Annotated in this window: 60 protein-coding genes and 11 tRNA genes (2 of these 71 cut by a window edge); 22 read left to right on the top strand and 49 right to left on the bottom strand. The window is 48.1% G+C overall.

What is annotated here, in order from left to right:
• From rsmA to VFT49_04385, 7 genes are all read right to left on the bottom strand, one after another.
• Positions 1-595, bottom strand: the 5' portion of a protein-coding gene (rsmA, locus tag VFT49_04415) for a 16S rRNA (adenine(1518)-N(6)/adenine(1519)-N(6))-dimethyltransferase RsmA (protein ID HEU5005291.1). Its footprint begins 236 nt before the window's first position; only the first 595 of its 831 coding nucleotides appear in the window; its start codon is at positions 593-595; its stop codon lies beyond the left edge, outside the window.
• A 107-nt stretch (positions 596-702) separates the two neighbouring features.
• Positions 703-1,965, bottom strand: a complete 1,263-nt coding sequence (locus VFT49_04410) for a G5 domain-containing protein (GenBank protein ID HEU5005290.1) — start codon at positions 1,963-1,965, stop codon at positions 703-705.
• 63 nt (positions 1,966-2,028) lie between these two features.
• On the bottom strand, positions 2,029-2,478 hold the full coding sequence (locus tag VFT49_04405) for an NUDIX hydrolase (GenBank protein ID HEU5005289.1): 450 nt from the start codon (positions 2,476-2,478) through the stop codon (positions 2,029-2,031).
• Positions 2,475-4,658 carry a UvrD-helicase domain-containing protein gene (locus tag VFT49_04400; GenBank protein ID HEU5005288.1) on the bottom strand — a complete coding sequence of 728 codons (2,184 nt, stop codon included), beginning with the start codon at positions 4,656-4,658 and terminating at the stop codon, positions 2,475-2,477. Before VFT49_04400 ends, VFT49_04405 begins: the two co-directional genes overlap by 4 nt.
• Positions 4,659-4,676: 18 nt before the next feature.
• Entirely contained in the window at positions 4,677-5,891 is a 1,215-nt protein-coding gene (locus VFT49_04395; protein ID HEU5005287.1) for a hypothetical protein, read from the bottom strand.
• The gene (gene tpiA / locus VFT49_04390) at positions 5,892-6,674 is read right to left on the bottom strand and encodes a triose-phosphate isomerase (GenBank protein HEU5005286.1); all 783 of its coding nucleotides are present in this window, start codon (positions 6,672-6,674) and stop codon (positions 5,892-5,894) included.
• 139 nt (positions 6,675-6,813) lie between these two features.
• Positions 6,814-8,118 carry a phosphoglycerate kinase gene (locus tag VFT49_04385; protein HEU5005285.1) on the bottom strand — a complete coding sequence of 435 codons (1,305 nt, stop codon included), beginning with the start codon at positions 8,116-8,118 and terminating at the stop codon, positions 6,814-6,816.
• Positions 8,119-8,273: 155 nt separating this feature from the next.
• Here VFT49_04385 and VFT49_04380 point away from each other — a divergent pair, with 155 nt between their 5' ends.
• Complete coding sequence (locus VFT49_04380) at positions 8,274-8,477, top strand: general stress protein (protein HEU5005284.1); 204 nt, start codon at positions 8,274-8,276, stop codon at positions 8,475-8,477.
• A 50-nt stretch (positions 8,478-8,527) separates the two neighbouring features.
• On the opposite strand, the gene VFT49_04375 is transcribed toward VFT49_04380, so the two are convergent.
• The 3 genes from VFT49_04375 to VFT49_04365 form a co-directional block, all read right to left on the bottom strand.
• Positions 8,528-8,602 (bottom strand) — tRNA-Glu (locus tag VFT49_04375).
• A gap of 530 nt (positions 8,603-9,132) precedes the next feature.
• On the bottom strand, positions 9,133-10,182 hold the full coding sequence (locus VFT49_04370; protein ID HEU5005283.1) for a hypothetical protein: 1,050 nt from the start codon (positions 10,180-10,182) through the stop codon (positions 9,133-9,135).
• Between the two features lie 266 nt (positions 10,183-10,448).
• Positions 10,449-11,684 carry a hypothetical protein gene (locus VFT49_04365; protein ID HEU5005282.1) on the bottom strand — a complete coding sequence of 412 codons (1,236 nt, stop codon included), beginning with the start codon at positions 11,682-11,684 and terminating at the stop codon, positions 10,449-10,451.
• 1,200 nt (positions 11,685-12,884) lie between these two features.
• Here VFT49_04365 and murD point away from each other — a divergent pair.
• Positions 12,885-14,246, top strand: a complete 1,362-nt coding sequence (murD, locus tag VFT49_04360; protein ID HEU5005281.1) for a UDP-N-acetylmuramoyl-L-alanine--D-glutamate ligase — start codon at positions 12,885-12,887, stop codon at positions 14,244-14,246.
• A 144-nt stretch (positions 14,247-14,390) separates the two neighbouring features.
• Here the strand turns inward: murD and VFT49_04355 are convergent, their stop codons facing one another.
• The 5 genes from VFT49_04355 to VFT49_04335 all read right to left on the bottom strand — a co-directional run bounded on the left by VFT49_04355 (position 14,391) and on the right by VFT49_04335 (position 17,439).
• Positions 14,391-15,035 carry an aspartate/glutamate racemase family protein gene (locus VFT49_04355; protein HEU5005280.1) on the bottom strand — a complete coding sequence of 215 codons (645 nt, stop codon included), beginning with the start codon at positions 15,033-15,035 and terminating at the stop codon, positions 14,391-14,393.
• Positions 15,036-15,037: 2 nt separating this feature from the next.
• Positions 15,038-15,835 carry a bifunctional 5,10-methylenetetrahydrofolate dehydrogenase/5,10-methenyltetrahydrofolate cyclohydrolase gene (locus tag VFT49_04350; protein HEU5005279.1) on the bottom strand — a complete coding sequence of 266 codons (798 nt, stop codon included), beginning with the start codon at positions 15,833-15,835 and terminating at the stop codon, positions 15,038-15,040.
• Positions 15,836-15,876: 41 nt separating this feature from the next.
• The gene (locus VFT49_04345; GenBank protein ID HEU5005278.1) at positions 15,877-16,455 is read right to left on the bottom strand and encodes a YdeI/OmpD-associated family protein; all 579 of its coding nucleotides are present in this window, start codon (positions 16,453-16,455) and stop codon (positions 15,877-15,879) included.
• A 337-nt stretch (positions 16,456-16,792) separates the two neighbouring features.
• Positions 16,793-16,869 (bottom strand) — tRNA-Lys (locus tag VFT49_04340).
• 201 nt (positions 16,870-17,070) lie between these two features.
• Positions 17,071-17,439 (bottom strand): SPW repeat protein, encoded by a 369-nt coding sequence (locus tag VFT49_04335; protein ID HEU5005277.1) that lies wholly within the window; start codon positions 17,437-17,439, stop codon positions 17,071-17,073.
• Between the two features lie 94 nt (positions 17,440-17,533).
• Here VFT49_04335 and VFT49_04330 point away from each other — a divergent pair, with 94 nt between their 5' ends.
• Positions 17,534-18,013, top strand: coding sequence for a 5-formyltetrahydrofolate cyclo-ligase (locus VFT49_04330; protein HEU5005276.1), 480 nt, complete (start codon positions 17,534-17,536; stop codon positions 18,011-18,013).
• A complete protein-coding gene (locus VFT49_04325) occupies positions 18,010-18,738 on the top strand; it encodes a coenzyme F420-0:L-glutamate ligase (GenBank protein HEU5005275.1) in 729 nt (242 codons plus the stop codon). Before VFT49_04330 ends, VFT49_04325 begins: the two co-directional genes overlap by 4 nt.
• Here the strand turns inward: VFT49_04325 and VFT49_04320 are convergent.
• The 3 genes from VFT49_04320 to VFT49_04310 form a co-directional block, all read right to left on the bottom strand.
• Positions 18,732-19,298 carry a nucleotidyltransferase family protein gene (locus VFT49_04320; GenBank protein ID HEU5005274.1) on the bottom strand — a complete coding sequence of 189 codons (567 nt, stop codon included), beginning with the start codon at positions 19,296-19,298 and terminating at the stop codon, positions 18,732-18,734. The two genes, VFT49_04325 and VFT49_04320, sit on opposite strands and share 7 nt — an antisense overlap.
• Positions 19,299-19,482: 184 nt before the next feature.
• A tRNA-Arg gene (locus tag VFT49_04315) sits at positions 19,483-19,559 on the bottom strand.
• Positions 19,560-19,600: 41 nt separating this feature from the next.
• Positions 19,601-20,143 (bottom strand): helix-turn-helix transcriptional regulator, encoded by a 543-nt coding sequence (locus VFT49_04310; GenBank protein HEU5005273.1) that lies wholly within the window; start codon positions 20,141-20,143, stop codon positions 19,601-19,603.
• 52 nt (positions 20,144-20,195) lie between these two features.
• Here VFT49_04310 and murB point away from each other — a divergent pair, with 52 nt between their 5' ends.
• Both murB and VFT49_04300 read left to right on the top strand, forming a co-directional pair.
• Positions 20,196-21,224: a UDP-N-acetylmuramate dehydrogenase gene (murB, locus tag VFT49_04305; protein HEU5005272.1), complete on the top strand. Its 1,029-nt coding sequence runs from the start codon at positions 20,196-20,198 to the stop codon at positions 21,222-21,224.
• Between the two features lie 42 nt (positions 21,225-21,266).
• Positions 21,267-21,782 (top strand): hypothetical protein, encoded by a 516-nt coding sequence (locus tag VFT49_04300; GenBank protein HEU5005271.1) that lies wholly within the window; start codon positions 21,267-21,269, stop codon positions 21,780-21,782.
• A gap of 3 nt (positions 21,783-21,785) precedes the next feature.
• Here the strand turns inward: VFT49_04300 and glyA are convergent, their stop codons facing one another.
• Positions 21,786-23,063 (bottom strand): serine hydroxymethyltransferase, encoded by a 1,278-nt coding sequence (gene glyA / locus VFT49_04295; GenBank protein ID HEU5005270.1) that lies wholly within the window; start codon positions 23,061-23,063, stop codon positions 21,786-21,788.
• 145 nt (positions 23,064-23,208) lie between these two features.
• On the opposite strand from glyA, the gene VFT49_04290 reads away from it, so the two are divergent.
• Positions 23,209-24,735: a UDP-N-acetylglucosamine 1-carboxyvinyltransferase gene (locus tag VFT49_04290; protein ID HEU5005269.1), complete on the top strand. Its 1,527-nt coding sequence runs from the start codon at positions 23,209-23,211 to the stop codon at positions 24,733-24,735.
• On the opposite strand, the gene VFT49_04285 is transcribed toward VFT49_04290, so the two are convergent.
• Positions 24,732-25,067, bottom strand: coding sequence for a YbjQ family protein (locus tag VFT49_04285; protein HEU5005268.1), 336 nt, complete (start codon positions 25,065-25,067; stop codon positions 24,732-24,734). The two genes, VFT49_04290 and VFT49_04285, sit on opposite strands and share 4 nt — an antisense overlap.
• Before the next feature lie 89 nt (positions 25,068-25,156).
• Between VFT49_04285 and VFT49_04280 the strand changes: the two genes are divergently transcribed.
• The 5 genes from VFT49_04280 (at position 25,157) to VFT49_04260 (ending at position 27,531) form a co-directional block, all read left to right on the top strand.
• Positions 25,157-25,231: transfer RNA gene (locus VFT49_04280), tRNA-Gly, on the top strand.
• A gap of 305 nt (positions 25,232-25,536) precedes the next feature.
• A tRNA-Arg gene (locus tag VFT49_04275) sits at positions 25,537-25,613 on the top strand.
• Positions 25,614-25,830: 217 nt separating this feature from the next.
• A complete protein-coding gene (locus tag VFT49_04270; protein ID HEU5005267.1) occupies positions 25,831-26,559 on the top strand; it encodes an endonuclease/exonuclease/phosphatase family protein in 729 nt (242 codons plus the stop codon).
• 404 nt (positions 26,560-26,963) lie between these two features.
• A tRNA-His gene (locus tag VFT49_04265) sits at positions 26,964-27,040 on the top strand.
• Between the two features lie 11 nt (positions 27,041-27,051).
• On the top strand, positions 27,052-27,531 hold the full coding sequence (locus VFT49_04260) for a VIT1/CCC1 transporter family protein (protein HEU5005266.1): 480 nt from the start codon (positions 27,052-27,054) through the stop codon (positions 27,529-27,531).
• On the opposite strand, the gene VFT49_04255 is transcribed toward VFT49_04260, so the two are convergent.
• Positions 27,528-28,166, bottom strand: coding sequence for a hypothetical protein (locus VFT49_04255; protein HEU5005265.1), 639 nt, complete (start codon positions 28,164-28,166; stop codon positions 27,528-27,530). The genes VFT49_04260 and VFT49_04255 overlap by 4 nt on opposite strands.
• Positions 28,167-28,387: 221 nt before the next feature.
• Positions 28,388-28,464: transfer RNA gene (locus VFT49_04250), tRNA-Pro, on the bottom strand.
• Positions 28,465-28,580: 116 nt separating this feature from the next.
• Between VFT49_04250 and VFT49_04245 the strand changes: the two genes are divergently transcribed.
• Positions 28,581-29,435: a hypothetical protein gene (locus tag VFT49_04245; GenBank protein HEU5005264.1), complete on the top strand. Its 855-nt coding sequence runs from the start codon at positions 28,581-28,583 to the stop codon at positions 29,433-29,435.
• Between the two features lie 157 nt (positions 29,436-29,592).
• Positions 29,593-29,669: transfer RNA gene (locus VFT49_04240), tRNA-Pro, on the top strand.
• Positions 29,670-29,791: 122 nt separating this feature from the next.
• Here VFT49_04240 and VFT49_04235 read toward each other — a convergent pair.
• The 7 genes from VFT49_04235 to VFT49_04205 all read right to left on the bottom strand — a co-directional run bounded on the left by VFT49_04235 (position 29,792) and on the right by VFT49_04205 (position 35,834).
• Positions 29,792-30,238, bottom strand: coding sequence for an HAD-IA family hydrolase (locus VFT49_04235; protein ID HEU5005263.1), 447 nt, complete (start codon positions 30,236-30,238; stop codon positions 29,792-29,794).
• Complete coding sequence (gene rny, locus VFT49_04230; GenBank protein HEU5005262.1) at positions 30,239-31,753, bottom strand: ribonuclease Y; 1,515 nt, start codon at positions 31,751-31,753, stop codon at positions 30,239-30,241.
• 182 nt (positions 31,754-31,935) lie between these two features.
• Positions 31,936-32,979, bottom strand: coding sequence for a class F sortase (locus VFT49_04225; protein ID HEU5005261.1), 1,044 nt, complete (start codon positions 32,977-32,979; stop codon positions 31,936-31,938).
• 80 nt (positions 32,980-33,059) lie between these two features.
• Complete coding sequence (gene tsaB, locus VFT49_04220; protein ID HEU5005260.1) at positions 33,060-33,452, bottom strand: tRNA (adenosine(37)-N6)-threonylcarbamoyltransferase complex dimerization subunit type 1 TsaB; 393 nt, start codon at positions 33,450-33,452, stop codon at positions 33,060-33,062.
• Positions 33,449-33,937 carry a tRNA (adenosine(37)-N6)-threonylcarbamoyltransferase complex ATPase subunit type 1 TsaE gene (tsaE, locus tag VFT49_04215; GenBank protein ID HEU5005259.1) on the bottom strand — a complete coding sequence of 163 codons (489 nt, stop codon included), beginning with the start codon at positions 33,935-33,937 and terminating at the stop codon, positions 33,449-33,451. Before tsaE ends, tsaB begins: the two co-directional genes overlap by 4 nt.
• Positions 33,870-35,195, bottom strand: a complete 1,326-nt coding sequence (locus tag VFT49_04210; protein ID HEU5005258.1) for a lamin tail domain-containing protein — start codon at positions 35,193-35,195, stop codon at positions 33,870-33,872. The genes tsaE and VFT49_04210 overlap by 68 nt, the downstream gene beginning before the upstream one ends.
• A 168-nt stretch (positions 35,196-35,363) precedes the next feature.
• Positions 35,364-35,834, bottom strand: coding sequence for a hypothetical protein (locus VFT49_04205; protein HEU5005257.1), 471 nt, complete (start codon positions 35,832-35,834; stop codon positions 35,364-35,366).
• A gap of 184 nt (positions 35,835-36,018) precedes the next feature.
• Between VFT49_04205 and VFT49_04200 the strand changes: the two genes are divergently transcribed.
• Positions 36,019-36,543, top strand: coding sequence for a hypothetical protein (locus tag VFT49_04200; protein HEU5005256.1), 525 nt, complete (start codon positions 36,019-36,021; stop codon positions 36,541-36,543).
• A gap of 91 nt (positions 36,544-36,634) precedes the next feature.
• On the opposite strand, the gene VFT49_04195 is transcribed toward VFT49_04200, so the two are convergent.
• The 3 genes from VFT49_04195 to recA are packed head-to-tail and all read right to left on the bottom strand — an operon-like array spanning position 36,635 to position 38,651.
• Positions 36,635-37,246: a RecX family transcriptional regulator gene (locus tag VFT49_04195; protein HEU5005255.1), complete on the bottom strand. Its 612-nt coding sequence runs from the start codon at positions 37,244-37,246 to the stop codon at positions 36,635-36,637.
• Positions 37,246-37,626 (bottom strand): hypothetical protein, encoded by a 381-nt coding sequence (locus tag VFT49_04190; protein HEU5005254.1) that lies wholly within the window; start codon positions 37,624-37,626, stop codon positions 37,246-37,248. The genes VFT49_04195 and VFT49_04190 overlap by 1 nt, the downstream gene beginning before the upstream one ends.
• A gap of 2 nt (positions 37,627-37,628) precedes the next feature.
• A complete protein-coding gene (gene recA / locus VFT49_04185; GenBank protein HEU5005253.1) occupies positions 37,629-38,651 on the bottom strand; it encodes a recombinase RecA in 1,023 nt (340 codons plus the stop codon).
• A gap of 152 nt (positions 38,652-38,803) precedes the next feature.
• On the opposite strand from recA, the gene VFT49_04180 reads away from it, so the two are divergent.
• Positions 38,804-39,292 carry a hypothetical protein gene (locus tag VFT49_04180; protein HEU5005252.1) on the top strand — a complete coding sequence of 163 codons (489 nt, stop codon included), beginning with the start codon at positions 38,804-38,806 and terminating at the stop codon, positions 39,290-39,292.
• A 3-nt stretch (positions 39,293-39,295) separates the two neighbouring features.
• Here VFT49_04180 and VFT49_04175 read toward each other — a convergent pair whose 3' ends face one another.
• From VFT49_04175 to tilS, 5 genes are read right to left on the bottom strand one after another with little or no spacing between them, the layout of a single operon-like run.
• The gene (locus VFT49_04175; protein ID HEU5005251.1) at positions 39,296-39,892 is read right to left on the bottom strand and encodes a PH domain-containing protein; all 597 of its coding nucleotides are present in this window, start codon (positions 39,890-39,892) and stop codon (positions 39,296-39,298) included.
• Between the two features lie 11 nt (positions 39,893-39,903).
• Positions 39,904-40,935: a Holliday junction branch migration DNA helicase RuvB gene (ruvB, locus tag VFT49_04170; protein HEU5005250.1), complete on the bottom strand. Its 1,032-nt coding sequence runs from the start codon at positions 40,933-40,935 to the stop codon at positions 39,904-39,906.
• 5 nt (positions 40,936-40,940) lie between these two features.
• The gene (locus VFT49_04165; protein HEU5005249.1) at positions 40,941-41,585 is read right to left on the bottom strand and encodes a C39 family peptidase; all 645 of its coding nucleotides are present in this window, start codon (positions 41,583-41,585) and stop codon (positions 40,941-40,943) included.
• A gap of 18 nt (positions 41,586-41,603) precedes the next feature.
• Positions 41,604-43,478: an ATP-dependent zinc metalloprotease FtsH gene (ftsH, locus tag VFT49_04160; GenBank protein HEU5005248.1), complete on the bottom strand. Its 1,875-nt coding sequence runs from the start codon at positions 43,476-43,478 to the stop codon at positions 41,604-41,606.
• A gap of 20 nt (positions 43,479-43,498) precedes the next feature.
• Positions 43,499-44,389, bottom strand: coding sequence for a tRNA lysidine(34) synthetase TilS (gene tilS / locus VFT49_04155; protein ID HEU5005247.1), 891 nt, complete (start codon positions 44,387-44,389; stop codon positions 43,499-43,501).
• A gap of 15 nt (positions 44,390-44,404) precedes the next feature.
• Here tilS and VFT49_04150 point away from each other — a divergent pair, with 15 nt between their 5' ends.
• Entirely contained in the window at positions 44,405-44,668 is a 264-nt protein-coding gene (locus VFT49_04150; GenBank protein ID HEU5005246.1) for a hypothetical protein, read from the top strand.
• Here VFT49_04150 and VFT49_04145 read toward each other — a convergent pair.
• The gene (locus tag VFT49_04145; GenBank protein ID HEU5005245.1) at positions 44,665-45,201 is read right to left on the bottom strand and encodes a type 1 glutamine amidotransferase domain-containing protein; all 537 of its coding nucleotides are present in this window, start codon (positions 45,199-45,201) and stop codon (positions 44,665-44,667) included. The two genes, VFT49_04150 and VFT49_04145, sit on opposite strands and share 4 nt — an antisense overlap.
• 124 nt (positions 45,202-45,325) lie before the next feature.
• Between VFT49_04145 and VFT49_04140 the strand changes: the two genes are divergently transcribed.
• The gene (locus VFT49_04140) at positions 45,326-45,565 is read left to right on the top strand and encodes a hypothetical protein (protein ID HEU5005244.1); all 240 of its coding nucleotides are present in this window, start codon (positions 45,326-45,328) and stop codon (positions 45,563-45,565) included.
• On the opposite strand, the gene VFT49_04135 is transcribed toward VFT49_04140, so the two are convergent.
• Entirely contained in the window at positions 45,562-46,062 is a 501-nt protein-coding gene (locus VFT49_04135; protein ID HEU5005243.1) for a DUF2127 domain-containing protein, read from the bottom strand. The genes VFT49_04140 and VFT49_04135 overlap by 4 nt on opposite strands.
• A gap of 221 nt (positions 46,063-46,283) precedes the next feature.
• On the opposite strand from VFT49_04135, the gene VFT49_04130 reads away from it, so the two are divergent.
• From VFT49_04130 to VFT49_04120, 3 genes are all read left to right on the top strand, one after another.
• A tRNA-Met gene (locus tag VFT49_04130) sits at positions 46,284-46,360 on the top strand.
• Positions 46,361-46,893: 533 nt separating this feature from the next.
• Positions 46,894-47,148 carry an RNA-binding protein gene (locus tag VFT49_04125; protein ID HEU5005242.1) on the top strand — a complete coding sequence of 85 codons (255 nt, stop codon included), beginning with the start codon at positions 46,894-46,896 and terminating at the stop codon, positions 47,146-47,148.
• Positions 47,149-47,397: 249 nt separating this feature from the next.
• The gene (locus VFT49_04120; protein HEU5005241.1) at positions 47,398-48,084 is read left to right on the top strand and encodes a transglycosylase family protein; all 687 of its coding nucleotides are present in this window, start codon (positions 47,398-47,400) and stop codon (positions 48,082-48,084) included.
• Positions 48,085-48,133: 49 nt separating this feature from the next.
• Here VFT49_04120 and VFT49_04115 read toward each other — a convergent pair whose 3' ends face one another.
• From VFT49_04115 to VFT49_04105, 3 genes are all read right to left on the bottom strand, one after another.
• On the bottom strand, positions 48,134-48,691 hold the full coding sequence (locus VFT49_04115; GenBank protein HEU5005240.1) for an RNA polymerase sigma factor: 558 nt from the start codon (positions 48,689-48,691) through the stop codon (positions 48,134-48,136).
• 46 nt (positions 48,692-48,737) lie between these two features.
• Positions 48,738-48,812 (bottom strand) — tRNA-Met (locus VFT49_04110).
• A 207-nt stretch (positions 48,813-49,019) separates the two neighbouring features.
• Positions 49,020-49,469 (bottom strand): septum formation initiator family protein, encoded by a 450-nt coding sequence (locus VFT49_04105; protein ID HEU5005239.1) that lies wholly within the window; start codon positions 49,467-49,469, stop codon positions 49,020-49,022.
• Positions 49,470-49,522: 53 nt separating this feature from the next.
• On the opposite strand from VFT49_04105, the gene VFT49_04100 reads away from it, so the two are divergent.
• Positions 49,523-49,598, top strand: a tRNA-Ile gene (locus VFT49_04100).
• Positions 49,599-49,668: 70 nt separating this feature from the next.
• Here the strand turns inward: VFT49_04100 and VFT49_04095 are convergent.
• The 7 genes in view from VFT49_04095 to VFT49_04065 are tightly spaced (at most 34 nt apart) and all read right to left on the bottom strand, a layout consistent with a single transcriptional unit that may run on beyond the window.
• Positions 49,669-50,853, bottom strand: coding sequence for a hypothetical protein (locus tag VFT49_04095; GenBank protein ID HEU5005238.1), 1,185 nt, complete (start codon positions 50,851-50,853; stop codon positions 49,669-49,671).
• Positions 50,854-50,856: 3 nt separating this feature from the next.
• Positions 50,857-51,708 (bottom strand): tRNA-dihydrouridine synthase, encoded by an 852-nt coding sequence (locus VFT49_04090; GenBank protein ID HEU5005237.1) that lies wholly within the window; start codon positions 51,706-51,708, stop codon positions 50,857-50,859.
• Between the two features lie 5 nt (positions 51,709-51,713).
• Positions 51,714-52,091 (bottom strand): hypothetical protein, encoded by a 378-nt coding sequence (locus tag VFT49_04085; protein HEU5005236.1) that lies wholly within the window; start codon positions 52,089-52,091, stop codon positions 51,714-51,716.
• Position 52,092: 1 nt separating this feature from the next.
• Positions 52,093-52,665, bottom strand: a complete 573-nt coding sequence (ruvA, locus tag VFT49_04080; protein HEU5005235.1) for a Holliday junction branch migration protein RuvA — start codon at positions 52,663-52,665, stop codon at positions 52,093-52,095.
• A gap of 1 nt (position 52,666) precedes the next feature.
• Complete coding sequence (gene ruvC / locus VFT49_04075; GenBank protein HEU5005234.1) at positions 52,667-53,140, bottom strand: crossover junction endodeoxyribonuclease RuvC; 474 nt, start codon at positions 53,138-53,140, stop codon at positions 52,667-52,669.
• A 2-nt stretch (positions 53,141-53,142) separates the two neighbouring features.
• Entirely contained in the window at positions 53,143-53,874 is a 732-nt protein-coding gene (locus VFT49_04070; protein ID HEU5005233.1) for a YebC/PmpR family DNA-binding transcriptional regulator, read from the bottom strand.
• Between the two features lie 34 nt (positions 53,875-53,908).
• Positions 53,909-55,227: the 3' portion of a ComEC/Rec2 family competence protein gene (locus VFT49_04065; GenBank protein ID HEU5005232.1), read on the bottom strand. 112 nt of this gene lie beyond the right edge of the window; 1,319 of the gene's 1,431 nt are visible here — the last part of the coding sequence; the start codon falls outside the window, past its right edge — the gene reads right to left on this strand; it ends in the stop codon at positions 53,909-53,911.

Raw genomic sequence — 55,227 nt, 5'->3', positions numbered from 1 at the left:
TAAAAAATAATTGCCTATCAAGCTGTTTGAATAACGGCTGAAAATGTTGCCGCAAAACCACCACTTGTGAATCGACTTTGGGCGGCGGTTCGAACATGTCGGCAGGCACGACCGGTCCGAGCTCGCAGCTGTAATCTAGCTGCACCGCTACCGACAGCAAACTCATTTGGCCTGGCTTGGCGCAAATCCGTTCGGCGACTTCTTTCTGAACCAAAAGCACCATAAGTCTTGGTGGATTCAATGACTCGCTTAAAACACGCAACAAGTTGCTCGTTAGGTAATATGGAATATTGGCGACTACCTTATAACGGTCGGGTAGACTCAGTAGGTCAAACTTTAAAATATCTTCCTGAACCACGCTTAAGTTTGCTGCCTGAACTCTTTGCGGAAGTTTGGCTGCCAATACCTCATCGAACTCCACGGCAACGACGTGTCGAGCCTGCCTAGCCAAATAATGAGTAAGGGTGCCGAGGCCGGGTCCAATTTCTAGCACTGTGTCGGCGGGTTCTATCATGGCTAAATCCACAATGGCTTCCAAAACCTGAGGGTCACGCAGCCAGTGTTGCCCTAAAGACTTCTTAGGAATATCGTTCATTATATTAATTATAAGGGAAAGGTAGTAGCCGCGATCCGGCAATTGCCGGATTCGGATTCATTCCGAAAGCGGCGTTGAAGGAAAACCGGATGGTTGTCATTCAAGGTTTACCAATTATGATAAGCGGCCCAATGCAAATAGGCGCTATACCAACTGCCGTAGCGGCCAGCAGCATAGCCGTCACACCATCTCAGCTGGGTAATTGGGTTAGTGGCCCAGTCGGCGCCGGCGCTCTGCATCTTGTAGCCCGGGGTTGACTGACAAAGACCATAGCCGTTCGGCGTCATGGAATTGTCTGGAGTAATCGGACAGTAACCCTCGCCCTGGGCTTTAGTCGGGCACCAGCCGGATTCGTGGCTGACAATATAATCCACGTAGCCGTAATCACTAGGACCAATACCAGCGGCGGCCATCAAAGAAGTTTTGTTGCCCGCCACATCAACATTTGTGCCCTGGGCCAGAATTTCCGCCACTGGCTGGCTGACAATAACCTGCTGAATGATGGATTTGCTAGTCTGGACTCCATTGATAGTAGTGATTTGATAAGTCACAGCCTTAACGCCCGGAGTTCCAGCTTGGCGGACCGCTGTCGCGCCGAGAGTTAGGTTCGGGTCCGGAACTGTTTGAACCGGAGCTGGGATTTGCTCTTGGGCGGTAATAGTTGTAGTGCCGTTGCGATTAACAAAGATTTGCATACCCGGCGTAACTGGCGTATCGCCAGCCGGCTGAACAGTGTCGCCTTTGGATAGCTTTACATTTTTTTCCTCAAGCAAGGCGGCGACTGTTTTAGCATGGGTACGTATTGTTAGAGGGGTGCCATACAGACTGAACTGTACTGGCGTGGCGGGATCAACCACTACTTTCTCGCCGATAATATTCTCTTGAATACTGCCGGGTGCAAAGCTTACATTGTCCTCTGGGTAAACCGTTAAACCAGCGTTTTCGGCAACCACTCGCGGACTTTTTTGAGCGGTAATCGTCACGGTCTTTACGCCATTATCCTCGACCGTTACCGGGCGGGCGCGATAAACATTAATCCTAAAATTATCCTGCACAATTTTAGTGTCAAGCGAAGGTTCCACTACATCTTGCGGCATAAGATGCAGAGGCAGCTTGCCCACTAGCTCGCCAACAGTAGCGGCTTTGGTATCAAGCGTTTCACGCTGGCCGTTATCAGACAAATAAACTACGTGCGAATCACTAGGACGCAAGCTTTGCGTCGGGCGACTTAAAATTACACCGCCAACGATAGCGATCCCCAAAAGAATACCTAATATGGGCACAATGTAAGGCCGTTGGTGCACATGATGGCGGCCAAACTTGCGCGCCGTACTTAACGGATTAGAAATTAAGCTTGGAATAAATCTCATGAGCTAATAACTCTTTGGGCGCCCACCGCAAGGTCAATGACAGACACCTTAAAAGCAGTCCTATTATAACAAATTAACCTTATGCAACGCTTCGATGATTTCTGATGAACAATTTGTAGCGTCTAGGTCCGAAACTTTTACCCAAGCGGCCCCTATTAGCTCGGGTCTTCTGGTTTTTAGTGATTTCTTACTGGGGAACTTGCATAAATAAAGGTCGTAGTCGTGACCGAGGCCATCGGTCTGCCAGCGGCCACTCCCGATGTATTTTAGGCTCTTTGAATCAATGTCTAGCCCGACCTCCTCCTTGATTTCGCGAACTATGGTTTCTGGTGAGGTTTCGCCGTGCCTCGTACCGCCACCGGGAAATTGCCATTTTTGGCGACCGAGCCAGCCTTTGACCAAAACAACTTCGTTGCCGCAAACTATCAGACCGTAAGCCCGCCTGCTTCGTCGCAAATACGCCCTAAGTAGCGGCAGCGACAAAATAAAAGATAGTCTTCCCAAGAATTTCATAACTTTTCAATCGGGGCAAAAGATATGTTTAGGCGCTTGCTACCCTTGCCCTTGAAGTAAATCGTAGCCGTATCGCCATCTAATTCCAACACCGTGCCAACGCCAAATATTTGGTGACGCACGCCATCGCCTTCTTCAAGTTCTGGCACATAGCGCGGCTCATCACTTGAAGGAGCAAGCGGTGAGTAATCATTAGCAGAAGATGATTCAAACTTTCTTTGTCCAAAGCCAGACTGTGCATAAACCGGCTCGGCTACCGAAGTTATTCCAGCATCGGAAATAAACCGGCTCGGCGGATTATGCTGGCGACCACCAAACAAAGTTCGCTCAGTGGCGTAGCTCAAAAATAGTTCCTCCCGAGCGCGGGTCATTCCTACGTACATTAACCGGCGCTCTTCTTCCATTTCGTTGGCATCATAAAGTGCTCGGCTGTGAGGCATAATGGATTCCTCAAGGCCAGTCATAAAAACAACCGGAAATTCCAAACCCTTAGCAGAGTGCAGAGTCATTAATACGATTGAGTCGGGTTCTTGGTTAGCGCGTTCTAGGTCAGTAATTAGCGAAACCTCTTCCAAAAAATCATCAAGACCCACGTCTTGGTACTCGGCAGCCACGCTCAAAAGCTCACGGACGTTTTCGGCGCGGGCATCCCCTTGCGGCGAACCGTCTTGCAAATAATTAAGATAGTTCAACCTTTTGACTAAACTGTCAATCAAGACCGATGGGATTTGTTCGCTCATCTGCTCACGAAAACTCGCAACAATATCAGCAAGTTGAACTAGGCCAAGCCGAGCTTTGGGTGTCAGTTCAGCGCATTGCTCAACCATAGCTAAGCCTTGGCTTAAGGAATAGTTATTAGTTTGCCGCCACTCGTTAAAAACTTCTATAGAGCGTGGACCAATGCCCCGAGTCGGCACGTTTACTACTCGCTCAAAGGCCGCCGTATCGTCCGGCTGATAAATTAAGCGTAAATAGGCAACAATATCTTTGATCTCTTTGCGGTCGTAAAAACGCACCCCGCCAACAATTCTGTACGGCAAACCGTAGTGGAGCAGAACTTCTTCAATAGCGCGGCCCTGAGCGTTGGTGCGGTAAAGAACAGCAAAATCGTGATAATTGCGAGCGCGCATATCAACGGCGTTTTTTATACGGCGGGCAATAGTTTCGGCCTCGGACCGCTCACTGGCAACCGGCAAAACCTGTACCGGAGATCCGGCGGCGCTGGCCGTCCACAGTTTTTTATCACTGCGCTGGCGGTTTTGACTTATAACTTTATGGGCGGCCTCCAAGATATTCTTGGTACTACGGTAGTTTTGCTCAAGCTTGATAACCACACAACCTGGATAATCTTTTTCAAAATTAAGAATATTTCTAAAGTCGGCGCCGCGCCAAGAATAAATACTTTGCCAGTCGTCGCCAACCACGGCAATATTTTTATGCGGTCCGGTTAAAAGTTTCACCAGGCGGTACTGAGCGGCGTTGGTATCTTGATACTCGTCAACCATTACGTACTTGAATTGCTGTTGCCATTTGTCGCGGATTTGTTTGTGATCTTTCAGCATCTGTACTGTACGGCTAATTAAATCGTCAAAGTCTAATGCGGCGCCCTCGCGCAACAGTCGTTCGTACGCCGGATAAACCTTGGCAACCGCTTGGGCGGCTGGGGTATTACCGGCGGTTGCTGCAAACTCGGCCGGGCTAACCATTTCGTTTTTGGCGCTGGAAATCAACGAGCTCAACATGCGCGCTGGAAACTGCTTTTCATCAAGACTTAGCGCCCGAGCGGCTTGTTTAACGGCCGCTTGGCGGTCGGCCTCATCCCAAATTACGAAGTTACGCGGAACGCCAAAGGCCTCGCCGTCCTGACGCAGCAACCGCACGCAAATGCTGTGGAAAGTACCCATAAAAGGCATGAAGCCGCGCGGAATGTCATCGCCGGCATTACCACCTTGTGTAAGCTTCCAGATGCGCTCGCGCATTTCGCCGGCAGCCTTATTTGTAAATGTCACGGCCAAAATATTAAAAGGCGTAGCTTTATGCTGCTCCAATATGTAAGCAATCCTGTGGGTCAGGGTCTTGGTTTTGCCGCTACCCGCACCAGCCAGAATTAAAAGCGGGCCCTCGGTTACCTCGACCGCCCGCCGCTGCTCATCATTAAGCTCAGCTAGTAAATCTTGCACTTAACTTATTCTACCAAGCTAAGGCGTGAGCTCAAGGCTGTCGCGAAGTTGTCTGTACATTGCGTCGTAGGTACTTTGATCTGTGGACGAAGAAGTAACAAAGCCCGGCAAACTTATTTCGTGCAGCGAGTTCTTAGCAACAAAGACTATGTTATAGCTTAGAGAAGACTCGTCTTTGGTTTGGAATGTGTAAACAGCCTGCTGATTGTTAGTAACGCTACTGATATCTTTGAAAGTATCGCCAACTTTGTACTTATTTGGATCGAGAGAATTCGCGGTCGTTACTATCCAGTTGCCGTTTTGCAGAGCAATCGAAGGACCATTTTTGTAGGTGGCGATGGCTACTGTAGCCGTTTTGTAATCAGTAAGAGTAATTGGGCCCTGTGCACCATCCACAGCCGAGGAGGGACTGGTGCTCACAAAGGTGCTGGTAATATTTGCATCGGCAGTTTTTTGGGCAGTAAATGATACAAACTCTTTAGGAAACTTAAAGCTGTAGCCAAAGGCTGTTGAATGGTAGCTCAACCAGTCAGCATAAGGATCGGTAGAAGCTTGGGTTTGCGAAGCCGAGGCCGTTGTTGCCGGCGGCGTAATAGCCGGGGTATCGGCAACCTGCTTTTCTTTAAAGAAATGGAAGGGCAAGTGAGAGTAGCCGCGAACCACACCAGCATCAACCGCTAAATAGCCAACAACAATCAAAACTAGCAGAGTGGCTAGCGGCCAGGCAAATCTAGGTGTTCTACGAACTTTAACACGGTGGTCTTTGCTGCCAGAAAATAGCGGGTGAGCATCAATTTTTGGCTGCAATTCACCAAACTTTGGAATGTTATCAAAGCTAGTTCCGTTAACTCCGGGCAGCGACGGCGAAACAGTGCTCGGCGCCTCAATATGTTGCACGCTGGCTTGGGCAGCCGGCGTTGGGGCTGGAGCCTGACTCACCGGAATATCGGTTATCTCGGGTTCAGGCGTAGTCGGAACAATCGGCTCGGCTGGCGGCACCGGTTCGGGTACAGGATCAACAGAAACAGGTGATGAAGGTATAGTAGCTGGCGCCGGCGGCGTGACGTTAACTTTTATGCTTTCACCGGCCGGTTCGTCATTAGACACTACTTTTGCGGGGGCTGGTGTTTTCGTTTTAACCATTGGGTCTGGAGTCGGAACCGGTGTAATTACCGGCCTGGTTCCAGCACTTGGCTTTGGTTTAGAGATATCAAAAACTTTAGGTTCGTCCATTTAATCCTCCCCGCCCTTGTCTCTCTGCCATCGGTAAGCATTTTCGACAATCTTCGAAAAATCATGATAGTTGAGGCTGGCACCACCTACCAAAAAGCCATCTATTCCCTTTATGTCTAAGTATCCATGAATGACTTCGGGCACTACGCTGCCGCCATAAAGTACTTGTATCTCGCTAGCTGCCCGTTCGCCAAAAATATCTTTAACATAATCCCTGATATAGTTAACGACTGGTTGGATCTCGGCCGCTTTGGCAATATCGCCCGTACCGATAGCCCAAACGGGCTCATAAGCAATAACCGAGGTCGCCACTTCGTCAGCTGTCAGGTTTGATAAAGCTGTCATGAGTTGGTCGTGCAGCACCTGTTTGGTTTCGCCGTCGTCTTTTTCTTGTTTGGTTTCGCCGACACACAGAATAGGCGTGATTTCATTGCGTACGGCAGCTGCGACTTTGTCGCGAATCATCGGCAAATCTTCGTTAAAGATATGACGCCGCTCGCTATGGCCAACGATGACGTAGTGGACTAGATCTCGCAGCATCGTGAAGCTAACTTCGCCGGTAAACGCACCCTCGTCACGAAAATAAGCGTTCTGCGCAGCCAAGCGGAATTTCCGGCGGTCTAGTTGAACGCTCAATGGCTGCAAACTCAGCATGCTAGGTGCCAAAACCACTTCCACGTTTTTATGAACCGGAATATTCTCTGTGAGCCGGTGCACCAAAACACTGGCCTGATGAGTATTCAGGTGCATTTTCCAGTTCCCAGCAATTAATATCTTCCTCATTGCCCACTCGTTTTTAATAAAAGGAAAAGAGCGGCGAGCTTGCCCGTGTATGGGTCGGCTTTGCCGACGAGCGATGAGAAAAACCATAGGTTTGTCTCATAAGCGTAAGCGCTCTTAAGCCTATTGTACACGATTATGGTTATTTATTCTCCAGTGCTTCCACGCCCGGCAGCTTGCGACCAGCCATTAGCTCCAAGCTGGCACTGCCGCCTGTCGAAACATGATTAAAGTCGCTCACCAAACCCTGAGACTCCACGTAAGCTACCGTGTCGCCGCCGCCAACCACGCTAAAGGGTTTGTTGGCGTGAGTATTGCTATCGCCAATCATGGCTTCAACTATAGTTCGGGTACCGTGGCCAAACGGGTCACGAGCTCCGGCAATTCCCTTAACTTCTGTCACTCCGAGCGTTCCGCTCCAAATTACGGTTTGGGCCATGTCTATAGCACCGGCAATCCGCGCCGCACTCACCGGACCGGCGTCTAAAATCATTTCGTCTTTTTGAATGGTATGCGACTTTTGATTGGGAGTTTTAGGATAGTTCTCTATGTCGGCCACGCTGTGCGTAAATAGGTCTACTATACGAGTTTTTGCTCTGCCGTCAGCCTTTTTGGCCACAACCGCATCACCAGGAACTAAGAATTTAAAGTTACGTTTACGTTCGGTGCGCGCTGCCTGCAGTAGAACGGTTTTAGCGATTCCAAGCGAGGCGTCATCGCACAAACTAGCACCCACACCAATTCGTTGGGCTCGCAGAAAGTCATTGGCCAAAGCGCCGCCAACCGCTACGCAGTCGGCTATCTCTATTAAACGGTTGAGGACATCGATTTTATCGCTGATTTTGGCGCCGCCAACTACGGCCACTAACGGCCGTTTGGGATTAGCCATAACTTCGGTAATAGTATCGACTTCTTTTTCTAGCAAAAGACCGGCCACCGATGGCAAAAACTTGGTAATAGCCTCTGTGCTGGCATGAGCTCTGTGCACTACGCCAAAACCATCGGCTACGAAAACTTCCGCGCCGGTGCTAGCCACAATTTCTTTAGCAAACGCCGAATCATTTGCCTCCTCTTCTGGGTGAAAGCGAAGGTTTTCCAGCAAAGCCACCCCGCCGTTTTTTAGATTGGCGAGACCGTTTGATGCTGGCGGGCCCAGGTAGTCACCGGTAAATTCCACATGCTGACCAAGTAAAACGGCCAATCGTCTGGCTACTGGTCGAAGGCTATATTTGAGATCCGGCTGGCCTTTTGGACGCCCCAAGTGGGACATAATAATCAAGGCAGCCGGCTCTTTGGAAAGAATATATTTAATGGTCGGCAAGGACTGGCGCAACCGGTAATCATCCTGGATGAGCCCGTCTTTTAAGGGAACATTGTAGTCCGCTCTGAGCAACACCCGCTTGCCCTTTAAGTCCACATCACGGATTGTTTTTTTATTAAAACTCAAGTTTTTCCCACCATTTCTTAACTATAAGTATACAAAACCTTAAGCACTACCAAAATACGAGCTGTTAACTACATTACGCACGTACCGTTAGAAAGTTTATAGTCGGCCAAAAGGCTTTGGACTATATTAGAGTTCACTAAGAGAGGAGGACCTAAATGGCAAATAACAACGATGATGATGACACTGCTGGCCAGCGCAGCGGAACGAGTAATCGAGGCTTTGCTTCGATGGACCCTAAGAAACAGCGCGAAATTGCCAGCCGCGGCGGCTCGGCCAGCGGCGGCAACTTCAAGAACGATCGCGAAAAAGCCGCTCGTGCTGGGCGGCTAGGCGGCAAAGCATCCCGGCGCACCAGATAATTCCTGCTTGACCAACGAAAAAACCCGACTGCAAGAATCGGGTTTTTTCGTGGTGATCCCAAGGGGAATCGAACCCCTGTTGCCGGGATGAAAACCCGGTGTCCTAACCGCTAGACGATGGGACCATTGTCGACTAATTGTATACGTTCGATTCGGAATCGACCCACCCGTAATTTTCTGCTGAAAATTCGGTCGGGCCCTCCTCGGCGCCGTCGCGCCTGTGGCCTTGCGAACTGCCAAATGGCAGTTCTCACCCTGTTGCCGGAATGATCGGGGTCCCCGCAAAACTTGTTTTGTGGGGTGAAGGTACCCGGTGTCCTAACCGCTAGACGATGGGACCACGTCGCAATTTACACGCTTGCTCTATTTTATAAATAAAATTTCGCCTAGCGCTAGATTGCTCCTTCCAGAAACACAAGCAAGACAATTACTTGTCTTATGTTTCTGATTAAAACAACAGAGAGATTTTATCACATTAACTCCTCTCTGGCACCAAAAATCCCCCGAGGCACGTCCTCACCACGTGTTCGAGGGATTAATGGCTAAATTTTGTTTTTAAGAGCGGTCAGTCACGATTACTCTTCGTACTAAACCCACCCTAGCATAATCTTGCGTAAAGCGCAAATGCTTATCCACAAGATCAGCTACTTAAGGCTTAGCGACGGTTACGGCGATTAACGATGTAGTGGCCGGCGGCGCCAACAGTGCTGATGCCGCTGAACAGACCAACCACGTCACCCGCACCAGTGTTCGGCAAAGCCGTTGGCTTAGGTGTAGAAGTTGTGGTCGTTACCGGAGTCGAACAATTGACAGAGGCGTTGGCCTTGGCCTGGGCATCTGCTTTAGCTTTAGCCTGGGCGTTGGCGTTGGCCTGTTGCTGGGCCTGGTTCTGGGCCTTAGACTGAGCGTCGGCCTGAGATACGTTAGATGTAGCTGTGGCTGTTGCAGAAGCTGAGGCGCTAGCTGTAGCGCTGGCACTTGCGCCGGTGTTCGGACAAGTAGCCTTGGCAGAAGCACTGGCGGTGGCGCTAGCGGTGGCGGTAGCGCTAAAGGTTTGTTGCACTGGTTGTACATGGACCTTAGCGCGAATAGTTACGTAGCCACTAAACTGAGCACAACCAGGAACCTTGCCGTCGGGACCGTTGCTGCCCACTAGAGTACCACCATTAACAACGTTGTCGCTCAAAGCGATGCCGTTAACGTAGTTAGTGTAAAGCTTGGCGGTACCAGGCTCATAGGTAAGGCTGAAAGGCTGAGCGTTAGTTAACTCGGCTGTGGCCCAAACTTGAGCTGGATTAGCATTGTCGGCAGAGATATAGGCCGTGGCGGTCTGGGTGGAAGCAGAGCCGCTTGGAAGAACTATTTTAACTTGGGTGTTGGTTGCGCTCAGGCCAAGAAAGGTAGCGGCGTTGTTGTGGAAGTAAACAGCCAAAACAACGTCTTCACCATCAGTAACCTGAGTAGAGGTCGAATATGCACTGGTGCTAGAGTTTAAATCACGAGTTTTCAAAAGCTGACGTTCATCACCCCATGTCGGATTATCCGTGATGGAGTTGAAAGTGATGTAGTTAGCTGGGTCTGCCCAAGTAAAAGTTGGGCGGCTCGGGCCAAACGTAGCAGCGGCAGAAACTATAGCAGCTACACCCACAATAACAGCAGGAATAGCGGCATAAAGACCAAGTCGCTTAAAACTAAGTTTGCGCATAGTTGTATCCTTTCTTAAATTTCATATTAAATCTGTAATATTTTTTGACTAACCGTTCGCTTCAAATTTTTAATGTTCGCCCGAGGCGAGCCTAAGAAACAATCGGATCATGAGAATCCATTTTGGGTTGAGAGAGGGGTGAACGCAGGACTTAAAAAGCCGCGCTCCACCCCACTCGCTTTGGTTCAGCGAGCTTATTACCCTTCACACACAATCGGCGCGAGCTGGGGCGGGCTTCACGCCCGCCCCAGCCGTTGCCTGGTTGACTAGCCGTTCGGCAGACCGGGAGGCCCGTCGGGGTTGGTCCCCGTCGGGTTCGTCGGCGGTGCCGCGACCTTGTAGTCGCGGTGACCGCAGTCGAACCAGTTGCCGCCGATCACCGCGCGAGCGGTGATCGTGTAGGTCACGTACGTCCCGGCGGGAGCCGGAGCCGGCGTCGCGTAGGTGTGCGTCGCCGACACGAACGAACCCTGGTCCGTCGCCCCGTCGCCCCAGGTGAACTGGACGAAGGTGGCCGAACCGCCGGTCGTGTTGACCGAGGCCTGAGCGTTCTGGTTGCCCTTGCTCTCGGCCAGGTTGAGCGTGCAGCTCGGCGACTGCGACGGCGTTGTCGTGGTGGTGGTCACCACGGTCGTCGTCGTGTTCGTGTTGCAGTTGCCACCGTTGTTGTTGCCGATGTTGCTGCACACGATCGTGCCCGTCGGAGTCGTCGGCGTGGTGCCGACCGGGATCTGCACCACGTGGTAGCAGACCTCGCGACCGTTCACCACGCCGGGGTTGTACCCGGCGGTGCGGCAGTAGTACTCGACGTCCTTCGTGCTGGTCGAGGTCGATGACTTCTTGACGACGCGGTCGAAGTTCGACACGAACTGCGTCTTCGTCATCTCGACGACCTTCTGCGGCACGGCGATCTCCTGCTCCTGGATCGGAATGGCGATCGGCGTGTTGCGGCAGTTTTTCTTCTTGCCCACCTCGTACAGGCCGGGGTGCCCGTGCCAGTTGCGCACGGGATGGGCGCCGCAGATCTCCCAGCCGCTCTCCCAGGTGTCCGGGAGCTCGCGGTGGAACTTGTCGGCGTTGTAGAAGGAGTCGCCGTCGTGGAAGTTCCACGACTTGATCTTCGTCGGGTCGACGCAGCCCGTCTTGACGGGAGCGCCGCCGTTGATGGCGACGCGGACGTGCTTGATCTTCTCGTACCGCTTCACCATCGTGAGAGTCACGGTGGTGTTCTTCTTCGTCGTGACGTGCACGTGGGAGGTCGAGCTCGACGACTTGTTCGTCTTGACCCCGACCGGCTGGATCTCGCAGGTGTAGATCGGCGCAGCGAACTGCACCGGACACGTGGAGTCCATCACGTGCTGAGCGGACGCCGGGGCGGCCGAGGCCGTCGCAGCGTGCGACGTCGGCGCCTCGATGGCGACGACGGCTCCGAGAACGGCGAGGATCGCGACGGCCAGGGTGATGGCCGCGGACCTCTTGATGCTGTGCAACTTGTGGCCCATCGTGCACCTCCTGGTCGAATGAACAGTGCGGTGACCGGGCCCGGTCACCGCACTCTTTTGCTTGCGCTCCGGAGTGGAGAGCTAGCGCTACAAACGACAATTATTTATCGTCTGTAACGCTAGCTCTACTTGGTGACCCTTAAAATGTATGCGAAAAGTTAGCTCTAGCTAAACAACCGCCAAATACAAAAACGGAGCTTACGATATATAAGCTCTTGAACGTTTTTATTAACTTGGCGGCAGAGTTCAAGCTGAACTCTCATGATCCGATTTGTTAAGCTTGCACCTCACCCGCCGAAGGCTTCCGAAGCTCTAAAGTTGCCCTTATTGCCTCGTAGAGATTTCCACCTCATCGCCTAAGAAGCGAGGATGTCAATACTTTACCACAAGCACTAAAATATGTCAATAGTTTTCACCACTTTTAAGTATGAAGCACAAGCGTTAAGCGGTCTATAAATCAAAGATCCACCCTGATAGGGTGGTGTGAAGAAAGGAATCGGACTTTAGTTTCACGGTTGGAGCCGCAGGCCGGCGAGCGTTGACGAAGCAGGTGGAGGGGTCTGATCCCCTGTCGCTTTCGCTACAGCCGACCTGCGGTCTTGCTCGAGCTCTAGCTCGAATTATAGACCGCGGTCGCGGACGAGAGTGGCGTCAGCTCCCGTCCACGAACCGCGGCGCTTCCTCGATGTCCCTTCAAGCAGCAGCTCTGGAGGGAACGCCACAGAACCGCCCCATCGAGGAAGATCCCCTCCGACAGGGTCTTTCGGGGGTCACTGATGCCGTCAGTTCACCCCCTACCGGAAGGAATTTTAAGCCTTTGGAGGGGCGACCGAGCCCACTACTGATCATTCTCCTGTCCCTGACGGGCGTAGAAAGTCAGAAAGTTAGCTGTCGCCCCTCCGAGGAGCAGAGATCCGGGTTGCGAGCCCTACTCTGCTACATCAGCGTGTGGTTGGTGTCTACGACGTTAGGCTCCACGGCTCTTAACTGCCCGCAAAGCTACCTCCCCCGCGCTGAATTTTTTAGTCCGATTCCTTAAGGAGCTGCGAACGGGGTTTCCGTGCGCTCAACTGGCGTTAAGGAGCTTCATAGCTACGACTTTTTTGCCAAGAATTAGAGTATAGCAACCAGTATTTGTTGGCAAGCATAAGAGTCTTAACTAGACTAAGCTAAGATATTAGGGTTAACATTGGAATACATATGAAGATCGGTATTGTCGGTTGGGGCTTAGAGGGAAAAAGCGCCTTTAATTATTTTGGCCCGAATCATGAGTATTTGATTGTTAACGAGACACCTCTTGATGATTTTCCTGAAGAATCGGCCAAGATTAAGGTTAAGTACCTGAGCGGGGGCAGGCCACCGGGCCTCACCGGCAATATCTCTGATTTAAGTTACTTAAATGATATAGAAAATTGCGACAAAATCGTATACACCCCTGTAGCACGTAAGAATTTAGAGAAGCTGTTTCCAGATGACCATTCGTTTTGGCAAAAAGCCACCACCAACCAGCACATCTTCTTTGAAACAGTAGCCACCAAAAATGTTATAGGTGTTACCGGCACCAAGGGCAAAGGCACGACTTCTACCTTAATTACTCGAATGCTTGAAGCCGCCGGCAAATCGGTTCATTTTGGCGGCAATGTCGGCCGACCTGTTTTAGACTTCGTGAAAGAAGTTAAATCAGACGACTGGGTGGTGCTGGAGCTGGCTAATTTCCAGCTGTATAAATTCCCCTATAGCCCTCATATAGCCGTATGCCTGATGATTACACCGGAGCACCTGGAGTGGCATCACGACATAGATGATTACGTAGAGGCCAAATCTAATATTTTCCGTCATCAAAAATCCGATGATATTGCTATATTCTTCCCCAATAACAAGCTGAGCGCGAAGATTGCCGCCTACTCGCCCGGGCATAAAATTCCTTATTTTCATCCGCCTGGCGTTTTCGTAGATAGCGGTAGCGATATTGTTTCTGACGGAGGCAAGACCAAAATCATTAATAAAGAAGATGTTAAGTTATTGGGTGCGCACAATCTTCAGAATATTTGCGCGGCCGTAACCACTGTTTTGCAAGTCACCGATAACCTAGATGCTGTTCGGCGAATATTAGCTTCATTCACTGGCTTAGAGCACCGCCTAGAGTTTGTGCGTGATCTCGAAGGTGTTCGCTATTATGATGATTCTTTTGGCACCACCCCAGATACGGCTATTGTGGCTATGCAGGCTTTTTCTGAACCTAAAATCATGGTTTTGGGCGGCCATGATAAGGGCTCCTCGTTCGACGAAATGGCTCGAGCAGTTACTAAAAGTAACGTCCGCCATGTCATAGCTATCGGCATGACAGCTCCAAAAATTGCCAAGCTCCTCCGCGATCGAGGTTTCACCAATATTACCGAGGGACTGACCACTATGCCTGAGATAGTTGCCGAAGCCCAGGCCCGAGCTCACGCCGGTGACATAGTACTGCTATCTACTGGCTGTTCGAGTTTTGGCTTGTTCAAAGATTATAAAGATCGAGGTAATCAATTTAAAAAGGCCGTTATGGCCTTACCAGCGTAGTGCTTTTTATAGTACGTTTTTTATGGAATCTGTTAGCTGGTTTAGTTTTGGGCAGCTTTAGTTTTGGGGCAAAATTAGTGTCACTTACCTCTTGCTTATAGGAGTGGCCATGCTGACCTATGTCTTTATATTTAAAATCGGTTCTCATAGTGTTGAAATAACTCTCGCCAGTTGCCTTATGACCGCTGGTTCCGGCTGAATCACCTCTGCCCTTCCGGCTGACAGCTGATTAATCATCTCCTCTATCCAGTGATAGTGGGTACAACCCAATACTATCTGGTCAGCTCCCTTAGCACAAGCGTCATCAATAATAGTTTTAATGTGGTTTCTGTCGACCTGATTGGTTTCGACCATTAGAGCCCAGTCGCCGCAATCAGGCTCCAGGACTTCTATACCTTGGGCGTATAGTACCTTAAGTTCCTGATAGCGCGCGCTTTGCAGCGTGCGAGGCGTAGCGCAAACGCAAATAACACCTGTTTTGGTGGCGGTAGCAGCTGGTTTAATCATCGGTTCCACGCCAACCAGGGGCACCTTGAACTCTTCTCTTAGCTCTTGGATGAGGTTGGTGGTAACGGTGTTGCAGGCCACTACAACCACTCGGCAACCTTCGCCGACAAATTCTTGGAAGATAGGCTTTACAAAGCCATGGATTTCTTCTATAGATCTGACACCGTAGGGCACGTGGTCGCGATCTTCCTTGTATACCACCTCTAGCTCTGGCATGGCTTTTTTAATACTATCGGCAACGTGGCGACCGCCAGCTCCGCTATCAAAAACTCCGACTTTCACGATTACCTCTTTAAAGCAGCCCGGATAACGTTTTCAAACAACGCGCAAACCGTTAATGGACCTACGCCGCCCCTAGTTGGCGTCACCGTTAAATCATTCCTCTCATAAACTTCGGGTGCCAGATCGCCAACCGTTTTGCCGTCTTCGCTGGCAACGCCGGCATCAACGACTATAGCGCGGTGTTTAATCATGTCGGGGTATAAAATGGCCGGACTACCGGTGGCCGTGATAATTACATCGGCATCAGTGGTGCGGGCTTTGAGATTCGCGACTTCTCGATCTATAACTTTCACATCAAAGCCGGACTTCTTTAGCATGACTTCAAGTGGCGCACCGACTAGTTTGCCGCGGCCAATGAGCAAAATCTTTTTGCCGCGAAGTTCTATGTTATATCCGGCCAAAAGCCACATTATGGCCATGGGAGTAGCTGGATCGAAATGCGAGTTTTTGCCGAGAGCGTCGACGTCCTTGCCGGGAGCTACCAGGTTGACTAGTTCATCGGTTTGAGAGGGGTCGCTTAAAGGCAACTGAACAATTATGCCGTGTACGCTCTCATCGTTATTCAGTTTTCTGATCAGATCAGGCGCTTCGGCCTGGGCGACCTTAAAGTCTTCTACCTCTATGCCGATATCGGCGCCGTAGCGTTTTTTTAGCCGAACGTAAGTGTTAATTACCGGGTCGTCTTTGGCCTGAACAATTGCTAGCTTTGGGAATACTTTGTTAGCCCGCAGAGAGCGGACTTGGTGAGCATGTCGCTCTTTAATAAATCCGGCTAGTTCGGAGCCATTTAGAATTTTCACTCCTCTATACTATCACCTTATCGCACCTTATCGTTTGCTAGTTAGTGAAGTTTTTCGCCACGATTCAGCATGTCTATAAATTTTTCTATCCTTGCCATTCTGGTTTCCGGCTTCTTGGCAGTCTGGACTCGCCAGCAGAATGCATAAACATTCGTTTTATTCAACGTTTCAAAAAATTGCTTGGCTTTAGGATTTTTGTCTAACGCAGCCTGAAAATCTTCCGGCACCAAACTCGCGCTAGGAGAATTATAGGCCCCGTCCCACCTGCCATCATGTTTTGCAACATCAACCACCGCCAAGCCAGCCGACTGCATCCTGCCTGAACTTATGAGTTCTTTTGCTTTAGCTACGTTAACCTTTGACCATATACTCTTTGGTCTCCTGGGACTAAATTTCTGCAAGAAGAAATCTTTATCGTACGCTTGCTTTTGACTGTCTATCCATCCGTAGCACAGCGCTTCAGTAAGGGCTTCTTGGTAGCTTACAGATTCCTTGCCAGATGATTTCTTAGCGTGCTTGAGCCATACGCCTTGCGGTTGACCGTGGTTGTGTTCAAGCCACGCACGCCAGTCTTGTTGTGAAGCAAAATGTAAAACAGGTAAGTCTTTAAAAGTTTCCATAGTCAAAGAATAGCAATAAAAAACTCCTCGCAGTAGAGAAGTTTCAGCATAAACCAAGCTGGAGGGACATAGTGGAGGCTATTGCAACAAATGTATTCGGCTTAACTTGAAAGGTCTGGAATTCTAAGCACCTTTATAGCGCTTATGCTTGGAGGGCCATCGGGGACTTCGACCCACAAGTCGAAAAGCTTTGCTTTTCGCTCGCGGGCCCGGCTCGCGGTCTCGCTGAATTGTTCGACATCGCTGCGCCTGTTCGAGCCCCACGCAAGCCAAGCAGTTGGCTTGCTCGATTAAGCGTTCCAAAAACAAAACCGCACCTAAAGTGCGGCTCTATTTTTGGAGGGCCATCGGGGACTCGAACCCCGGACACGCGGCTTAAGAGGCCGCTGCTCTAACCAACTGAGCTAATGGCCCTCGTCGCAACCTGCGCCTATAACTCGTTTTGTCTATAGACAAAAGCTTCGTTTTTAGGCTAGGTTGCTCCTCTTAAAAATTGCGAGCAAGACAATTACTTGTCTCGCAAATTTTTATTTAGGACAGGTGAAATATTAACATGCACCCCTGTTTTTGTAAATAAAATAAGGCTCTTTAATGAGCCTTATTTAGCTGCAGCATTTAGGCTGTACCGTGGTGATGCCTTTGACTGACATACATTGTGTTATTGATGAAACCCAGCCAAGCCACTATTATGCCGGCAACAATTCCATTCCAGTAAGCCGCCGCTTCGTGATAGCCAACAATAAATGGCGCAATTATCAACCAAACTCCGCACAGTCCACTAAAGAAACTAGACCACTGCCGAGCGGGAGCAAGCAGTCGGACTAGCGAAAGCACTACTACCGCTATTCCAAAAATTACCTGATTCCAAACGCTTGTTGAATAATTTAGAATCCAAGGCGAAATAGCTAACCAGACTCCTAGCACTAGGTTTACCAACGCCATCGATTGAATCGAGCTGCGAGCCTCTTCTTCTCTATCGTGCATTGTCGTCTCCTTAAGGCTTACCTCGCTAAGTATCTGCGTCTTAAATATTTTTGTCCGTTAGGAATTTAACGAGCAAAGAACATATAATTTCACAGTGGATAAAGAAAGCTTGCGACAGAGGATGCGCGGCATTCGCCTTCGGATGCCGGAGGCCGAAGTGCTCAAGAAAAGCGAGATCATAATCGATTCATTAATTAAGCTGGTCGATTGGAACAATATTGAAAGCCTGCATTGCTATCAACCAATCAACCACCTTAACGAGGTAGACACTCGGCCGTTGCTTGATTTTTTAAAAATAGGTTGGCCTCAAGTTGACGTGATTATTCAAAATAAGTCTCGGAAATTACCATACCAAAACTCGAGGCAATATGATCTAATAATCGTACCGACACTGGCTTTTGATAACCGTGGCTTTCGGCTAGGTTGGGGCGGCGGCTTTTACGACCAGTTTCTGGCAAAGCAGAACGAGGCGCTAAAAGTCGGCTTGTCCTTCGAGGCCGGCAGAGTTGCAAAAATTCCTAATGAGCCGCATGATATTAAGCTTGATCTAGTAATAACCGAGAGTAGCAAATGAAAGTTACCGCTATCAAAACCGACCGCATCAGGCCTAAGACCCTAAGCATTCTTGAGGTTCTAGATAAATTTTTTCCGGAGGTTACCGACCGTTCGATAATCGCCATAACTTCTAAGGTAGTATCGATCTGCGAAAACCGACTCGTGCCATTTAAAGATACTTCTTTATCTGAATTGATCAAAAGAGAATCTGATTATTATCTGCCTTTTGAAACTGCGGCCCATAAACTTACAATCACCCGTAACATTTTGATTCCAAAAGCCGGTATCGATAAGTCCGACTTTAGCCAAAGTTATATTTTGTGGCCAAAGGATCCGCAAAAAACAGCAAATGAAATCCGGGAATTTATCCGTAAAAAAAGTGGCCACAAGAATATAGGAGTTATTTTGACCGACAGCACAACCGCGCCGCTGATGCGCGGTGTGCGCGGAATTTCTATTGCCCATAGCGGTTTTTTGGCCACCAAAAAGAACAAAACCGATGTACGGGCTAGTGTGGTTGAGGGGTTGGCAGCTGCGGCGGTAGTCGTAATGGGAGAAGGCGCCGAACAAACTCCTATTGCCGTAATTTCTGATATTCCATTTGTTGATTTTGTAGACAATGACCCATCGGTTGACGAACTATCTTTATTAAACCTTGACTTCACGCACGATATTTACGGCAAAATGCTTTCTGGTCTTGATTGGCTAAAAGGCGATGGACAGGCTCGCGGCGAATCTCAGTGAGTCTCAATGCGCAGGTGAGGCCACTTGTTTTTCCAATTTTTCTCGTCTATGCGATAAAAGAATTTTTTGAGAAGTTCTTTGTCTGCACTAAAGTAAGGTGTTGGTCTGGCTACTAGCCCGAACAGATCGGCGGTGCCATAGCAAAATAAGTATTCAAGTCTTTTACCAGTCAGACGCACCCCTATGCAAGTCGCTGTTTCTACCCAGTGCGCAATTCCGTCAGATGTAGACATAAAAGGCTCGAAATTATTCACATAGTGCATCCTGGCCTGGTTGCGAACCTCCCATTCCGCAAAGGGATACAGAAGCGACATTTTAGCATCATAATTCCAGTCTGCCTCTTCTGTTTTGTTTTTGCTATCAAAATAAACCAGGTCTACATCGCGCGATGGCTCTGGACTTTTACCTTCCATAAAATTCCAGATCTTGTTCCGCAAAAAACCCGCGCCAATCCACCAGTCCGGCAAATTAAGTGTGGATGCGGCGTTTAAGACCTTCATCATCCAATCGTCGGCTTCAATAAGTTGGGATATCTTATCTTCGCTGTCTACAATATTCATAAGTGATTTTGGTACCCGCGGACGGATATCGCACACTTGCTCTCTGAGCAAGCACTTCTTCGTTCAATCGTGCTCAGAATAAATTCTTGCGCGCGATTTTCACTACGCCGCACCGCCTCGGCGGTTCAATTCTGCCGGGCAGAATTACCAAAACAAAAACCCAGACAAGCTGGAGGTTTTATTTTGGTACCCGCGGACGGATTCGAACCGCCGACCCTCTGTTCCGAAGACAGATGCTCTAATCCACTGAGCTACGCGGGCAGAAATCAGGCAGGGACAGGGGTAATTATACCAAGTGTACGCTAAACTGTCTTATTCTGATCGGTTATTTGTTTTTTATGCAGCTGATTTTGTTTCTCTACTTGCGATAAAGTCGCAGATAACACTTCTAAAACACTTTTGGCGTGTTCACGACTCATGCCAACTCTAGCTACAGTTACCGGTCCGCTATTAGGATTCCCGCCTTGCAGGAAATTCATAACCACGCCGTAGTTATTAACTACCACATCAACTACATCGGTAAATAATACACGGTTTTCTTGGTTTTGAACCGGCTGGATAGTGGGCTCGTTTCGCATCTGGACTACAGGCACCTTACTTGATCCGTAACCGGCCATCTCCCACAACTTAACAGCCTCGTCATCTTGAGCGCCAAAGTGACTTATCAAAAGCAGCAAAACATCTTCACTCGGGCATTTCTCGCCCAGCTCAAAACTGGCAAGTTCTCGGGCGTCAATTTCTACGGCGCCACTGGCTTCGGCCAAGCTTTCGTTAACTCGTGAACGCAAGGCCTTTAGCTGCTGACCTAACAGCTTGTATTCTCCCTTTGAGTCGGTATTACTCATATAGAACCATTGTAGCACCCACAATTTGCTATAGCGAAGTATAATTAGATTAGTGAATATTCTTGAGAACGTAAGCTTGGCTAGTTATAGCACTATGCGTCTTGGCGGCAAGGCACGCTATTTGGCTGAGGCTGCTTCCCAGCGCGAAGTGGTCGAAATGGTGAATTGGGCCCAGGCCCAAGGTCTGGACTGCCTTATGATTGGCGGCGGCAGCAACATTGTCTGGCGTGACGAAGGCTACCCAGGGCTGATTATTGTTAATAAAATCATGGGTAAAGAAGTTTTGCATGAGGATGAAAATAGTGCAACTGTTCGCGTGGGCGCCGGCGAGGTCTGGGATGAAGTAGTCGCCTGGACCGTAGATCAAAAACTGTCGGGCCTTGAATTTTTGTCTTTAATTCCGGGCAGTGTTGGTGCCGGTCCGATACAAAACATTGGTGCTTACGGCGCCGAAATCGCAGACACTTTAGTTGAGGTGGCGGCGTACGATAAAAAATTAGGTAGCTTTGGGTCAATTTCTGGAAAGAACTGCGGCTTTGGCTACAGGACAAGTCGTTTTAAGACGACCGACCGCGGTCGCTTTGTTATTACCAGCGTAGTCATGAAGTTAAAAAAGTCCAACCCCCGCCCACCCTTTTATGAAGTCTTGCAAGCCTACCTAGATCAAAATCGGGTTCAAAACTACACGCCAGAAATCATCCGCAATGCTGTTATAGCCGTTCGCTCAGCCAAGTTGCCCGATCCGGCAATAGTGGCCAACAACGGCTCTTTTTTCACCAATCCCATAATTGGCGCTGATCAATTTGAAAGACTCAAAGAAAATTATCCTGAAATTAAGGGCTGGCCAGCTAGCGACGGCAGAGTAAAAATAGCTGCTGGCTGGCTGGTAGAACGAGCTGGCTTCCGTGGTTACCACGACGAGCAAACGGGCATGGCTACTAGCGAAAAACAGGCTTTAGTTCTAATAAATGAGCACGCTAAATCAACTGCTGATCTGCTGAAATTTAAGTCTAAAATTGTTGATAAAGTCGAGCAGATGTTCGACATTATTCTTGAGCAAGAGCCGGAACTGTTGCCTTAATTACCTTTGACAAAAACATTGTTATAAAATTATTCTTTTTGAATGGCAATAAACGAAGGCGAGTTTCAGGGCGGAACGATGATCGACCGCCAAATCGAAACTCTTGATTCAGCGCGCGATCGACTGACCGCTGAGGTCGAAAAATTTGTACTAAACCCATCGGCCGCTAATTTGGCGCGTTTTGACGTTGCCAGAATGATATCTTCGATTGATTTTTTTAATCTTATTTCGCTTGTGTGCGAGCTTGATGCTTCCGGCTCATCAAAAGCAGATACGCTTGATGTTTTTCATGCCGAAGAGATCAAAGCCAGAATAGATATTATCAACTCCGTTTTGGCTGAAGATGTACTTAGTTTTAATAAGGAGCGCGCTCTCTTTGATGAAGATTTAGAAGCGGTAGTAGATTCGCTAGACACAGCACAGTGGCAAACCATCGGCCAAGCTCTGTACTTAGGCTACGAGAATGGATCCACCAGAGACTTCAATAACGTTTTAGGAAAAGTAGGGCTAACTTACTTGTTCAGGCAACCTGATATATCTGTATTTTCGGACAGCTAACAATTAGTTGTCGCTTGGCAGCGGAAATTGCAAACTAAACTCTTTAACTTCGTTTTTTAGCTGCAATAGTTTCTTTTCGTCGCTGCGGTTTAGAATTGCTTGCTTCATCCACTCCGCCACCTGGCCCATATGCTCTTGCTTAAGGCCGCGGGTGGTCATGGCCGGCGTACCTAAACGCAGACCACTAGGCCTAAATGGAGGCAATGGATCATCCGGAATAGAGTTGCAATTAGCGCTTAGACCAACTTTGTCCAAAATATCCTGCACTTCACGGCCATTGACCCCAAAGCTGGTGTTAACGTCAGCCATAATCAAATGATTATCCGTGCCGTTGGTAACCAGTTTGAATCCGCGGCTCATCATCTCGTCGGCTAGTTTTTTGGCATTATCTAAAACGGCTTGGGCATAATTGTGGAATTCCGGTTTGAGCGCTTCGGCAAAAGCAACGGCTTTAGCCGCAGTATTGTTCATATGCGGACCCCCCTGAAAACCAGGAAAGACTTCGCGGTCAATTAATGTTGGTAGGTTCTCCAGAGTTTTTTCGACTTTTCTTAGCGGGTTGCCAACCTTGCCACGAGTTAAGATCATACCCCCGCGCGGGCCGCGCAAAGTTTTGTGCGTAGTGGTGGTAATGACATGGAAACCGTAATCAAAAGGGTTCGGTAGAACTTTGCCAGCAATCAACCCAGCAATATGGGCCATATCGGCCATGAGCATAGCGCCGCATTCATTGGCGATTTCGGCGAACTTGGCATAGTCAAGGTTGCGCGGGTAGCCGCTGAAGCCGGCTAAGATAATCTTTGGTTTTTCGCGCAGGGCAACCTGGCGCATTTCGTTATAGTCTATTTCGCCCGTCTCAACATCTTTGATTCCATAGCGCACAAAGTTGTAAAGCTTGGCCATGGTAGTAACCGGGTGGCCATGGGTTAGGTGCCCGCCATGATCAAGCTTCATGCCCAAAACCGTGTCGCCAGGTTCCAACCAAGCAAAATAGACAGCCACGTTAGCTGGGGCACCAGAATGTGGCTGAACGTTGGCATGATCGGCGTTAAACAATTTTTTAGCCCGCTCAATGGCTAGCGTTTCTAGCGGGTCGGTAAAATCTTGCCCCCCGTAATAACGTTTGCCCGGATAGCCCTCGGAGTATTTGTTTGTGAAAACACTGCCCAAAGCCGTCAAAACATCGCGGCTTACATAGTTTTCACTAGGTATTAACTCTAGCCCTTCCCTCTCTCTGTTTTCTTCGGCAGCAATCAGCTGCGCGGTCGTCTTGTCGTCCATCTCTAAAATCCTCATGCTTACTTTTACTTTGCCGGGGTTTAAGAGTAAGCTATAACATGACACCATTGTATCAAGTTATTTAAATCAAAAATTGCAGTAAAAAATACTTTGCCATAGATATCATATTTGATATAATTTTATAGAAATGCACCAGACAAACGAGCAAATTGGTTTATTAATTTCACAAATAAGGCAAGAGCGCGGGCTGACTCAAGCAGAATTTGCCCGGCGTTTAGGTACCAGCCAATCGGCCGTCAACCGCATAGAGCACGGCAAGCAAAACTTGAGCATTGAGACCGTTGGCCGAATCAGCGATGTTCTGAACAAGCAAATAATCTCTTTGGGTGGCGGAGCCGTAAACCTTCGTATAGAGGGCGGCCAGGAGCTTTCCGGCGAAATAGAAGTTAAAACCTCAAAAAATGCGGCCGTGGCTATATTGTGCGCTAGCTTATTAAACAAAGGCACAACTCGCCTAAAACGCGTGGCTAGGATTGAAGAAGTTAACCGCGTTATAGAAGTTTTAACTAGTATCGGCGTCCACATAAAATGGCTTCCTGGAAACGACCTCGAGATAAAACCACCAGCGCGTCTTAACTTAGACAAAATGAATAAAGAAGCCGCTCGCAAAACACGCATTGTTATCATGCTGGCCGGCGCCCTGATGCATGACTTTAAAGAGTTTAAAATACCTTACGCCGGCGGCTGCGAACTGGGTCGCAGAACAATAATCCCACACATTTACGCTCTGGAAGAGTTCGGCGCACGCATTGAAGCTCATAGTGGCCATTACGAAATCACAGTGAATAGAAGACAGCCTGTCAATCCCGTTGTTATGTACGAAATGAGTGACGTAGCAACCGAGAACGCTATTCTAGCGGCCGCTAGAATGGAAGGCGAAACTATCATTAAAGACGCCAGCGGCAATTATATGGTTCAAGACTTATGCTTTTACCTGCAGAAGTTGGGCGTCAAAATAGACGGCATAGGTTCGCCTACCTTGAAAATTCGCGGTGTTAAAAACATCAAGAAGAACGTCACTTATTCTTTGAGCGAGGATCCGGTTGAAGCTATCACCTTTATCTCAGCTGCGGTTGCGACAAATTCGCAAATAGCTATTAAGCGAGCGCCGATTGAATTCATAGACCTCGAACTTCTTAAGCTGCATCATATGGGCTTAAAGTACGACGTCAGTAAATTTTATAAAGCCGAAAACGGGCAAACAGACCTGGCCGACATTACAGTTTATAAGCACAATGGCGAACTGCACGCTCCAGAAGAAAAACTACATCCCCTGCCCGGCGGCGTTGGTATCAATATAGATAACTTGCCTTACTTTGTGCCAATTGCAGCTGTGGCTAAAGGTCGTACCATGATTCATGACTGGGTCTATGAAGACCGAGCTCTAATGTACACCGAGATGAAAAAGATTGGCGTTGATATGGAACTAGCCGACCCGCATCGCATTTTTATCAACGGACCAACCCGGTGGCGCGCCGCAGACATCGTTGCCCCAAGCGGCTTGCGGCCGGCCGTCATTGTGCTGATTGGCATGATGGCCGCCAGCGGTACCTCAATGCTGCGCAACATTTATACGATAAACAGAGGGTACGAAGATCTGGCCGAGCGACTCAACAGCCTAGGCGCTAAAATTACCATCGTTCACGAAACCTAAACCTTTTTGATTTTGACGGCCGTACCGTAAGCCGCGACTTCGCTCATAACACCGCCTATATCGGCCGTGTCAAAGCTCATGCCAATAACCGCGTTAGCGCCCTTTTCGGCGGCGCTCGCGCGCATACGCTCGACGGCTTGCTCGCGGCTGTCGCTCAATAAAGTTGTGTAGCCTTTGACCTCGCCCCCAAAAATTGTTCTAAAGCTAGCACCAATGTTACTGAACATGTTTCGGCTTCGAACTATCAAACCAAAAACCTCACCATAAACCTCTACTACCTTATAGCCCGGCACGTCGTTAGTAGTTGTTGTGACTACCAAAATTTCATCCATATTTTATCCCCCTTTAGTTTTATTGTACGCCTAAAAAGTTTAAGTGACAGATGGATTCTGCTATAATCACCTCTGTTATCGCCTAACGCGCGGGATTCGTATAACGGTTAATATGCAAGTTTTCCAAACTTGAGACGGGGTTTCGACTACCCCATCCCGCACCACCAATATGAGACAAAACCTATGTTTTTTCTCATCGCTCGTCGGCAAAGCCGAGTTTTGCCTTAAGCAAAACCAAGCTCGCTGCTCTTTTTCCTATAGAGCTAGGGTTTCCCTGCAAAATTTATTTTGTGGGGTAGAGGAGGAGTAGCGATAAGCTGAAGACGATGTGGCCATTAGGCCAGTCAGTAGCAACAAAATTTGTGAGGCAAGTAGTTGTCTTGCTCACAAATTTTAGAGGAGAAGCCTAGGCCAAGGTCGAAGCTTTTGCCGAGCAGGCAAAACGAGACAAGGCCGCAAGCTTCGACGAGCCCCCGTAGCTCAGTTGGATAGAGCAGGAGACTTCTAAGCTCAAGGTCGCAAGTTCGAATCTTGCCGGGGGTACCATAAAAATATCCCAGCTTGTCTGGGCTATTTTTATGGTCTTCTGACAGATTCGGTTTTGCGACGCGGCAGCGACAGCTGACGCAAGTCGCAAGTTCGGCGCAGCGAACAAACGCGCAGGAATTTATTCCGAGCATTTGTGAGCGGAGAAGCGTGGCGCTATCTTGCCGGGGGGTACCACAGTTGATTAATTTGCATATAAGTTAGATAATATAGCCTCATGACAGGGGCAGATTCAATCCGAGTAGCTTCCTTTAACATTCAGCATGGAGCAAAAGGTGATTACGGCCGCGGTTATCCCGGCTTGGTAGCCGCAGCCTGTAAAGAGCTCGACGCCGATATTCTTGGACTGCAGGAAGTAGACGTAGGCGTACCGCGCTCCAAAAAGATTGATCTGGCGGCAATTGCTGCAGAAGCCACAGGAATGAACTACGTGTTTGCTAAGACGCGCACCTACCGCGGCAAAGGTCGAGTTGGCAATGCTCTATTGGTAAGAGGCGATATTAGAAATGTTGAGGTACTGAAATTAAAAGGCGATTGGCAAAGATTCAAGCTTATGGGCCAATGCATCGAATTTTTGCCGGAGCCACGAAATATGATTATGGCCACGACGGCAATTCGAGGCTGCGAGCTATCTGTCGGCGTAACTCATACTGGGGGTAGAAAAAATCGCGAAATGCTTGGACGCGCAGCAACAGCTTTATTACAGCGTAGCGGTCCTCACATTTTGATGGGTGATTACAATATTGAACTCACCGAAGCCCGTGACTGCATGAGCGAGCATGGTCTTAACGTAATTGAGGGGCCGCCAACAAATCCGTCATGGGCTCCAACCAGACAGATTGACCACATTGCCCTAAATAGGTTACGGCTCCGGAGAGTGGAAGCTCCCCGACTTCCTATTAGTGATCACTTGGCGCTTGTCGCCGAAGTCGTACCCGTAGCCTAAGAGCTTATGATATAGCCGGCTTATGAGATTTTTAGGCTTAATTATTTTTGCGCTGGTCCTTATTCTCGCCTTTGAAGTTTGGATGTTTTTTGACGCGTTTAGAAATCCTCGATTGTCCTATAACGAAAAGTTTTTGTGGTGCATCGGCATGGTGTTCATTCACCCAATCGTCGCCATTGTTTATTATTTTGTGGCCTACTCAAACCGCCCTCGATAATTCCCCCCGTCTCTGTTATAATCATCCTGGTATAAATTTTGCAGGAGCCAGAAGAAGCGGCTGTTCTTACAATTTTGCAAAATCATCTTACGCTGATTTTGCAAAATTGAGAGGACGACCGCAGCCATAAATCGAAGTTTTTGACGCTACTGCGGCAAAACGAGATAATGGCGTACGGGAGGACGTGGCGGAAGTAGCTCAGTTGGTTAGAGCGCTGGATTGTGGCTCCGGAGGCCGTGGGTTCAAGTCCCATCTTTCGCCCCATTTTTATAATTATGGCCAAGAAACATACTGACGAATTTGTATTACAAACCGTCCAGCCTGGCCTGGCCGGTCTAATGGATGGTAGCGTTTCTACGCTGGCGCCGATATTTGCCGTGGCCTTTGCGACCCACAAACCACACTATGCATTCGTCACCGGTGTAGCCGCTGCTGTGGGCGCTGGAATAAGCATGGCTTTTGCCGAGGCTTTAAGCGACGACGGATCTTTAACCGGTCGCGGCCATCCTTTCAGACGCGGAGTTATTATTGGCTTGATGACCTTCCTGGGAGGTATTTTTCATACTCTGCCCTTTTTACTGCACAACTTCCACGCCGCCATTATCACGGCCTTCGTTGTCGTGGGTGTAGAGCTGATGGTAATTAGCTACATTCGATATAAGTTTTTTGAAACGCCGCTTTGGCGTTCACTTGCCATCGTAATGTTGGGCGGAGCTATTGTCTTTGGAGCCGGCATTTTAATAGGCGCTTCTTAGTTCAGAGAACTTAAGGCCAGCAGAGCTATTAACGGCACTGCGAGATTATCAAGACCCAGTATTACAGTGTTTTCTATTAATGTTAGCGCCGGTGGAAGCAAAATCACGACCAACCAATATTCATGCGGCTTTAAGTGTTGGCCAGATAAACCAATTGCCAGGATAATTAAAGACACCGCCCAGAAGGTAGCCGATCCAGCAATCGACTTTGTTTGATCAAAAATTTTGTAGCTGTTAGACTTACCATATTTTTTACCCACCAAGGCAGCTAAGCCGTCCGAAAGCGACATTATTAAAATAGCAATCGCAAAATAAGTTTTATTAGTTATAAATAAAGCACTGAAGAAAATAGTCAAAGCGAAAAATAAATCGCCATAACTATCTCTGTTTATGCGATCTGAAAAGTGCAGCACCGTGACCACCCTGTTCAACGCCACGACAATAGCCATTGCCAAGCCAATAATCCAGATTGAGCGCCAACTTATTAACCACGGCCAACTAGCCACAAAGCATCCGGTCGTTATGTGAATTAGTTTGCGTTGCAGTTCACCACGCAAGATCTTTTTGCGCCACAAGTACTCTGCCAGAACCAAGATTAAAAAAGGAATTAAAAGGCAAAGAAAAATGTTTAGCATTAACGTTATTGTATCGCGATTGCCTAAACAAAAATAGAATACGATTTGGTCGGGGTGAGAGGACTTGAGTTATCATGCGCCTGCGACAAAATTGCTAAAGCAATTGCGCAAGGCGGTCAAGCAAGGAAAACATGAACAGCCAACTGGCTATTCATGCCTATCGGTTTAAGTTGTACTCTCAATAAATAAAAACTGACCAAATTTTATTGGTCAGCTTTTATTGGTCGGGGTGAGAGGACTTGAACCTCCGACCTCAGCGTCCCGAACGCTGCGCGCTAGCCAACTGCGCCACACCCCGCTATAGCCCTAAAAGAAACCGTAGGCTGTCTTTCGGCGACCTAACAGGGGTAATTATAGCAGAACTCTCTTTTTAAACTTACTAAAAGCTGGTAGAATTAGTCTAACTTAAGCACTATGTTTTCAAAGAAAAATGGAACCAACGTAACTCGAGTTGTGCGCAACGCCGGCGAGATAAGTGGCCAGGGACTGTCATCGCTCCGCCGCGATATTTTCATAATCGTCTATCCTGTTATGGTTTTTTTGGTAGTACTGGTTACGGTACCGACGATTAACGCACTGATCTTAGCCGCCTTCAACGGAGCAGCCCATCATTCAATCTTCTCATTTGACGAGCAAGCCACAAAAAGTGTCTTTTACTATATTGCTGTCTTGGTTACTGCTCTTTACACCGCACTTATAATTTCCTTTTTCACCTGCCTTATAAGCGCCGCTGTGCTAGCCGAACTCGACGGCCAACCAACCCCATTTTTACAAGGCCTAAAGTTGATATATAAGAATAAAGGCAAGATCAGCCGCTTTGGGATATTTTCTATTCCTTTTGTCTTTATACCGGTTGGCGTTATGGCCCAAAAACACAAAATTTTTAAAAGCACCGCGGCCGTCGTTGGCAGTTCGTACTCACTCAGCATGGCTCAGCTGGCGCCGGCAATTCTCTCCGAAGACGAAGAGGATCTATTTGAAACCGTCCGCCACACTATAGCAACGTTGGGTCAAGCGTGGCGTGAAGGATTAGTTCTAAAAATTGGCAGCTATCTTTTGATTTTGATCTTAGCCGGCGTCAGCTTACTACCCAAAGCTCTTAGTCATTCTCAAAATAACGGTGGAGCCCGGCTTGCCAGCTGGCTGGTGCCAATCGTAGTGTTCTTAGGCTTCTTGATTGTAACCAAGGTTTTAAGCGCTGTATTCACTGCCACGCTTTACTGGAGAGTAATTACTAACGACGGCAAAAAAGGCAAGTTGCTAGACTAGCTATTACCTCTGTTCTTTGCTATAATTTGCCAAGTTCTTAAACCAATTTAACAAAAATCCGCTTTAGCAATTTTTGTTAAATTGAGAGGAGGAATCTAGGCTTAGACCGAAGCTTTTGCGGAACCGCAAAACGAGGAAAAGCCGCAAATTCCGACGACGGGGATTGGCGCAGTTGGCTAGCGCGCGCGGTTTGGGACCGCGAGGTCGGAGGTTCGAGTCCTCTATCCCCGACCATAAAAAATACGCCCACCTTTTGGTGAGCTTATTTTTATCTTTGAGATAAGGCCCGGTCTGCCACTCGGCGGCGAAGCTGACAATAGTCGGAGGTTCGGTGGAGCAAGCGAAAGCGTTGTCCTCTATCCTCGCCCAATTAGATGCGGGTGTCTTTTAGGCGGTCTTTTATTTTCTTTGCTTAACAAATGATTGATATCTACAAGCAGTTGTCTGGCCGATTTGGAGTGCAGGGTTTTGAAACCAAGCTTTTGAGCGGGAACAAGTAGATCCTCTCGGTTGTCGACAAAAAGTATTTCGTGAGGTTTTAAGCCAAATTTTTTAACCGCCAGCATATAAAAGTCCGGATTGGGTTTAGACATTTTTTCTTTATACGACAGCAGTACTAAATCGTAGCCGTCATAGCCTCGCGTTAACTTATAAACTTGCGCAAACCCCCAGATGACATTAGACAGCATGCCAACCTTGATTCCATCTTGCCTAAGCTGCTTAGCCAGCCGCCGCATTCTAAACCGGGGCAATAACCACTTAGACATTACCCCGTCGTTATCGAACAGAATAGCTTTGATCATTTATTTAGCGAATTCGATTGCCCGCGTTTCGCGAATAACGTTAACCTTGATCGTGCCAGGATATTGCATGGTAGATTCAATCTTGTTTGCTATGTCACGAGCCATCTTGATAGCTGTCAGATCATCGACTTGCTTCGGCCTAACAAATACGCGGACTTCTCGACCGGCGCTGATAGCGTAGGCTTTTTCAATGCCGTCAAATGAGAGGGCGGTGTTTTCTAGGTCTTTCATGCGCTCTGCGAAGTTTTCGGCGCTGACGTTGCGCGCACCCGGACGAGCACCGCTAATAGCGTCAACCACCCGGACAATCAATGCTTCTACGCTGGTTGCTTCCATGTCGTCGTGGTGTTGTTCGGCAGCCAAAGCAACTTCTTCCGGAGCGCCATATTTACGCAGCATCTCGCCGGTAATGTGGTGGTGCTTGCCTTCTACCTTGTGACTCAAGGCTTTGCCCATATCGTGAGTTAACGCGGCATACTTCGCCACCTTAACATTGGCGCCAAGTTCTTCGGCCAACACGCCGGCCAGCTGGGCCATCTCAACCGAGTGTTTGAGTACGTTCTGGCCGTAGCTGGTACGATACTTAAGTTCGCCAACCAGCTGCAAAACTTCTTTTGGAATACCAACCAAGCCCACCTCGCGCGCAGCATCTTCGCCAGCGCGAACTACTTCTTTTTGGACCTGCTTTTGAGCTTTTTCGACTACTTCCTCAATGCGTCCCGGATGGACTCGCCCGTCCTTTAGTAGCATCTCAAGACTCAAGCGGGCAACTTCACGACGAACCGGGTCAAAACTAGAAAGCACAATATAGCCAGGAGTATCGTCGACCATAATGTCGACGCCGGTTGCTCGCTGCAAAGCCTGAATATTGCGGCCTTCTTTACCGATAATTCGGCCTTTCATTTCTTCGTCTTCCAACTTCACAGATGTAACTGTGCGCTCAGCTGTTACTTCGCTAGCCATACGCTCCATAGTGGTCGCTAGAATCATGGCCGATAATTCCTCGGCGTTATCACGAGCTTCGTTTTGCAATTTATTAACTAAATTCAAAAGATCACCGCGAATATCGCGTTCGGTCATGGTCATTAATTTTTCAGCAGCCTCCGTCTTGGTGAGTTTAGCGATTTTCTCCAATTTATCCTGCTGCTTGCTGCGGATATCGCGAATCTCATTTTTGAGTTCTTCGACTTCAGACTCCGCCTTACGAAGGTTCTCGCTACGCTTATCAAGATCATCCAGTTTTTTGTCCAGTGATTCTTCGCGGTTGAGCAGACGCTGCTCAATATCCTTTAGTTCGTTGCGGCGTCTTTGCTCGTCTTTTCGAGTCTCTTCCACTCGTCGAGCGGCATCTTCTTCGGCTTTGCGAATAGTTTCAGCAGCCTCTTTTTTAGCTTTTCGAAGTTCTTTTTCCGCCTCTTCGGCTGCTTTGCCTTGTTGCCTGCGAGTAACGGCTACGCCTCCACCTCCACCAATAGCAAGACCAGCTATTCCTAGCAAAATAGCAAGTACAATCATCGTCTAGTCTCCTTGTTTTTCAGAAACCCGGCAGTCTTTATAAGCAATCACTATCACTTCGTTAGCTTTAAGGCGCGGGTATCAAATATTAATATCGTGTAGTTCGGAAATCCCCAAAACAAATAGAAATCCTAAAAATACTATACGTATTTTTTTGGTCTTAAGCAATGAAAATGATTGCTTTAGATTTGCTCAGTATAGACAATTACCCTTTGGTTAAAACCGGGATTCACAGAGGAATTTTCTGTAGCAACAGCCACTAAATTCAAGCAGGAGCGAGCCTGGTCAACACCTTTGGTCGCCATGGCCATATCGACATTTTGCGAATTGTATGTTTCGGTTTTCATAACTTGGTACTTAAAGATTTGATTATCGCCCCGTGTTATCTGAATGATATCGCCGACACGAACATTAACAAGATTGTAGAACGCGCCCTTTGTACTGCCGTCTGAAATCTGACCAGCCATAACACTAGTTCCCGGTTCGCCAAGTTTTTCAGATGAACTATCCCATGCAACATCATTCACGTTGAAGGCTGTTTGCACGACGCCGGCCTTTTCGGCCAGGGCCTTAACTCTGGCGTGTACGCCCAAGTAAGTTATGTCGATTATTTTCGGCTGATCGGCGGCAACAGAGTATTCTTTGACGGCCTGGGCACTAACCGGAGCGGTGGCGGCATTTGCTTCAACGACTTGCAGATTACTCGGCTGATTAGCAATTTTACTATGCGAAAAATAAAATCTGTAAGCACCGAGCGCCGCTACTGTTATCACAGCCACTATCACTAAAGTACGTGGTCTAGGCCTAAACCTTAAGTATTTGTCGGCGAAATCTAGCGCTCTTTCTTTGATATCTAAAAGCCAGTCACCAGCCAGCTTAACATTCTGGCCGGCTCGCATCATCAAATTAGGCTGCTGCGCTATTTCTATTACCTCAGGTTCTATAGCGACAGGTGGTGACTTGTAGGAAGCTGACGAGTCAGCTTCAAAACTGTTTATCGGAGAGTTGGGTGGAGCTTCCAGCGAGGCGACAAAATCCACTCGGTCGGCGGATTCAACCGGTTTAGGATTATTTGCCGAGCTCAAAGAAATGTCTGAGATTGATTTAGGATTTATAGCAGGCGGACGTTTTTCGTAGACTATCGGGCGACGCTCAAAACCACGCATGCGCGAACGCAAATCAGCGTCCATCGAGGTATTGTTCATAAAAATGTTAGTGCCGTCCATAACCCACTTTTTAAAGTTTTAGTTTTAATAAACTTTCACCTATAAATATGCGGTGAAGCTTATGCTTTTGTCAAGGGGAGCTACTTCTTGGGCGCAGTCACGTGAGCTGGCGCACCGTATTCGGGCAAAGCTATTTTGTCATTGTTGTTTGCCTTTAGGCTGGAGACACCTTGAGCAATCCAAGCTCCGGAATCAGAGCCAGTGATTGGGATCGATAAAGAATAAGCCAGAGCGTTAGCGACCGACAAGCCAATCCTAAGGCCGGTAAAACTGCCCGGACCCTTGAACACTACTATTCCTTGGATATCTTGCGGTGATTTGCTTGACTTGTTAAGTATTTCTTCAATTTTCTGGTGAATTGTTTCCGCCAATTCCCTATGCGCATGCCATGTTTCGTAAGCCAACTGCTTTTCGTTTTCGTAAACACCCAGTTCGGCTTCTGGCTTGTCTGTTCTGATTGTCAAAATTATCACGGCTTTACCTCTTCCCATTCGGTTTCAACAGCGCGGATCAAGCCAGCAAAATTTTCGGAATAGGAAAAAATTATCTGGCGCTCATCCGGGTCGTTTGGCGTCGAGCTGAAGCTAATAGTAATGCGATTTTGTGGCAAAACATCATTTACTATGTCGCTCCATTCAACAACAGTGACCACTTTGCCGTCATTGACTGATTCCGCTAATTGATCGGCGATAATGCCAGGCTCGTCCAGGCGGTAAAAGTCAAAATGATGAACCTCCAGCCCTCCGCGGCATTTATAAATTTTGCTTAGCGTAAAGGTTGGGCTAGTTGCATTGTCCTGGCTACCCAGACCTTTAACCAAACCTTTGGTAAATGTAGTCTTGCCGCCGCCAAGATCGGCCGCCAGTTCGATAACTTCGCCACCGGCGAGTTTATTTCCTAGCAGCTCGCCGAGCCGCGATGTATCGTCGGACGCGGTAGAGGTTGTTTGCCAAGTCATTACGGTACTCATAGCCAGCATATAGTAACGCGGCAGCACCAACCCCAGCAAGCGTCCAAGCGTGTATGGGCGTAGACACGATTGTAGTGTTACTAAAGCTATTAGGCGCTGAGTTTGAACTACCCGTGGAAAGTCCTTTTACAGTTGGAGCCGAAGATTTGTTAGCCTTAGATGAATCAGGCGACGCTTGGTTGACTACATTAGTAGCACCAGGCGTTGGCGCGTTAGTCCAATACCATTTGCCGTTAGCCAGCGCCCAAGACATGCCGTCTTTAGCAGAGCTATAGGCGTCGGATTGACTAATCGTAGTGCCCAGAGGATCTAGCAAAATCGCCTGGCTTGAAGTATTGCTCAACGTTAGCCCAGTATCGGCTGAGTAAAACGCCGTGAAGCTTTTAGCTGGCAAAAGCGTGCTGTCTTCAAAAGAATATTTATGTTTGGTGGTCAAACCAGTCTCTAAGGCAAAACCCGAAAGATCGAAGGCAGTATCGTTAGGATTGTAAAGTTCTATAAACTCATCCGTATCATCTGTGCCACTGCCAGATGGGTTGGGCAAAAGCTCACTGATTTGCGGAGCTTTTAAGCCAATATCAGCAGCCGGTAAGCCAACCAAACCCTGACCTTCAGCAACGCTTTCAATAATAGCCGGCGGGCTGGAATCGTTCTCTGGCCAAACTGCCGCAGTCGTACTGGTTGAGCCGTTGTAAGTAGTCAGTGTGCAACCAGACATATCAGTCAAGAGCCAGCCGCTTGAAGTATCGTAAAACCACACCGGGTTAGCATATTGGCTGGTCTCTTCACTAAGGTTAACGTCAGAGGAGGTGGATTTATTCCAGCGTACTTGGGCTTGGTTGCCCGATAGTAGGCTAAAGCCGCTCGACGTTTGCTCCCAAAGGTTGAGTGTGCCTTTGCTGTCACTGAGTGACGGCGACAGGTCGCTTACTATGTCGGCATCGCAGGTATTAACTGTCCCGCCGCCGCTAAGTAAAACTACCCCGCCTGATGGTAGCCGGTAGTCCGGCAAATCCTGAACAGGGGGTGCCATGCTTGTATCGCTGCCTACGTACCCTAACCAATAATCACTTAGGTGATCAATATCGTTGTTACCGGTGTTCTGTATAATTACAAACTCATCGTCGGTTATCTTTATCTCTCGTATTGATAGGGACGATCCAGTGGCAAATGCGTTGCCAGGTATAAGCACCGAACTTAATAAAACCACCGCTACCACCCAAGAGAATATCCTCGGACGCTTCATTTGTGAGTGATTGTATTTAAGCGAACCATAAAGAGCAAGCAGTAGCAGTTTACTTTCCAAGAGCCACCAAAACTTGATGAACCTTGGGAAGGGCCCAGAACGGCTCGAGTGAACGAGCCGCTGCACCATGTCTCGCCAGAGACATGCTGGGCGTGTGCGGGGGAGGACCTAGGCCGGGTAGCCGGGGATGAAGTCGGCGGGCAGCTCGACGCGGGACGAGAACCGCTCCCGCTGCTGGCGCTTCCGGCGTCGCTCCGCCATGAGCGCGTTGTAGCGCGGCGAGTTGACGTACTCGCGCAAGATGAGCGCGATGCACATCGCCAGCGTGGCCAGCAGGAGCGACCCACCGAGCATGGCCCGCAGGCTGTGCCAGGTGGGGTAGCTGTTCCAGAACGTCGTGTTCGGGAACTGGTTCGGCGAGATCTCCTTGCCGGCCATCAGGCCGGCAGCCACGCAGGTGGGCGAGAGCACGAACCAGAACGACAGCTGGCCGAGCAGCCGGGCCGCCTTCTGCAGGCCCGTGCTCCAGTGGCTGAGCAGCGTGTCGCGTACCTTCTCGACGACGTAACAGGTGTTGCAAACCGCCCCAACCAACAGGGTCAGGTACACGGCCGTCAGCAGCTCGTGCGAATAACTCACGGATTCCTCCTCGAATTCGCGACCACCGCTAAGGTGATCAGGGTTCTATCCCAGACTTGCTCTTGCTTTAAACAATAACACTTGCCTGAAACCAACTATATTTTAACATAATCACCTTAAAATATCAATAGCATGAGCGGTTTGGCTAACTATCAAAAACCTCTTAAAGCGCTATACTTAAATCATGTTGCGATTAAGCGCATCTTTATTTAATCAACCAGTAGTCAGCCTACGTGTAGGGGGCAAGATTGCTACGGCCACAGAGCCCATAATTAACCCTCATAATCTAAAGATTATTGGCTGGTGGTGCCGTGTTGGCGGGGAGGAAGAACTGCAAGTTCTACTAGCTGACGATGTCCGAGATTTATTAATTGACGCTATAACCGTAAATAACGAAGAGGCTTTGTCATCGGTAGAAGATTTAGTTCGCCACAGAGAAATTATAGACCTTGATTTTAAACTCATGGGCAAGCTGGTCCGAACCAAGCGCACCAAGATTGGCCATGTAGAAGATTTTAGCTACAACGAGGGAATGTTTGTGCAGAAACTGTACGTGGGCAAATCGCTGGTGAAAGTTTTGACCAATAATGCTACGGCCATAATTGACCGGACTCAGATTATTGAAGTCACTGATAATTACATTTTGGTACAGGACACCGACATTAAGGCTGGGGCAGAAGAAGTTTCGGCGGCGGCTGTAACCGCTTAGCCTGATTCTTTTAGCGCTTGCCGAACCTTGTCGTTAGAAATTCCTTGACTAGTTAAGTACTAAGCCTCATAAAATGCACTCCGTTGGCATTTTATGGGGTCCCCAAAACTTTCTTTATAGTTTTATCAACTAATTCGTAGCTAAACCCCTGCACCACTAAATACTGCTTAAGCTTTACCGGGTCGTTTTTGTAGCGCGTTAAATTTTTCTTTTTATCAATAATGGCCTTTATGGCTTCTTCTTCGTTGATTTCTTGGCCTTCCATAACAATATCCAACTGCTCTCCACTGATCCCCTTCTTCATAAGCTCCATGCGAATAGCCCGGCGGCTTTTATTTTTGCGAGTCTGAAGATCAATAAACCAAGCAGCAAACTTAATATCATCCAAATAGCCTTTGGCGCTAAATTCTTCCCTCAATGTTTCGCCGAATTCCGGATCGGCTTTTTTGCGGTAGAGATAATCTTTGAACTCTTTGGTGCTGTGCGGGCGATTCAACAGCCACTCCAGAGCCCTGGCTCGCAGTTTGCCGTCTTCTGATATTTTTTTAAACTTTTTAAGGTCTGCTTTGTTTAACTCTTGACCGTTGGTAATTTTGTACTTAACAACCTCGTCAAGGCTCAATGAAAATTCGTACTTTCCATCAACAAAAATACTAACCCGCTTCGGGTTCTTGACTTGCTGTTTTAAGGTCGTAATTTTCATTAGTCCCCAAGCGGCAAAAGCGGCAGATACTCGCCGTCTCGGCGGTCAAAACCAAACGTTGTATATTCGTTGCCACCGCCTCTTTGCAGGATATCTAGCCAGTACTGCAGAACTGTCTCGTCGGTGTTAACCTCTACCAGAGAATTAAATGCGTCTATAGCCACAACTTTAATCGGGCCTTCACCGGTTGGAGTGAATTTTTCTCTCACAGGCAATAGAACACTCTGCCAAGAGGCACTCACCGCCTCAGGATGGTCACCGTTTGAGGTTGCTTTGTTCACTACAAAGTTACCAACTATCGAACCATGGATTCTTCCCAAAATCTCACTGGTTCTATCTCTAGCTGCCTGCCATTCTTCTTCGGTTTCAAAACCAGACATTGTTATTCCTTGGTGGCGGCGGCAACGGTTTGCTCGGCGACTTTTTCGAAAACTTTTGGATTGTCGGCTAGATACTTCTTGGCGGCTTCGCGGCCTTGGGCAATCTTTTGGCCTTCGTATTCGAACCAAGCACCCGATTTACCAACTACGTTGTGAGCTACAGCCAGGTCAATTACGTCACCTTCGCGACTAATACCTTGATTGTACATAATGTCGAATTCGGCCTCGCGGAACGGCGGAGCGATCTTGTTTTTGACTACTTTTACTCGGCAGTGATTGCCGATTACGGCATCGCCTTGCTTAATTTGGCTAATGCGGCGGATATCCATGCGTACGCTGGCATAAAATTTCAGCGCGTTACCACCGGTTGTAGTTTCTGGGTTGCCAAACATCACACCAATCTTCATGCGCAGCTGGTTGACGAATATAACCGTGCACTTGGTGCGACTGATAATACCGGTTAGTTTGCGCAAGGCTTGGCTCATCAAGCGGGCCTGCAAGCCCATGTGGGCGTCGCCCATATCGCCTTCGATTTCCGCTTGTGGCACAAGTGCTGCTACCGAGTCGACAACAATAATGTCAACGGCGTTAGACCGCACCAAAGTCTCGACAACTTCTAGTGCTTGCTCGCCGCTGTCTGGCTGGCTTATCAAAAGATTATCAATATTAACGCCCAAGCGCTTGGCGTAAGCCGGATCGAGCGCGTGCTCCGCATCAACGTAGGCAGCCGTACCACCGGATTTTTGAACTTCGGCCACGGCGTGCAGGCAAACCGTGGTTTTACCAGAACTTTCCGGACCATAAATTTCTATGATGCGGCCTTTTGGAATACCGCCGCCCAGGGCCAAGTCTAAACTTAAGCTGCCGGTTGGAATGGTCTCGACATTTGCCGCGTGGGCTTCGCCCAACCGCATAATGCTGCCCTTACCGAATTGCTTTTCAATCTGGTCAACTGCTAATTTCAGCGCCTGCTCTTTGCCGCTAGCGGCCTTATCGCTCGTTGGTGCTTTTGTCTTATCTGCCACCTTATACCTCCTCATCAAATACGTATAAATAGTATAGCTGGTTTTTGCCGGTACGTGAAAAATGTTGCTGCATTTACTTCTATTTAAGCGTTAGCTATTTTTGTAGAGAAGTTGATAACACGCTTATGCTATAATTTGGAGGTAATAATTTTGTGGGAATGCACATAAAACTAAAAGATAAGTTATCCGGCTTCACAACGATCGAACTCTTGATCGTCATCGTTCTCATAGTCATTTTGGGCTCGTTAGTTTTGGTAACCCACAATGGCGTCGAAGAGCGAAACCGAGACACCGAACGAAAATCCGACATCGTAAAGCTAGAGGCTCAAATAGAGACCTATCAGGCCGAGACCGATAAATACCCAAGCGTAAAGCAGATGGATAGTGCGTCTTTTAGGTCACAAAATATGAAAGAACTTGATGTCAGCAGTCTAACTGACCCTTTGTGGAAGTCTAGCAATAGCTCTTGCACTTCTAGCGGTCAGGTCCAATTGCAAGCATCGGCTACGCCATCCAAGGGTTGCTATGGCTACGACCCTTCACCAGCAGGCTGCGATAACGACCACACTGACTGTACTAGTTACATGCTAACCGCCAACTTAGAAACCGGCGGAAGCTATATCAAAGCTTCTGTAAAATAAAAATTATCTGACAGCTCTAGCGTAGGCCTGTCGGGCTTCTAGAATTTTATCAGCAATATCGTTTGGCTTAGGGCAAAGCGGGAAAATAAAGTTATCTTCTTCACCGGCAGTCTGAATGGTTAGGGTGCCGTAATTAAACATGCTGGGCAGTATTCCGTTTTGCTCGGCACTTACATCTTCGACATTAGACATACTGAGCCTTGAGGTCTTTTTGCTAAATAACGATTTTTGAACCACAGTAACCAGACTTTTATCTGTGACTATTACTCGGCATTGTCGATAGACAAACCTTTGGATAAGCAGCGGTACGAGGATGATGCCGCTAAGCAAGATGGCGCCACCAAGGATTGGGCCCTTGTAGCCGGATGGTATCTGCCCGAAAACATCGTTGTTGGCAAGAATAGCGAGCGCAAATATAGCGCCGACAGCTATTACCATTTGCGCGTAGATTCCAATAATCCCCACTGCATGACGGTGGATTACGTCCATAACTTGTTCGCCCGGCTCAACCAAAGAAGAGTCAGCGTTTTTAACTGCCATTGCACCAATTTTGCTAGCGGCTGGTTCAATCGAAGACTGATTAGATTGGTCTGGTTCCATATTTCTTATGATTATAGCAAGCTAGCCTGCTCTTTGGTTTTCGGATTTTTACCTAAGTGTTTCCAAGCACGCAATGTTGCCTTGCGGCCCCGCGGCGTACGCTCTAACAGGCCGATCTGCATCAGGTATGGTTCGTTAACGTCTTCGATAGTTGTTCGTTCTTCGGCAGTTAAGGCTGCCAGGGTCTCAACACCAACCGGGCCGCCGTCGTAATGCTCGATTATCGCAGTCAAAAGCTGGCGGTCTGATGGGTCTAAGCCAAGCTCGTCAATCTCGAGCAGCTTCAAAGCTTGCCCGGCGACCTTTTCGTCAATAATTCCGTCACCGTTAATATCGGCATAGTCACGCACGCGTTTTAGCAAACGGTTAGCTATGCGCGGTGTCAAACGAGAGCGTTCAGCTAGTAGGCCAGCAGCCTTTTTATCAACCGGAACATTCAAAATCTTGGCTGAGCGGTTAATAATTCTACCGATTTCATCCGGAGCATAAAACTCTAGACGATGAATTAAGCCAAAACGGTCTCGCAGAGGAGCGGCCAGCGAACCGGTGCGAGTGGTGGCGCCGATGATTGTGAACTTAGGTAAGTCCAAGCGTAAGCTGCGAGCACTTGGCCCTTTGCCAAGCATAATGTCTAACTTGAAATCTTCCATGGCACTGTACAGGACTTCTTCGACTGTTCGGTGCAGACGGTGAATTTCGTCAATGAATAAAATATCGCCGTCTTGCAAATTAGTGAGCAAGCTAGCCAGATCACCGGCCCGTTCAATTGCCGGGCCGCTTGTAATTCTAATTTGGGCGCCCATTTCGTTGGCAATTACAGTTGCCATGGTGGTTTTGCCCAAACCCGGCGGACCATAGAGCAAAATATGGTCGATTGCCTCGCCACGTTTCTTTGCAGCATCAATAGCTAGCTTTAAGTTTTTCTTTAAGCGTTCCTGGCCAACATAATTAGCAAAATCACGTGGACGCAAAGAGTTTTCTAATTGTTCCTCTGCTGGATCATCTGTCGGACCAGCAGTGTTCACAATTCGTTCGATAGCCATACCCTTTAGTTTAGCATTTCACTGCTAGCTTCGGGTTGTTTGGATATAACCCAACAGCCATTCTTCAGCCACTGCGGCAGGTCGAAGGTACTAAACTCGGTTTGATTTCGGTTCGGCAATTTTCCCTCTTGGTATTGGTCTGTGTCGTTATTGTCAACAACCATAAATCTCTGCAAATCTTCGGAAATACCCCTGATAACTATAACGTGAGCGGCGTTAGTGAAGGGACTTTCACTGTTAAAACTTGCAATTACGATGTGGCCGTTCGCCAAATGATCTCTGAGTTTTTCTACTTCAACCAAGCTCGAAACTTGAATCTTATCCACTACTTGCAGTTGATAGACTCGACAAAAAATATCGAGAGCTTTATCTACCGCGGTCCCATTTTTAGTATGAGCCGATTCCAAGAGTTCGGCCACTTGGTTTGGAAAAATGAAAGTATTATGAAAAGTTGAAGCAACCTCGGCTAGCGTAGTTGGTACGCAACCGGTCACGCCTAACTTTGCTGGCGGCAAAGCGCCATCGGCGTAGGCGTATTCAGCCTCCTCCCACCTAGGGTCATGCATATCGAAATGAACAATTGATCGTCCCACAAAGCCCGGCGGACAATCATATTTTGTCTCCTGGCGGTGTGTGAGGGTAACTTCCATTTCTTAAGGTCTATTTGATTAGTACAAGGCGGCGGCTTTGGGTAAGTGCGATCCTTTTAGCAATTTCATTACATCGTCGGCTTCGACGGTTTCTTTTTCTATTAGGGCTTTTTTAAGAACCTCAAGTTTATCCATATTAGATTTAAGAACGGTACGGGCCCTGTTGGCGGCCTCTGTAATCAGGTTCTCAACTTCATCGTCTATGACCTTGGCAGTTTCGTCCGAATATTGGCGCTCGCGAACCAGGCGATCCAGCATCACGCCTTCGTCAACATGAAAAACTTGGTCGCGCAATTTTTTGCCCATACCCTGGTTGACTACCATCTCGCGGGCTAGTTCGGCGGCCTTTTGCAAATCGTTGCCAGCGCCAGTGGTTACACGCTCCGACCCGTAGATGAGCTCCTCGGCGATACGACCACCCAACATTCGAGCTAGTACATCTTTATATTCAATGATGCTGTGATAGCTCTTATCTTCCGGTGGAATAAACCAGGTGACGCCACCGGTTGGGCCACGCGGGATGATGGTAACCTTGTGAACCATGTCGCTGTCTGGCAGCACATGGCCAACCACGGCATGGCCAGCCTCATGATAAGCGGTGAGCTCTTTTTCTTTGTCGCTCATTACTTTGCTTTTGCGCTCCGGACCAATGGCGACTTTTTCGAAAGCGTTAACTACGTCTTCGTTCTCGATTACTTTGCGATTATTGCGAGCGGCTAAAATTGCTGCTTCGTTAGCAATATTGGCCAGGTCGGCACCGCTGCTGCCGGCAGTTTTGGCAGCCAACGAGTTGAGGTCGACATCTTTGCTGACTGGCTTGTCGGCAAAGTGAACCTTCAGTATAGATTCGCGGGCTGGGCGGTCCGGGAGGTCAATGTTGACACGGCGGTCAAAGCGCCCTGGGCGAAGCAACGCTGGATCGAGTACATCGGCGCGGTTAGTAGCGGCAAGAACAATAACGTTCTGGCCTTGTTCAAAGCCGTCCATTTCTACCAAAATCTGGTTCAAAGTTTGCTCGCGCTCATCGTGCCCACCACCCATGCCGGATCCGCGACGGCGACCGACAGCATCAATTTCGTCGATAAAGATTATGCACGGCGAATTCTTTTTGGCCTTATTAAATAAGTCACGTACTCGGCTAGCACCAACGCCCACAAACATCTCCACGAATTCAGAACCGCTGATTGAAAAGAATGGCGCGTTGGCCTCGCCGGCTACGGCCCGGGCCAGCATGGTTTTACCGGTTCCGGGTGGACCAACCAGCAAAACGCCTTTTGGAATTTTGGCGCCCACGCCCTCAAACTTTTTAGGAAACTTCAAAAACTCTACCACTTCTTGCAGATCCTGTTTGGCCTCATCGTTTCCGGCAACACTAGAAAAGTTTATCTTGTCTTTCTCGGTACCATACAAACGGGCGCGGCTTTTACCGAAACTTAGTGCTTGATTGCCCTGACCCTGCGCGCTCCTGAACATGAAAATCAAAATCAAAGCGATTATCACCACCGGCAAAACTCCAACCAGCAGTTGATCCCAAATGCTGGTACCGCTGTCGCTGGTTGGCTTGTTAACCAGCTCAACTTTGCCCTGCTTTAGACCTTGTTCGTAAATGCTTGAACCTGGTTCTTTGTAAGATTTTTCGGTAACTACGCTTTTGCCTTTGGGTATAATATCTAGCTCGTCGCCGTTGACGGTTATTTGCTTGATTTGACCATCGTTGGCCTGACTAATAACCTGAGAAAAAGGAACTGTTTTTAGTTGAGTGGGCGTTTTGAAAGCCGCATAAAAAATCAAACCAAACAGAATAACCAGCACTATAAAACCAACATTTTTAAAATTGTTGTTCTTGTTCTTGCCGCCTCGGCCACTATTCAGTCGTAATTTCTTTCTGTCCATATCCATACATTATATCAGTTTTAGCGGTCATTAGTCTCTAGTAAGGCGGTCGTTTTAGACAAAACTACGTCTATATTTTTCCCCAGGTTAAACCGAGCCGACGGTTGGCCGGTTTTGACAAAAGCAAGCAAGCTGTTAATTAATTTTTTATCGTAGTCAAAAAAGCCGGACATTCTTAGCCAGTGCGCAATGAATTCCGAAGCAACATCGTTAGAAAGAACGCTTAGCCTGGATCTGATGATCCCGTCCTTGGTTGCCAGGTAGCCGTTCAGGTCTTGAAGCGCTTCGGTTTTGACCTGCGTGTTGCTGGCCAGATTGCTAAGGTTTTCTAGCAGGTTATCTCGCTGCCTAGTGCTCAGATTCGGAATAACTTTTAAACGTAAGTAATTGCGCAAGTATTTATCGTCACTGTTGGTGGAATCTTCGTGCCATTTAATATTATTTTTCTTGGCATATTCGATAATTTCATTTTTACCAACTTTTAATAGCGGCCTGAGTACGCCAGTGTTATTGCTAATGGCCGTTAGACCTCTAGGTCCTGTGCCGCGCAAAATATTGATGAAGGCTGTTTCAATCAAGTCATCCTGATGATGAGCGGTGATTATCGCACTTGCGCCGTATTTCTTTTTTACGTTTTCTAAAAATTTATAGCGAACCTGGCGAGCAGCCGCTTCGCTGGCTTCGGGGCCTAAGTTTGCCCTACCAATCTCGATGGGTAATCCATGTTTTTTAGAAGTCTGCACAACTAATTCTTCGTCGATCTGCGCATCCGAACGAATTCCGTGATTAAAGTGCGCCACGATAATCTTTGCGCCGAGTTGGCTTGCCAAAATGTCGAGTAGAACCATAGAGTCCACACCCCCGCTTACGGCCACAACGTATTTACCAGGTTTCAAATCGGACAATTCCATTTTATTATCTTAGCAGTGAAAGATACCGAAATCTTAAAACGGCTCGACAGGTTGGAAGCCCGCAACAAACGGGTTGAAGCTGATAAAGCCTGGGAAACCAGCTGGCTCAGGCGGCTCATTATTATGCTTCTTACCTACCTTACGGTTGTCTGCTACCTTTCAATTGTCGTCCATATCGATCCGTGGGTTAATGCCGTGGTGCCGGTGGCCGGCTTCTTTGTCTCGACCCTAACTGTATCGGCCGTTAAAAAGCGCTGGGTTTCTCGTAAAACAAGCTAAGCCAGGGCGTTAATTAGAGCATCGTTAAATGCTGGCAAATCATCGGGGTTGCGGCTAGTAATTAAGTTGTCGTCAATCACAACTTCTTCATCAACCCATTCGGCTCCGGCATTTCGCATATCGTCTTGGATCGTAAAAAAGCTTGTCAGCTTCTTGCCGCGAGCCAAACCCGCGCTAACTAATATCCACGGAGCATGGCATATCACCGCTGTAGGTTTTCCTTCCTCATCCATAATCTTGGTTACAAAATCACGAGCTTTCTGATTCATGCGCAAGTTATCGGCGTTCACCGCACCGCCTGGAAGAACTAGCGCATCGTAGTCTTCGGCATTAGCTTCATCGAGATTTTTGTCGACCTTAACTTTTTGGCCGGGATCAACGTGCTTTAAACCTTGAATCTTATCTTTTTTATCACTAATTACTTCAACTTCTGCGCCGGCTTCGCGCAGGGCTTTGACCGGCTCGGTTAGTTCTGCTTCTTCAAAGTAATCAGCTGCGACAACAGCCACTTTTTTGCCAGATAAATCAGCCATAAATCCTCCTTGAAGTTACTATTTACTAAAGATAGTCCGTGTCGCACCAACGGGCTGTAACTTATTTAACTTATGGATTTTTAAAGCGGTAGTTTAATAAAAATACTAAAAGGGAGGATTTGCCATGCCACCACAAGGAGTAACCAACGATGAAGACCGCCAGGAGGAATTACCTCAAGATTATTCAACACCTTTTTCGGCGCCGGACGGCGTCGACGACACAACCGACGACACCCATCCGGAAGCCGACACAAATGTTGATGCTATGGAGCATTACGATGAAGGAATTTCTGGAGCCGACGAAGTCGAAGACCCCGGCAACCGCGGCATATTAGGCTACTCTCCACCCAGGAAAGGTGACTAGCTATCGGCAAAGTTGTGCCGAGCTTTGTGCCGGCGATATTCGATAAACGTCAGATAAATAATTATTAGATCGAAAACAGTTAGCGCAATCATGCCGGCCGTGACTTTTTTGAAAATCAAATAATAAACCTGGTATATAACGAATAACCCAATGACAATCAATAGCAGCGGATAGGCCCAGGATTTATTGCGCCAGACCTGCACGACTACAAAAAGTTTTACGATACCGTGACTCAATAAATAAATTGCTCCGAAAATCAATGACCCCTTACCTAAGTTAGACGCCCAAGTAGCAACATGACTGGCCCAGAAGGAGTGTGGACTGCGCGCCAACGTCGAGTCGGTTAAGTGGTGTGAGATCTTTTGAATTTGTTCCGGCCTTATGGCAAGAAGCAAAAGCCCGCTCAAAATTTCTAGCAAGCCGTCCAGACCTTTTAGAATCAGACTGATTTTAAAAGCCCGATCGACAATATCCTGTTTCTGGTCTGTGGTTTGCATAAGCTTATTTTAGCAGTCTGGCAACTAACAGTTTAAAATGCTATACTCCCCCTGTTGATTTTTAAATTTTACAAGACAAGTGATTGTCTTGCTTGTAAAATTTGTAAGGAGCAATCTAGCCACAAGCCGAAGTTTTTGCGAATAGCAAAACGAGGCAGAGGCGTAAATTGCGACGCGCCAGGGTAGCTCAGTTGGTTAGAACAAGTTTTGTACTTTTTTGTGGCAGCGTAGCTCAGTTGGTTAGAGCACAGGACTCATAAGCCTGCGGTCACTGGTTCGAATCCAGTCGCTGCTACCAAAAAGTACAAAAGAGGACTCATATTCAAAGCTGCGCGCAGAAGTTTACCTTTCAGCCGAGCATTAAATCGCGCAATAAAGTTGGCGCGTTTTTTGTTTGGCTTTTCAAGCTTATCACTCTACCCACTCGCCCTACCTCAAGGCTCGCAGACTAGGCGAGTAAAGAAAAACCGGCTCTCGCAAAGCCGGTTAGTGCTCAAAAACTTTAACTTTTAGTTCAACAAACTGTCGATTTTTACGATTCGTTCGTCTGTTGACGGCAAAAGCTCATAGGCCAGTGCAGGCATTTTCTTCCCCTTTTTATTTTTGTAATTTTTTGTTTTTGGCTAAAACTGATTTTTATTATACATAAACATTTTAAAAAGTCAATATTTTCTGTCATAAAATGATTGTATATTGTCTGTTTTTATGTTTAAATCACGCCAGGATCTTATCTGTTCTGTTCGAGAAGTGCTCCAGTCCTTAACGGGCGGCCTTACCGAAAAAGACTGAAAAGAGGTCGTTCCTAAAAATAAGTTAGAAAGTTTTAACTACATGTACAAATTGTTTGTAGGTGGCTTGCCTTTTGCTACTACCGACGACGAACTGCGCGACGCTTTCGCTGCCCACGGCACCGTAGCTAGTGCTACCGTTGTTCGTGACCGCGAAACTGGCCGCAGCAAGGGTTTTGGCTTCGTTGAATTCGAAAACGACGACGAAGGTAAAGCTGCCCAAGACGCTATGAATGGTAGCGAATTGGGTGGTCGCACAATCTCTGTCGACCAGGCCCGCCCTAAAGAGAATCGTTAATTTTAAATCGATTTTCGAAACGAAAAACCCCGGTTTGTCCGGGGTTTTTCATTCTTTACAACAGCGCCAACAGGGACGGGTTTGACATAATTTTATGATTTTGTAGGATGGAAATTGTGTCTTTCGCAAATTGTGAGGTGGAAGATACAAAATATTTTTAAGACTGCAAACGAAATTTCCTGAAAATTAGTTAAATCTTAACTATGCGTTTTATCGGCACAGGTCTTTTCTATGTGGTCGGGAGGTTAAATGAAAATACGAGCATTTGCAGCCGGCTTGGCCGTTGCCGCAATACCCGTAATCACAGGCGGCAATGCCGTCCATGCGCTAAACACACACAAGCATCAAACCACAAAGCCAAAAGTAACTCAGGCAAACGCCGTGCAACAAGTTACAGTTACAATCAATTCTGGCGACACTCTGACTTCGATCGCCAATGCACATAATACGACTTACGTCCGTTTATATGACGCCAATCAGAAGATAACAGACCCCGATTTAATTTATGCAGGAGACAGCTTACGCATCCCTGATCCGAGTGAGCAGCTAGCAGATCGTCAGCTGCCTTCCAATGCGCCGGCCGAAGCTTCAAGCGTTTCCGCAACTCCAGCAATCAGCACGCATGCTGCGACCCCTTATACCCCCGTTAGCTCCAATCAAAGCAGCTCCGCAACCGCTCCAGCAGCTGCCAGCGGCAGCGTTTGGGACCGGATCGCCGCTTGTGAATCTGGCGATAACTGGGCCATCAACACCGGTAACGGTTTCTATGGTGGCTTGCAGTTTACTCAAAGCACCTGGTTGGCCTATGGTGGCGGAGCCTACGCTTCCCGCGCTGACCTTGCCGGCCGTGATGCTCAGATAACCGTCGCCCAAAAGGTCCAAGCCGGTCAAGGCTGGGGCGCCTGGCCCGTCTGTTCTGTCCGCGCTGGTGTCTAGGAGTCTAAATCCAGCCAATAAAGACTCCCACTCTTTGTCGCGGGAGTTTTTATTGGCCTTTTTCTTCTTCGAGTTTTTTCCCGATGGTTTTGCGGCCACGGTGTCTATAGGCCTTAACTGTTCCTGCCGGCATGCCGGTCATATCTGAGGTTTCTTCGACGTTAAAGCCTAGCAGCTCCAGGCCAACGGCTTTCTTTTGATCTTCCGGCAAAATTGCCAGCAGTTCCTTAACTCTCTCGTTAGACTCCGAGAGTAAATAACTAAATACCGGGTCCAGAGCGCCGTCTTCGTCTTCTAGACATAAAACAGAGTCTTCGTCTACCTCATTAAGTCCGGTGAGTGGATCGTGTTTTCTTTTGGCTAGCTCGTCCTTAGAAGCATTGATAGCAATTCGATGAAGCCATGTATCAACCTCGCTGCCACCAAGAAACCGGTCGGCGCCTCGAAGCGCTTTTAGATAGGCGTTTTGAGCCACGTCTTCGGCATCTTGGTGATGACGCACCCAATACTTAGCAACCTTATACAAGCCGTAGGCTGCGGCCGATGCTTCAATGGCGTGTATGACTCGCTCGCGAGAGGGGTTCTTAGACTCTTGGTTCTTGCTCATTTATAAAAATAACTCCCGTACCCGAGAGTTTTTATTTATCTAAATTTGGTAGCGGGGGTAGGATTCGAACCTACGACCTCGTGGTTATGAGCCACGCGAGCTGCCACTGCTCCACCCCGCGTCGTCGCAACTTGCGCCGTTACCTCGTTTTGCTTTTCAGCAAAAGCTTCGGTTTACGGTTAGGCTGCTCCTCTACCCCACAAAATACGCTTCGCTGATTTTGTGGGGACCCCAAAATGCTTTAGCAAATTGTGGCTACTACCTTTCCCTTGCTTAAAAGTAGAATCAATTAGTAATTCTAATCTGTTAGAGGGGTTTTGTCAATTGGTTATAGGGGTTTGCGGCCCAGTAAAAAATCCCGCCAGGCTTCCAGGTTTTGAATATGTTTCGACTGCTGATCGCTTTGGTTCGCTGACTGTGTGCTACCAGCGACTGTTTGATCAACGTACTTCATGGCAACAGTCTTAGGAATTAATAAGACCTTCTCGCCAGGAGCCGCTAAGCCCAGGTCCTGCCTGGCCGCCAAATCTAAATATTCGTTAGTTTGGTAATATTGGTTTTGCAGTGCTGTATTTTCATTCTGGAGGCGCAAAACCTGATTTTGCTGCTTAAGTGTTGATATCTTCTTTTGCAGCTCGTAATTATTCTGAAGAGTTTTAACCCCGCTCCATGTTATAGCTAGAACAATTAAACAAAAAACGTAAAGGGCGATATTCCTAACATCCGCCAATTGCTTTATTTTGGGGTTGTTTAAAAATTTTGTGTAATTGCTAAGCACAAGGATTATTATACCTTAGGCTATCTGTTATACTAGTTCTGTCGTTGTGACGAGGGGCTGTAGCTCAGGGGTTAGAGCAGTCGGCTCATAACTGATTGGTCGTTGGTTCAAATCCAACCAGCCCCACCAAAACTTCATTATCATAGTCGGGTTCAAATCCAACCAGCCCCACCAAAAGAACTCTATTTTGGGAGTTCTTTTATTTAGATTCGGGCTCGGGAAAATCTTGCCAAGCCAAGTATCTTAAGTGGCCTGCTTCCACCCCGTCAGGGTTGGTAATTCTTGCTCCTTGATGTAAAAAAATTATCTTTAGCCTGTTAATCACCTCTATTAAGTCGTCGTGATTTGCTGCTTCTGGGCCAGCTAAGATTTTTAGTATTTCGTAAGAATGGTGGAGAATTTTACGCAAGTCTTTCTCGGTTTCAGGGTTAGCAAAAGTTTCGCTTGAAAATTCCTTTTCTAAAAATGCCCGGTGGCGGACAGCATCAGCTTCTGGGTCGTTTGACCTGGCAAGTTCATCGTATGTTTCTTCTAGGAATTCTAAAGAGTCAAATAAGCGCATAGACTCCGCTCGCCGTCCCTGCTCGCCCGGAAGTTTGTCGAATTGCTGAATCTGTGCCTGCGCAAAGGTAAGAGGATTCTGCTTAGGCTCGCGGGCTAGTCCAACAACCATTGACACTGCCATTCTTAAAAGAGTTAAGCCTCGATCATACCGAGTTTCTGGCCTAACCTCCAATCTCTCGAGCGCATCTATGATTTCATCGGCGTTTTTTATTAGCGATATCGCCTCGTCTGCCTTGCCGCTCTCTTCGCGAATGCTATCAATCGAACGCTGCATAAAATCTTTGCAGCGCGCTAAATAAGCCGAAGTTTCTTCGCCTTCGTTTTGGGGCAGTATTAATCTTAAAATCGCCGCCGACTGACCGATGCCGTCAAACACGGCTTCTTTTAGCTCTCGATCGCTCCAATCGCCTTGAGGATAGTCAGCAACAAACTGGGCTTCAGGTTCAAACATCGCTTCTCGCAGTTCGTGCAAGGCTTCGGCGTTGCTTTTCATTAGCCGGTTATAAGCCTCGGATTGATCTTGCTGCGGGGCTGCCAAGGCGTAGGCAGTCGCAAATTCATTCGATATATCAGACAGGGATCTATGGCCGCCGCTATGAGCAAGTTCTTGCATCATCAAAAAACCGTTCCGTAAGAACCTGGTCGTTACCCCGAGCCTGTCAATTTGCTCTTCGCCGTGGTGGTGCTCGATCGCCAACACCACCGATTCCAGGCGCACGCTTCTGTCTTCTAGTTCTTCATAGGTGTTCGACACATTTATGGAATCGGGCTTGCCACCCTCGATACTATAGAGACGCCGATTTTGATCTGATTCACCCATCTTTTAATTATAAACTTTGCAGAATTTTCGCAGAGTTTCAAATCGGCGCTCACGGTTTTTATAAGTTTCTACGTGCAACTCAATATGTTTTTTGAAAAGATTTAGCTTTTGGTCTTTTGTCCACCCGCTCCACGGACTGCGTTCGGCGAATACAAACGGGTCGTCAAATATTCCCCGACCGATCATTACACCGTCTAAGTTATATTTTTCTATTAATTCCAGACCGTGCTGGCGGTTGCGCACGTCGCCGTTACCAACAATTAAGGTTGAAGGGCAGAGCGCATCACGCATTTTTACGATCTCGCCAATTAGCTCCCAGTTGGCTGGAACTTTAGACATTTCAGCCCGGGTGCGGCCGTGAATACTTAACATGTTAAGTTTTTTTGATAATAAAAATTCTGGCCAACTCATGTCTACTGATGTAAAACCTACACGCGTTTTAACCGAGACAGGGAAGTCGCTGCCGGCAGCTTCCCTGACCGCGTCAATAATCTCACCGGCTAATGGCTTGTTATTAATCAAAGCGCTGCACGCGCCATTCTTTACGACTGTTTTTGCCGGACAACCCATGTTGATGTCTACCCCGGCAAAACCCATATTCTTTAACTCTTGGGTGGTCTTATAGTAGTTATCCGGCTTCAAACCCCAAACCTGAGCGATAACTGGTTTTTCTTTGTCTGTTAATAAAAGCTTTGGCAGTAAATGCGGACGGCCGGGGCTTTGCAAACCATCAACATTAACAAATTCTGTAAAAAATAAATCCGGCTTGGCACAATCAGCCACGATCTGGCGAAAAACCGTGTCGGTGACATCATCCATCGGCGCCAATATAAAAAATGGTTTGGTTAAGTTCATAGATTTTAGGCAGCTTTAGGGTCTTCGAAAGCCTCCAGTAACTTGTCGCGTTCTGAGCTTGGCGGCAGGCCACGCAAGTACTCTTCTGTGCCCTGCTCTGATTGCATTGCTTCGTTAGCCAGTTTGGCTACGCGCATGTTGAACTCTTTTTGTTCTTGGCGCGAGCTTAACGAACGACTAGGTTCAGTGGTGGTTTCGCTTGGCGCTTCATCTGCTGGTACACCAAGGCGCCAGGCGGCCGCTCTGGCTGCACCCAGCACATCAATTTCGGCCTGCACTCTGTTAAAGTGGCCTAGGTCTACGACTCTTTGAATAGCCTCTAGTTCTTCTTCTGTGGGTGGTGCCGGCGATTGTTCGCTGCCAGATGTTTCAGGGCTTCCCATATTATCCTTTCAACGCTTCTTTGATCCTTTGTTCTGGAGGCAATTTACTGTCTACTTTTTTTAGAGCTTCAGCAGCGTCTTGAACGCTGTAGCCCAAGGCTACCAAACCCTGCAAAGCTTCATCGTTAGGGTTTGCGCTAGTGGTCAAAAATTCTGTGGCGCCCTCGCTAGCAGCTAGGCCGACTTTATCTTTTAAATCAACTACTACTCGTTCGGCGACTCGCTTGCCTACGCCTGGAGCTTGGCTAATAAACTTGGTGTCGCCACCGGCGATGGCGGTGCGGACATGCGCGCTGGAGGCGATCGATAAGATCGCCAGCGCCATTTTTGGCCCAACTCCATTCACGCTCAGCAGTTGCTCGAACAACTGCTTGGTCTCTAGCGAGCGGAAACCGAATAGGTCATGGGTATTTTCACGGATGTGCTCGTAAATGTAGAGTTTGGCCGGCTCGCCAACATTTAAAGACCCGAAGTCTTCGAACGACACAAATGCGCCGTAACCTACCCCACCGCAAGTCACGATAACTAGGTCGCCGAGCTTTTCTGATACTTTCCCGTCTAATACTGCAATCATCTTATTTAATTCTACACGAGGCGTGGGTTATGGCGGCGGCCAGGGCGTCGGCACAGTCATCCGGCTTGGGCACCTCTTTTAAGCCAAGCTGGACGCGTACCATTTCTTGCATTTGTTTTTTGTCGGCTTTGCCGTAGCCGGTTATCGCTTGCTTGATTTGCAGCGGCGTATACTCAGCAATTTCTAGACCTGCTAATTTGCCGGCGAGAATTGCGACGCCGCGAGCCTGCGCGACTGTCATAGCCGTAGTCACGTTTTGAGAAAAATATAACTTCTCTATCGACATTTGGTCTGGCTTAGTGGCAGCAATAATATCGTTTAGTTCTTCGAAGATTGTTTGCAGACGCACGGCATCGTCTTCTTTGACTGGCGTACGGATTACGCCAGCGTCAACTAAAATATTCTTGCCTTTCTGGCAGTCGATCACGCCAAAACCCAGGATTCCCGTTCCGGGGTCGATGCCAAGCACTCTCATATTTACACCTCTACTGTTTCGGCGATGTCGAAGTTGGTGTGAGTATTAGACACGTCGTCAAGATCCTCGAGAGCGTTCATGAGATTCATGACTTTACGGGCAACTTCCTTATCTGAAACTTCGATAGTGTTGTTCGGTACAAAAGTTAGTTCGGCATCGGTTACTTCCAGGCCGTCTGCTTTCAGCTGGTCACGAACTTTCGCAAGATCGGTCGGAGCGGTCTGAACAACCGTCTCGCCGGTTTCTTCTTCCGCGAAAACATCGTCGGCGCCGGCTTCAATAGCTGCTAGTTCGACATCATCGCCGACTCCCTTTACGCGAATCACGCCCTTGCGGCTAAATTGAAAAGCCACGCTGCCGGGTTCGGCCATGTTGCCGCCGTTTTTGCTAAACGCCAAGCGGACTTCCGGGTAGGTGCGGTTTTTATTATCAGTAGCACACTCCACCATGATGGCTACGCCGCCCGGGCCGTAACCTTCGTACATAATTTCTTCGACTGCGGCAGCTGATTTATCGCCGGCACGCTGGATGGAACGTTCGATGTTGCTATTTGGCATGCCGGATTTGCGAGCTTTATCAATAATCATCGCCAAAGCCGAATTCGTGGCTGGATCTGTGCCACTGCGAGCAGCCACGGCAATTTGATTGCCGAGCTTAGTGAACATAGCGCCGCGTTTAGCGTCGTTGGCTTCTTTTTGGCGCTTGATTGTAGACCATTTGCTGTGACCAGACATTACACTTATTTTAACATATTTTAAGGTGTTATGGCTACCTTATTAGCACAGTTTCAATCTCGGATAATTTCATGCGGGCTCGACGCCTCATAGTCAATACGCTAAGCAAAAGAATTACGTAGAATGTCAGCATTAAATTCACACTGATAGATGTATGTAGTAGCACCGATGGAATATTGGCAAGAATATGCACCACGTCGAGCATATAAGTTAGCAACACCACGGCCGGCCAGGCAAACCAACCAGCTAGTTGAGGTAGTAACGCGCCCACAAAGGCAGCCGTCGCCGCGAGTAACATCGCCAGTGGCACAAGCGGCACAACTAACAGATTAGCGAGCAGAGATATTATCGACAACTGACTAAAGCTCATCATTATTAACGGCAGAGTCATGAGCTCGGCACTCAATGTTTCTAGCAACACAGCTGTTATTAATTTTGGCTGCCGGCTAAACAACCGCGCCTGAATAGTTGGCGCGATTATTAAAATTCCAAAGAAGGCTAAGAAAGACAGGTACCAGCTCAAATCGCCCCATACATAAAATGGGTTCATAAGCCCGGTCAGAGCGGCCGCAAAGCTGATAAGCACCATCGGTTTAACCCGACGCCCATAGTAGGCCGCCCACAAGCTTAGAGCACTTACCAAAGCTGCCCTAATAATTGAAGCGCTGAAACCGGTCACCATCACAAATAGGCCGATTAAAGCCAGTGACAACATTGTTCTTTGGTATTTGGAGCGGATTTTTAACCTGGCAATACCACGAACAATAATCGTTAGGTTGTAACCGCTAACCGCCACTATGTGAACTAAACTAACAGCAGTTAATTGATTCAGAATGTCCTGCGGCATTATTGTTCGCAATCCCACCAAAAGACCAAGCCCAAAACTAGCTAAAGGTTCCGGCAAAGCGTTCTGCATGCCAGTTGTGAACTTTCTAGAAATATCGGCAAAGAAACTATGCCCGGTAGAAATTTCGGCCAGCTGAGCATAAGCAATGGTCGCTTGATTAGAGCCACGAGTTGGATATAGTTTGCCAGAAACTTCGACGCGATCGCCTCGATAAATCATATGCACACCAAAGCCGCTGATTTTAAATGTGCCAGCCAGTGGTTTTTGATAGGGTTCGACTAGCTGAATTTGATTAGCGGTAAATTGTATCTGCGAATTGTTGCCATAAACAGAGTCTGTGAGCGCAGTGGCTTCAATTGTCACCGGATGGGTAGCTAGCGATTTTAGCTCGGCCAGCTTATGGCTATATGCCGCGCCGCGCCAGAGTCCTAATCCTAAACCTAAAATTACTACCAAAATCAGGCCGAGAGCTGTACGGCGCCGAAGAATGAGTAGCGCCGGCCAAA

The sequence above is a fragment of the Candidatus Saccharimonadales bacterium genome, from assembly GCA_035758565.1.
Taxonomy (GTDB): domain Bacteria; phylum Patescibacteriota; class Saccharimonadia; order Saccharimonadales; family UBA10212; genus DASTXL01.
The sequence above is the reverse complement of the archived record's forward strand: the minus strand, read 5'-3'. Positions and strand labels throughout refer to the sequence as shown.

Bases quoted from the DNA above. Each gene is read 5' to 3' on its own strand.
- VFT49_04085 (HEU5005236.1), bottom strand. From the start codon at position 52,091: ATGGGAAGCCCTGAAACATCTGGCAGCGAACAATCGCCGGCACCACCC.
- murD (HEU5005281.1), top strand. From the start codon at position 12,885: ATGAAGATCGGTATTGTCGGTTGGGGCTTAGAGGGAAAAAGCGCCTTT.
- VFT49_04225 (HEU5005261.1), bottom strand. From the start codon at position 32,979: ATGGACGGCACTAACATTTTTATGAACAATACCTCGATGGACGCTGAT.
- VFT49_04395 (HEU5005287.1), bottom strand. From the start codon at position 5,891: ATGGACGAACCTAAAGTTTTTGATATCTCTAAACCAAAGCCAAGTGCT.
- VFT49_04290 (HEU5005269.1), top strand. From the start codon at position 23,209: ATGCACCAGACAAACGAGCAAATTGGTTTATTAATTTCACAAATAAGG.
- VFT49_04270 (HEU5005267.1), top strand. From the start codon at position 25,831: ATGACAGGGGCAGATTCAATCCGAGTAGCTTCCTTTAACATTCAGCAT.
- VFT49_04115 (HEU5005240.1), bottom strand. From the start codon at position 48,691: ATGAGCAAGAACCAAGAGTCTAAGAACCCCTCTCGCGAGCGAGTCATA.
- VFT49_04195 (HEU5005255.1), bottom strand. From the start codon at position 37,246: ATGAAAATTACGACCTTAAAACAGCAAGTCAAGAACCCGAAGCGGGTT.
- VFT49_04190 (HEU5005254.1), bottom strand. From the start codon at position 37,626: ATGTCTGGTTTTGAAACCGAAGAAGAATGGCAGGCAGCTAGAGATAGA.
- VFT49_04235 (HEU5005263.1), bottom strand. From the start codon at position 30,238: ATGATCAAAGCTATTCTGTTCGATAACGACGGGGTAATGTCTAAGTGG.
- VFT49_04125 (HEU5005242.1), top strand. From the start codon at position 46,894: ATGTACAAATTGTTTGTAGGTGGCTTGCCTTTTGCTACTACCGACGAC.
- VFT49_04405 (HEU5005289.1), bottom strand. From the start codon at position 2,478: ATGAAATTCTTGGGAAGACTATCTTTTATTTTGTCGCTGCCGCTACTT.
- VFT49_04135 (HEU5005243.1), bottom strand. From the start codon at position 46,062: ATGCAAACCACAGACCAGAAACAGGATATTGTCGATCGGGCTTTTAAA.
- ruvB (HEU5005250.1), bottom strand. From the start codon at position 40,935: ATGGCTATCGAACGAATTGTGAACACTGCTGGTCCGACAGATGATCCA.
- tsaE (HEU5005259.1), bottom strand. From the start codon at position 33,937: ATGACTTGGCAAACAACCTCTACCGCGTCCGACGATACATCGCGGCTC.
- VFT49_04255 (HEU5005265.1), bottom strand. From the start codon at position 28,166: ATGCTAAACATTTTTCTTTGCCTTTTAATTCCTTTTTTAATCTTGGTT.
- VFT49_04175 (HEU5005251.1), bottom strand. From the start codon at position 39,892: ATGGAACCAGACCAATCTAATCAGTCTTCGATTGAACCAGCCGCTAGC.
- VFT49_04310 (HEU5005273.1), bottom strand. From the start codon at position 20,143: ATGAGTAATACCGACTCAAAGGGAGAATACAAGCTGTTAGGTCAGCAG.
- VFT49_04120 (HEU5005241.1), top strand. From the start codon at position 47,398: ATGAAAATACGAGCATTTGCAGCCGGCTTGGCCGTTGCCGCAATACCC.
- VFT49_04320 (HEU5005274.1), bottom strand. From the start codon at position 19,298: ATGAATATTGTAGACAGCGAAGATAAGATATCCCAACTTATTGAAGCC.
- VFT49_04090 (HEU5005237.1), bottom strand. From the start codon at position 51,708: ATGAACTTAACCAAACCATTTTTTATATTGGCGCCGATGGATGATGTC.
- glyA (HEU5005270.1), bottom strand. From the start codon at position 23,063: ATGGACGACAAGACGACCGCGCAGCTGATTGCTGCCGAAGAAAACAGA.
- tpiA (HEU5005286.1), bottom strand. From the start codon at position 6,674: ATGAGGAAGATATTAATTGCTGGGAACTGGAAAATGCACCTGAATACT.
- VFT49_04335 (HEU5005277.1), bottom strand. From the start codon at position 17,439: ATGCACGATAGAGAAGAAGAGGCTCGCAGCTCGATTCAATCGATGGCG.
- ruvC (HEU5005234.1), bottom strand. From the start codon at position 53,140: ATGAGAGTGCTTGGCATCGACCCCGGAACGGGAATCCTGGGTTTTGGC.
- ftsH (HEU5005248.1), bottom strand. From the start codon at position 43,478: ATGGACAGAAAGAAATTACGACTGAATAGTGGCCGAGGCGGCAAGAAC.
- VFT49_04260 (HEU5005266.1), top strand. From the start codon at position 27,052: ATGGCCAAGAAACATACTGACGAATTTGTATTACAAACCGTCCAGCCT.
- VFT49_04200 (HEU5005256.1), top strand. From the start codon at position 36,019: ATGTTGCGATTAAGCGCATCTTTATTTAATCAACCAGTAGTCAGCCTA.
- VFT49_04095 (HEU5005238.1), bottom strand. From the start codon at position 50,853: ATGGGTGAATCAGATCAAAATCGGCGTCTCTATAGTATCGAGGGTGGC.
- VFT49_04345 (HEU5005278.1), bottom strand. From the start codon at position 16,455: ATGGAAACTTTTAAAGACTTACCTGTTTTACATTTTGCTTCACAACAA.
- rny (HEU5005262.1), bottom strand. From the start codon at position 31,753: ATGATTGTACTTGCTATTTTGCTAGGAATAGCTGGTCTTGCTATTGGT.
- ruvA (HEU5005235.1), bottom strand. From the start codon at position 52,665: ATGATTGCAGTATTAGACGGGAAAGTATCAGAAAAGCTCGGCGACCTA.
- VFT49_04380 (HEU5005284.1), top strand. From the start codon at position 8,274: ATGGCAAATAACAACGATGATGATGACACTGCTGGCCAGCGCAGCGGA.
- VFT49_04370 (HEU5005283.1), bottom strand. From the start codon at position 10,182: ATGCGCAAACTTAGTTTTAAGCGACTTGGTCTTTATGCCGCTATTCCT.
- VFT49_04140 (HEU5005244.1), top strand. From the start codon at position 45,326: ATGCCACCACAAGGAGTAACCAACGATGAAGACCGCCAGGAGGAATTA.
- VFT49_04365 (HEU5005282.1), bottom strand. From the start codon at position 11,684: ATGGGCCACAAGTTGCACAGCATCAAGAGGTCCGCGGCCATCACCCTG.
- VFT49_04070 (HEU5005233.1), bottom strand. From the start codon at position 53,874: ATGTCTGGTCACAGCAAATGGTCTACAATCAAGCGCCAAAAAGAAGCC.
- tilS (HEU5005247.1), bottom strand. From the start codon at position 44,389: ATGGAATTGTCCGATTTGAAACCTGGTAAATACGTTGTGGCCGTAAGC.
- VFT49_04145 (HEU5005245.1), bottom strand. From the start codon at position 45,201: ATGGCTGATTTATCTGGCAAAAAAGTGGCTGTTGTCGCAGCTGATTAC.
- VFT49_04410 (HEU5005290.1), bottom strand. From the start codon at position 1,965: ATGAGATTTATTCCAAGCTTAATTTCTAATCCGTTAAGTACGGCGCGC.
- VFT49_04245 (HEU5005264.1), top strand. From the start codon at position 28,581: ATGTTTTCAAAGAAAAATGGAACCAACGTAACTCGAGTTGTGCGCAAC.
- VFT49_04300 (HEU5005271.1), top strand. From the start codon at position 21,267: ATGGCAATAAACGAAGGCGAGTTTCAGGGCGGAACGATGATCGACCGC.
- VFT49_04165 (HEU5005249.1), bottom strand. From the start codon at position 41,585: ATGGAAGTTACCCTCACACACCGCCAGGAGACAAAATATGATTGTCCG.
- VFT49_04325 (HEU5005275.1), top strand. From the start codon at position 18,010: ATGAAAGTTACCGCTATCAAAACCGACCGCATCAGGCCTAAGACCCTA.
- VFT49_04210 (HEU5005258.1), bottom strand. From the start codon at position 35,195: ATGAAGCGTCCGAGGATATTCTCTTGGGTGGTAGCGGTGGTTTTATTA.
- VFT49_04285 (HEU5005268.1), bottom strand. From the start codon at position 25,067: ATGGATGAAATTTTGGTAGTCACAACAACTACTAACGACGTGCCGGGC.